Origin of the sequence: Streptomyces sp. NPDC048185 (assembly GCF_043202495.1) — a bacterium.
GTDB lineage: Bacteria > Actinomycetota > Actinomycetes > Streptomycetales > Streptomycetaceae > Streptomyces.
On record NZ_JBIDAN010000003.1, the window covers coordinates 137,960 to 194,734 of the forward strand.

Genomic DNA, 56,775 nt, shown 5'->3' on the forward strand with positions numbered 1-56,775 from the left:
CGGGGCCCGGCGTGCCCCCGCCGACGACGACCGCGACCCGGACACCCGCCGCACGCCCGCCGACGACTACGCCACCCAGCCGCGTCGCGCACCCGCCGACGACTACGACACCCAGCCCCGCCGGACACCCGTGGACGACTACGACACCGGGGCCCGGCGTGCCCCCGCCGACGACGACCGCGACCCGGACACCCGCCGCACGCCCGCCGACGACTACGCCACCCAGCCGCGTCGCGCACCCGCGGACGAGTACGGCACCGGACGCCGGTCCGCCGGGGGCCCCGCTGAAGGGGACGGCTGGGGCGGGGGGCGGCGTGGGGGCGACGAACGCCTCGCCGCCGACGAGGAGGCCGAGCGCCCCCGGGCGCCGTGGGACGCGCCCGCCGACGCCGACGACCGTGACCCCCGCAACCCCTGGGACGGTGACGCGCAGTGAGCACGCCCGAGGAGTTCGACACCGTCGTCCACCTGGACCTGCGCACCGGCGCCGCGGAGCTCGACACCCCGCCGGCCCTGCGCGCCAGGGTCGCCCGGCAGTTGGGGCAGGCCGGTCTGCCGGAGCCCGACGACCCGCTGTTCCTGGTCGTCGACACACCGGCCGGGCTCACCGACCACCAGCCGCAGTACGAGCTGCTCACCGGGTACCGGGCGGTGGGCGAGGTCAGGATCCTGGTCCTCCTGGTGGGCAGCGCGCCGGGCTCGTACGCGGGTGAGGACGAGGCCTTCCAGCCCGACCGCCGGCTGGTGCGGCCCGCGGTGCTGCGGGCCTCGGGCTGCGCCCTCCTGTGGGCCGGCGACCTGCGCTCGGCCCGGACGGCACTGGAACAGCCCGCGCCCGACGACCCGGACGCGCTGGCGGTCCTGGTGGACGTGCTGTCGGTCCCGGACGTCTACCTGACCGTCCTCGACCGCCTGGAGGCGCTGCCGGACGCCGTCGCCGCGCCCGGCGTCCGGCTGCTGGAGCAGGACCTGCCGCCGGAGGTGCGCGACCGGGCCTGGCGGGACGCGCTCGCGCGGTTCGCGGGCGAGGACACCGAACTGGCGCCGGACGTACTGGCGACCGTCTCCTCGGGAGCCGATCTGCCGGAGCCCCTGCGAGGCCTGGTGACCGGCCGGGGCGCCCGCGATCAACCTCACCGCGACCCCGGCGGGGTGGCGGACGACGCGTATGTCGCGTGCGCGGACTCCATCGACCGGGCCGAGGAGGCGCTGGCCGGCCTGGGGTCGCTGCCCGGGCTGCTGCGGCCCTCCCGCCGGGAGGTGTTCGAGGCGGACCTGGACCAGGCGCGCCACGACCTCGAGTCCTACCGGGAGCTGGTGGGTGCCGCGCTGCGCGGCGGTGGCGCGACGGCGTCCACCGCCGAGGCGGCCTCCCGGCTCGCGGCCCTCGGGTTGCGGGTACCGTCGGCGGAGGGCACGGGCGAGCGGATCGGCGAGGGACTGAGGGAGTTCGCCGGGAAGCTGCTGGGCCAGGGCCTCACCCTCCGATCGGTGGCCCAGCGCTTCACGGGTCTCGCAGGCCGGGTGGAGCCCGTACCGGGTACGGCACTGCTGCCGAAACTCGCCGCCTGCCCGACCGGTGACGCGGATCCGGCCGGTGACCGGGACGGGACGCGGGGGCACGGGGGCGGAGCCGGGGTCGCCGGTCCGTCGGCGGCGGCCGCGGCGGGCCTGCTCGGTGCGCTGTGGCAGGGACCGCTGCTCGCCCTGGCGGTCGTCGTCCCGCTGCTGTTCGTCGGCATGGCGGTGCTCGGCACGGCCCGGCTGCGGGAGACCGGGCGTACCGGCCGCTGGGCCGTGGCCCCCCGGGTCGCGGCCTTCGCCGGCGCCGCCACCGGGGCGGCACTGGCGTACGCGGCCGGGCCCCCGCTCTGGGTGGGCACCGCGGGCCTGCTGGTGGCCCTCGGTGCGGCGGCCGAGACAGTGCGCCGGCTCTGGCGCGCGGCGGCCGGTTCGTGGGCGCCGGGCCACGCCACCGCCGCGCTCCGTCGCGCCCTGGACGCACTCGACGCGCTGCTCGCCGAGGCGGTCCGTGAGCACTGGGCCGTGGAGGAGCGCCTGTACTGCGCGGACGCGGCCCGTTCCGTCGCCGGCATGCTGCGGGCCACGGCCGCCGCCGCGGAGGCCGAGGCGGTGCCCGAGGCGGAACGGCCGGCGTCCGTCGGCACGTCGGACGCGGGGGAGTTCGCCGAGGACGACTGGCTGTCCAGCACCTCGGTCCTGGAGACGGACGCCTTCGCCGGGGACGACGACACCGACTGGGCGAGCGCGTACGCCCGGCCCGAGGGGCAGCCCTCGTGGGACGAGCCCGCCGGGGAGCCGCCGGGGGGTGCGGTGTGGCAGGACCGCACCGCGAGCGCGCCGCGCTGGCTGGAGCGGGAGAACGGCGAGGGCGGCCCGGAGCTGGTCGCCACGCTGGCCGCCGACCTGACGGACGCCGCCCTGGTGGCGATGGGCCCGTACTGGGGTGCCGTGGAGCGCGGCCAGGCCGGCGCGCTCGCCCTGCGCCGCACGGAGGAACGGGTGCGCGAGCTGCTGTCGGCCGCCCGGCGGCACCTGCGGCACAACGGGGTGCTGGCGCCGCCTCCGTTCGCCGCCGCCCACCGGGTCCGCGCCACCTCGGCGAGCCTGCTCGGCACGGACCCGCGGGGCCTGGCCGAACTCGTCGGCACCGAGGCGGACCGGCAGGCGGTGGTGCAGCTCTCCTCACCCGAGCAGGGCACGCTGCTCAGCCGCGACCCGGCCGCCGCGGTGTGGATCAGGTTCGCCCCGCAGGCGGTACGGGACGAGGTCGAGAAGGCCTGGGAGTCCAGTGGGGCGACACCGCCGGGAGCCGTGCGGTGGACGTCCTCGGGCCGCTACGCCGGCCTGCTGCGGCTCACGCCGCTGCGCATGGGCGTGGTGGACACCGTCCGTCCCCGGCAGAGCCCGGACCCGGGCAGGGACACGGACCTGTACGGGCGGCCCGACCCGTACGGCGGCGCACGCAACCCGTACGACCGGGGCGCCTCGTACGACCGGGCCGCTTCCCACGACGACACGGACCCGTACGAGCGCGCGGAGGGCCGCCACCAGGCCTACGACCGGACGGACACGTACGACGGGACGGACACGTACGACCGCGCCGCACCGTACGACTCGTACGACCCGGCAGACCCGGCAGATCCGGCAGACCCGGCCGGTCCGTACGAGCGAGGGGACGGCGATCTCCGGTGACCAGCACCACCCACCGGCACACGGCGGGGCCGGGCGGGCCGCGGGCGGCCACGCTCGCGTTCACCACGCCCTCGGGGCGGCGCCGTGTCGCCCCCGTCCGCCTGGGGCCCGAGTCCCGCCGCGACCCCCTGCTGCCCCAACTGGTCCGCAACGGCCTGCTCGACGACGACGGACGGCAGTGCGTCCAGGTGCGCCTGGCCGGGCCCGACGCCGCCAACCCGGGCGCGCGCGAGCTGCTGGACACGGAGGCGGGCACGGCCCTGTCCCTGCACCGGACGCTCGACGACACCGAGTACGCGGGCCTCTTCCCCCGGATCATCGGCTACGACCTGGACGCGGCGGAGCCGTTCCTGCTGTACGCGGCACCGCGCGGCATCGCCACCGCCCGCACCCATGTGATGTCCGCGACCGACCAGCGGGGTCTGACCAGGGACCTGCTGCTGGCCCTGTTCGTCCTGGACCGCCAGGGCCTGGTGCCGTGCGGTGTCTCGCCCGCCACCGTGCTGTGGGACGGCGCCTGCGCCCAGGTCTGGGGACTGGAGGGGGTGGCCCGCGCCGGACGGCCGAGGCGGCCCTGGGGCCGGTCGCCCTACTGCTCGCCGGAACAGCGCAGGGGCGAGGGGCTGACCGACTCGCGGGACGCGGTGTGGAGCGCGGCCCAGGTGATCTACCAGCTCGTGACCGGCAGGCCCGGCCACGCCGACCGGGCGCCCGCCGACCTCGACGAGCACCGGATGCTGGCGCAGACGCTGCGCGACGCGTTCGCCCCGCGTGCGGCCGACCGGCCGACGCCGGCCGAACTGCTCGACCTGCTCGCACCCGGCGCCGCCCGCCGCGCCGCGCTCGCCGTTCCCGGTGCCGACCCGCGCCCCCTTCAGGAGGACGCCTTCGAGCAGACCCTGCGGCTCAAGCGCCAGGCACCGGCCGCCCCTACGGAGCCCGAATCGGCGGCGGCCGGCAACGGTGACGGCGGGGTGCTCTGCCCGTACTGCCTGGAGACCATCCGGCTCGACCTGTCGGCGCTGTACGTCACCGACAGCAGGATGCAGTACCAGCCACTGGACCCGAAGACTCTCGGCAACTCCCTGCGCCGGCAGGACGTCATGCGCGGTGCCGTCCAGAAGTGCACGGCCGACCCGGGCTTCCCCGAGCACTTCATCCCGGTGCCCTACCTCACCTACGGGCGTCCGCTGACCGTCGCGATGGTCGGCCAGTCCTCCACCGGCAAGAGCCATCTGCTGACCCAGATGATCGCGGCGATCGCCGACGGCGGGCTGGAGCCGTTCGGCCTCAAGTGGCAGTCCGTCAACCCGGAGCAGCACGCCCGCTTCGTACGGGAGTGGGTGCAGCCCCTGCGCAACGGCCGGGTGCTGGACCACACCGCGGGCGTCGGTCTGGACGGCTTCGCCCGGTTCGTGGAGTCCCTGCTGATCACCGACACCCACGGGCGGGTACGGCCGGTCGCCTTCTTCGACCTCGGCGGTGAGGACCTCGTACGGACCGACTCGGCGCTGCGGTTCCTGCTCGGCATCGACGCGCTGGTCTTCGTGGTCGACCCGGCGCTGGCCCTGCCGCTGCCGCACCTCGACCACGCCAGGGAGCGCCTGGGCGTGGAGGTGAACCGGGACGGAGACCTCGCCTTCGGCACCGTGCTGGACCGCCTGCCGAAGAACGGCCCCTACCTGGACGTGGCGGCCGCGATGGTGCTCGGCAAGGCGGACCTGCTCAGGTTCCAGCCGCCCGTCGACCGGTGGCTCGACCGGCCGCCGGCCACCTCCCTGGACCCGGCGCTGATGCGGGAGGAGAGCAGGGACGTGCACCGGCTGCTGCACCGGCACGCCGGCCAGGCGTGGCTGCGCCCCTTCGACGCGATCCGCCGCTGCACCCTGCACGTCGCCTCCGCCACCGGCGGCCAGGAGGACCGGGGCCGCTATCCGGCGGGCGCCGGACCCAGGCGGGTGCTGGAGCCCCTGCTGTCGCTGCTGGCGATGCACGGGCTGATCGACGTGCCGGGCGGCGCCGACACGTTCGCCCTGGGTCAGACACCCGCGTACGAGGCGATGCCGGTGGAGGACGTCCGAGGAGGAGAGCGCAAGTGAGCGACGTGCACAGCGGAAACCAGGGCCGGGGGGAGACGCCCGTTCCGCGCGGGGCGGCCGCGCCTGGAGGCGGCGCCGACTCGGTGCGGCAGGTCGTCTTCCGGTGGGACGGCAACCACGGGCGCCAGGGCACCGGCATGAACGCGGTCGCCCGTTCGTGCCCGGCCGAGCGCGCCGAGGAAGTGGGGCGGGAGCTGGGCCCGTTGCTGTGGGTCTCCGGTGCCGCCGCCTCGCGGCCGAGCACCGTGCGCGCCCTGTCCCTCGACGGGGACGTGATGCTGGTCCGCCGCTGGCCCACCACCGACCGGGGCGGCCGGCCCAGCACGGTCAGCCACGTGCTGGTCGGCCGGCCGGGCACCCTGAAGACCCGGCAGTGCCTCGCTCTCGCGTACGTCGGCTGGGGCACCCAGGACTCCGCGCAGACGGCGTCCGGCCGGTTGCAGGACGTCGAGTGCGCGGACCTCGACCGGGTGGCGCGCAAGCGGCTGCCGGAGATGCTGGAGCGTCTGCCGGCGGTCCGGGACACGCTGACCGTGGTCACCGCGGAGTGGCTCCGCGATCCCGCCCGGCGGGTGTCGCTGCTAACCGAGTCCGGGGAACGGCGGCCCGGTGGCGCCGGCCACCCGGAGCGGGACGAGGCCGCGCTGGTCTACCTGGGGCTGTTCCTGATCTTCGGGCCCTGGCTGGGGAGGGAATGGACGTTCGCGACCTACGACGCGGTGGACTCCCACCCCCTGCGGCTGATGTCCGTCCCGCGCTGGGAGCCGGACCCCGGTGGTCCCGGACCGCTGGCCCGGGTGACCGGCCGCCCGGTGCCCGAACCGGGTTTCGAGCACCGGGCAGCGGAGCGGCTGGTGGAGCACGTCCTGGCGCATCGGGACGCGCCGGCGGGAGTGCCGCAGTTGGTCGACGCGTTCGCCGACGGGGCGACGTGGGACTGGGCGCGGCGGAGCGAACGGCTCCGGGAGATCCTCGGGCCCGACCGGACCGGCCCGCGCCGCCAGGCCCCACCGCCCCCGAGCCACCCGGACCTTCCGGACCCGGCCCCGGCCGCACCGGCACCGGCTCCCGTTCCGGTTCAGACTCAGGCTCAGGCTCAGGCTTCGACGCCGCTCGTGACGCCGGCCCCGGCTCCTGCTCCTGCTCCTGAGGCCGGCCTCGAGCGCCATGCGGAACCGGTCGCCCCCGCCCCGTACGCCGGCCCCCCGTACACGGACCCGCGCCTCGCGCCGACTCCGGCGCGCAGCCCGTACCCGGGCCCGGACCCGCATCACGCTCCGCACGACGACGCCCTGCGCGGGGAGCTGCGCGACGCGCCATCCAAGGATCCCGTCCGCCGCGAGGTCCTTCATACACAACTGCGCGCGTCGTCCGACGAGTTCCTGCTGGACGAGCTGGGCGCCGACGACCTGCCGCCGGAGTCCGTGGACCTCCTGCTCGACGAGCTGGGCAGCCCGCACCGCATGCGGACCCGGCAGGACGCGACCCGGCACGCGCTGTGCGAACTGGTGCTCCGCAAGAACCTGTACTGGACGCCGTACGTGCAGTCCGGGGGCCCGGTGTCGAGAACGGCGATGGCGGACCGCGCGGCCGACCTCTTCACGTGGGCCGTCGCCCCGCTGGCCCACGACGAGCGTTATCTGTCCGACCTGCGGGAACTGTTGCACCGCATGCTCCGGGACCCCAGCCCTCAGGCGGGCAACTGGCTGCACAAGGCGATCGTCGCGCCCGCGGACGGCCGGGCCCCCGAACTGCCGCCCGTGCTGTGGCAGCAGATCGTGGGCGACGCGCTGAGACGGAACGGCGGGCCGGCCGCCGTGCCCGCTCAGGCGGCCGCGACGGCGTCGGCGCCGGCCTCCCGGGCGGCCTCCGCGCCCGCACCGGAGCGGACCGGGCTCACGGCCCGGCTCACGGAGCAGCTGAACAACCCCGGCTGCGTGGTGGGATTCGGTGTCGGGCTGATCGTCGTCCTCATCGCCATGGTTCTGCTCTTCGCCTGACCGTCACCGCTCGATCCGTATCCGCCGCACCTCGCTCACCTGGTCGATCTCCGACACGCGGACCGCCGTCCGCATCGTCCAGGTGCCCGGCAGGGGCAGGGTCAGGGAGTTGGCGCTCCAGTAGCCGCCCCGGTCGACGAGCGCCGCGTCGATCGGGCCGACGCCGCGGTCCGGGAGGGTGAAGGAGAGGCGCAGTTCGGGAACGGCGGCCAGGCTGCCGTCGGGGCCGAAGACGACGGCCTGCACCGCGTTGTCGCCGGTACGGCCGGGGTCCAGGGTGATCTGGACGGTGCCCCTGCCCGAGCTCCCGGCATCGAAGGGGATCGTGGTCACGGACGCGGGCAGCACCCCGCCCGCCGGTGCGGAGCGTGCGGCCTCGGTCGCCGCCCGGCCCGGCGAGGTGCTGGTGAGGAGGGTCGTCAGGACGAGAACGACGGCCGCGACCACGGCTTCCGCCAGGACGGAGCGGCGCAGGCCCCGGCGGTGGGTGGTGACCTCGTCGGCGTCGGCGGTGGCCTCGCCGACGCGGGCGGTCACCCTGTCGGAGGGAACGGCCCCCCTGTCGGAGCGAACGGTCACCGTGTCGGCGCGGGCGGTCGCCCCGTCGGCGTCCTCCTCCTCGGCCGGCGGCACGTCGGCCGGTGTCGGTGTCGGTGTCGGGGGCGGCAGGGGTGAGGCGGGCGGCGGTGAGGCTCCCACGGGTACGAGGGCCTCCGGCGCACGCCTCCGTTTCCCCTCCGTTGCGGGAGCCCGCCCCGCCGCCAGGGCGCCCGTCCACCGGCGCGACACCGCCGCCGCCGCGAGCAGCACGCACACCCCGGCCAGCTTGGCGAGCAGCAGCCGTCCGTACGTCGTCCCGGTGAGTGCCGGCCAGGAGCCGAGGCCGCGCCAGGACTGGTAGGTGCCGGTGACGGCCAGGACGATCACGCAGGCGAGGGCGACGCGGGAGAAGCGGGCGACCGCGGCGGAGTCCGGCGTTCCGCGCAGCGTGGTGAGCAGGGCGACGAGGCCGCCGAGCCAGACGGCCGTGGCCAGCAGGTGGAGCACCGACGACGCCACCGCCAGGGGCACCTGGGGACCCGTGACGGCGTGCTCGGCGGCGGCCCAGGTCAGGGCCAGTCCGACGGCCAGGGCCGTGCCCGTCGCCGTGGTGAGGGGGCCGCGCTCACGGCGACGGGACGCTCGGGCGAGGAAGAGCGCCGTCGGCACGAGCAGCGCCAGCCGGGCCAGCAGCAGCGCGCCGGGACGGCTGGCCAGGGTGTCGCCGAGGGCGGAGGCGTCCAGGGCCGCCGCGGGGCCGGTCCCCGCCTCGTAGGGGGCGCGCAGCAGCAGCAGCGCCACGGTGGCCGTCAGCAGCGTCCACCAGCCCGCCACCAGAGGTCGGCGCAGCGGGGCGGGGTCCGGTGGGCGGCACAGGGCGGTGAAGGCGGCCGTGCCGATCATCAGGGCGGCGGCCAGGTAGGCGAGGTAGCGGGCGGTCCTGTGGAGGACGGCGGTGAGCGGGTCCTCGGTGGGGCCGGCGGCGACCGCGCCGGTCGTCGTCGAGGGCTTGCCGACGGAGAAGGTGAACGCGCCGGAGACGGGGTGGCCGTCGGCCGACACGACCCGCCAGGCCACCGTGTAGGTGCCTCCGCCGAGCGTGTCCGGCAGGGCGACGCGGACCGTGTCGGAGCGGCCGTCCGCGTGCCCGGCGTCCTCGGTGCGCAGGCGGTGCCCACCGGGGTCGAGGACGCGGAAGGAGTCGTCGCGCAGGCCCACGGACTCGGTGAAGGTCAGGGTGACGGCGCGGGGGGCCCGCTGGAGGACGGTGCCGTCGCCGGGGTCGGTGGAGCGCAGGGCGGCGTGGGCGGAGGCCGGTCCCGCGCCGCCGAGGACGAGCAGGACCAGCACGGCCGCGAGCAGCACCAGCCCCCGCGCCCGCCGTCGTCCCCGCGGATTCCGGGGATCCGGAGGTGTACCGCTACCCGTACCGCCACGCCTCACGTCACATCTCCGTCGCCGGGGCCCGCCGCTTCGGGGGTGTGTACGGACGCGGACGCCGTCGCGCTCACCGTGGCGCCGGACAGGTCCTCACCACGTCGGGCGGGCCGTCACCCGCCGTCCACGACCAGGGCGTGGCCGTGAAGGACGCCGGCCGCGCGGCCGGGAACACGCACGCGGCGCATCCACGTCCCCCGGGCGCCCCGATCGTCCGGTGGGCGCCGCCCCACGAGCCGTCTCCAGGGCCACCGAACGGGCGGGCGAGGAGGGTCATGGCCTGGACAGTTCCCCGATCCGCGCGGCCTCGGCCGGGTAGCGCGCCGTGAGGGCGGCCGCGTCGCCGTGCTCGTAGTCCGCGTAGGTGAATCCGGGGGCCATCGTGCAGCCGAACAGCGTCCACGCGCCGCCCGCCGCGACCCGGCCGCCCATCCAGGTGCGGGCGGGGACGGTGAACTGCACGTGCTGGCCGCCGAGGACGTCCGGGCCCAGCACGGCCGTACGCGTGCCGCCGTCCGGGGCGAGGAGCAGCAGCTCCAGCGGATCGCCGAGGTAGAAGTGCCAGACCTCGTCGGTGGGCAGGCGGTGCAGGGCGGAGAAGTCGCCCGGGCGGGCGGTCAGCAGGACCACGACGGCGGTCCCGGCGGGGCGTCCGTCGGGGCGGGGCGGACCGGCCCAGGTGCGCCGGAACAGGCCGCCCTCACGCGGGATCGGCTCCAGCCCGTAGTGCGCGACGAGGTCCTCAGGGGTCACCGGGGTCACCCCGGGAAGGCTACCTCCCGGCGCAGGAAGGCGAGTTGCGCCTCCTTCTCGGGCAGGTACACGTCGGGCAGGTCGACCTCCGGCAGCACGACCCGTGGTCCGGTGGTGAAGCCCTGCTTGAGGAAGCGGGCGACGGCCTTGTCGTTGCGCACGTCCGGGTCGACCACGATCCGCCTGCGGTCCAGTCCCAGCAGGACGTAGGCGACGAGGGCGCCCGACAGCGCAGCGGTCCAGCCGGGCCGCGCGCCGTCCTCCGACGCGGCGGGGGCGAGCAGCAGGTGGACGCCGACGTCGCCGGGTTCGACGTCGTAGCACTCGCTCACCCGGTCGGCCTCGGGTTCGTAGGTCTGGAACAGCGCGACGGGCTCACCGTCCTTGACCACCAGGAAGGCGTGGTGGGTGTCGAGGCCGGCCATGTGGGCGTAGACGCCGGTGACCTGATCCCGCGTGAGGCCGTTCATGCCCCAGAAGACGGCACGCTCCTCGCTCACCCAGCGGTGGATCACCCCGGCGTCCGCGGTGGGGTCGAGGGGCAGGATCCGGACGGTGCCGAAACCGTCGAGCGTCTGCTCGTGGACGGGGGTGCGGGAGAGGTACGGGTCAGACATCGGTCTCCTTCACGAGCCGGTCGAAGTCGGTGATCACGGGGGCGAGTTCTCCGGCGAGCCACAGGGGCTGCTGGTCGTCGTGGTGGGGGGAGCCGGGGACGCCCGAGGCGCCGTGAGGGACCACCCAGCGACTGTCCTGGCGGTCGGCCAGGTCCCAGACGTACCGGGCGGCGGGGCCGCGTGCGGCGCGGTCGGTGAGGCCGGGGACGGCGGAGGTGCACAGCACGCAGTCGTGGTCGCCGGACAGGCCGGGTTCCTCCCGGGAGGCGTCCGGCAGCGCCCGCCAGGGGGCGAGGCGGTGGGTGTCGCCCCAGGTGCCCGTGGGCTCCCGCGCGGCCACCTCCTCCAGGGCGGCGCGGACGGCCCCGGCGCGGTCGATGCCGTACAGGTCCTCGGCCCGCAGCAGGTGTTCGAGGGCGTAGGCGACGCGCGGCACGAGCGCCAGCCACGGCAGGAGCACCTCCGGGTACGCGGGCGGCACGGCGGCCGCGGCGAGGACCGGGTGTGCCGCGAGGTGCCGTACGACCGCGCCGCGCACGGCCGCGTAGGCCGCGGCGTCGGTGCTGCCGGCGTCCATGCGGCGGTCCCAGGCGAGGAGGCGGTCGCGCAGGGCGCCGGCCTCGGGCGTGAGGGCGTCGAGGGCCGCCAGGTGGCCGAGGAGCGGTGCGGCGGAGGCGAGGTGGGTGTCGGTGTGGATCGCGGGCATGCCGGCCGCCGACCAGCGGTCGCTGGCCGCGAGGAGTCCGGCGATGCGTTCGGCGCGGTGCGGCGGGGCGAACTCGACGCCGAGCGGGCCGGCCGGGCCGCGCTGGTTGGCCATCACGGCGACGCCGTCGGTGAGTCCGGCGCGGGGCGTCTCGTGCCAGCCCCGCCACTCGTGGCCGGGCTCCCAGGCGGGCACCGGGGCCAGGCCGTTGGCGGCGGCCCGTACCGGCACGCGGCCCGCGACCCGGTGCAGCAGCCCGCCCTCGGTGTCGGCGGCCTGCACGACGTTGACCGGTTCCGCCCACGCGTCCAGGGCCCGGTCCACGTCCGCGACCCGGCGGGCCCGCAGCAGCGGCAGCAGGGCGGAGAACCCCAGATCGGCGGTGACGCGGGGCGGGTGGCGCAGGCTCAGGGCGACCGGGGTGCCGTCGTCCAGGCCCTCGGGTCCGCCGGCGATCACCGGGCCCCGGGCGGTCTCGACGACCTCGACCTCGACGGTCTCCTCCCCCGCGACCCGGATCAGCTCGGTGTGGCGGGCCGCCCGGTGCCAGGCGCCGTCCGGGCCGAGGGCCTCGATCCCGGCGCCGGTGCGGCGCAGCCGTTCGCGGTACAGGTCCTGGTAGTCGGCCATGGCGTTGGTGATGGCCCAGGCGACCGTGCCGGTGTGGCCGAAGTGGGCGATGCCGGGGACGCCGGGCACGGCGAGGCCGACCACGTCGAACTCCGGGCAGGACAGGTGGATCTGCTGGTAGACACCGGGGTCCTCGATGTACCGGTGCGGATCGCCGGCGATGACCGCGTGCCCGGTCACGGTCCGCTCGCCGCTCACCAGCCAGCCGTTGCTGCCCGCGGTGCCGGGCCCGTCGGTGGCGAACAGGGCGACGGCGTCCGGGCCGAGGTGCCCGGCGATGTGCTCGCGCCAGAGCTTGGCGGGGAAGCCCGCGAAGAGGATGTGCGTGGCGAGCCACACGGCGAGCGGGGTCCAGGGCTCCCAGCGGCCGGGCGCGAGGCCCACGCGCGCGAACTCGGGGGCGGGCTCGTCCCGCTCGAGCGACTCGTTCACGCCGTCGACGTACGCCCGCACCCACGCGGCCGTCTCCGGGTCCCGTTCCTCCAGGGCCGCGAAGCAGCGGCGGGCGGTGTCGGTGAGCAGCGCCCGGCGGGCGAACCGGTCCCAGGACAGGGCCTCCGGACCGAGGAAGGACGCCGAGGTCCCCTGGGCGCGGTGCCGTTCGACCTCCAGCTGCCAGGCCCGGTCGCGGGCGGTCACGCGGCCCTGGGCACGGGCGAGTCCGTGCACGCTGTCCGCGCGCAGGTGCGGAATCCCCCAGGCGTCGCGGTATATCTCGGCGCTCACCCCTGTGCCCCTACTTTCCTTTAGGTTAGGCTCACCTAAGTCTTACGTCGTGGCGGAATCGTACGTGAAAGGTGAACGACCGATGGGGCAGGGGCGGGGCTGGGAGGGCGCGGTCCTCAGGCTGATGCGTGCGAAGGACTTCGAGTTCACCGTGACGGACGCCGAGGACGTCACGCCGGACTACCGCCGGCTGCGCCTGTCCGACGGCGGCCTCCTGGCGGCGGCCGGCGTTCACCCCACGATGTGGGTGCGGCTCTGGTTCGACAACGCGGGCAAGCCGCACCAGCGCGCGTACACGCTGGTCGACCCGGACCCGGCGACCGGCACCTTCGGCATGGAGTTCGCCCTGCACGAGGGGTGCGCCAGCGACTGGGCGCGGGCCGCGAAGCCCGGTGACACCATCGAGGCGACGGTCCAGGGCACCGGCTTCCAGCACCCCGACCCGGCGCCCTCGCGCCTCTTCGCCGTCGCCGACCCGGCGTCCCTCCCCGCCCTGAACTCGCTCCTCGGCGCACTGGGCACGGTCCCGGCGACCATCTGGTTCGAGGGCGAGACCGAGGGCCTGCCCCTGCGCACCGACCCGGCCCGGCACGAGATCCGCACGGTCCCGCGCCGCGACGGGGGCGCCCGGCTGGTCGCCGAGGTGAGGGAAGCGCTGCCCGGACTGCTCCGCGACACCACCGAGCCGTACGTGTGGATCGCCTGCGACACGGCGACGACCCGGTCCCTGGCCGCCCACGTGCGCAAGGACCTGGGCGTGCCCAAGCAGCGGGTGAACGCGCTGGGGTACTGGCGCGCGACCTGAGCCCGCACGCGCGATCATCGGGACATGGACGTCACTCTTCACCTCGCCCAGGACCCCGAGGCCGACGAACTCCTCGGCCGCAGTCCGCTCGCCGCGCTGGTCGGCATGCTGCTGGACCAGCAGGTCCCCATGGAGTGGGCGTTCAAGGGCCCGTCGACCATCGCCCGGCGCATGAACGCCGAGGACCTGGACGCCCACGACATCGCCGCGTACGACCCCGAGGGCTTCGCGGCCCTGCTGTCCGAGAAGCCCGCCGTGCACCGCTACCCCGGCTCCATGGCGGGCCGCATCCAGCAGCTGTGCCGGTACCTCGTCGAGACCTACGACGGTGACGCCGAGGCCGTGTGGCGGGGCGTCGGCACCGGCCGGGAACTGCTGAAGCGGCTCCAGGAGCTGCCGGGCTTCGGCAGGCAGAAGGCGCAGATCTTCCTGGCCCTGCTGGGCAAGCAGCTCGGCGTCCGCCCCGAGGGGTGGCGGGAGGCGGCGGGCGACTACGGCGAGCCCAAGTCCTTCCGCTCGGTCGCCGACATCACCGGCCCCGAGTCGCTGACCAAGGTCCGCGCGCACAAGCAGGAGATGAAGGCGGCGGCAAAGGCGGCGAAGGCCTCCGGCACGTAGCGGGGTTGCACGACCCGGCCCGGGGCCGCCCGCCGGCCCGGGGCGCGCTGCTCGGTCCTGGGCTCGCCGGCCTGGGGCCCGGCCCTCGGCCCGCGGGGCCGGTGCGATCCGCTCGACTCGGTCCTGGGTTCACGAGGCTGGTGCCAAGGCGCTCGGCTCGGCCCCGGTCGGCGGGAGCCGGGGCGTCGCGGCCCAGCCCTGGGCTCGCGAGGCTGGCGCCGGGCACAAGGCTCGGCCCTGGGCTCGCGAGGCTGGCGCCGGGCACAAGGCTCGGCCCTGGGCTCGCGAGGCTGGCGCCGGGCACAAGGCTCGGCCCTGCGATCGCGAGGCTGGCGCCGGGCACAAGGCTCGGCCCTGGGCCGCCGGGGTGGGTGTCGAGGCGCGTGGCTCGGGTTCGGGGGGCCGGGGGCTGCGTCGGTCGGCGGGTCAGTCCGGTGGACCGCTCCGGGTGGCGGGAACGCCGCGGCCGTTTCCAGCATGGACCATGACCGAGCCACCGAACAGCGCCCCCGGGGGCCCGCCGTACGACGACCGCGGGATTCACGCACGGCACGGCGGGACGCACAGGCACGAGCCCGAACCGCCCTTCGAAGGGCCCCTGCACGTCCTGTCCCGCACCGCCTGGCAGGCGGTCCTGGTCACCGGCATCGCCTCGCTGGTCCTCGGCGTGCTGGTCCTGGTCTGGCCCAGCGCCTCCCTGCGCGTCGCCGGTGTGCTGTTCGGCCTCTACCTCGTCATCAGCGGCGTCCTGCAGCTCGCGTCCGCCTTCGGCACCCACAGCAGGACCTCGCTGCGGGTCCTCGCGTTCATCAGCGGCGCCGTGTCGATCCTGCTGGGCCTGTTCTGCTTCCGCGGCCTGCTCCAGTCGGTCCTGCTGCTCGCGCTGTGGATCGGCATCGGCTGGCTGTTCCGCGGCGTCACCCAGACCGTGGCCGCCGCCCACGAACCGGCGATGCCCGCGCGCGGCTGGCACATCTTCCTCGGGATCGTCACGGTGCTCGCCGGCATCGTCCTGATCGACTCGCCCGTCGAGTCGGTCGCCGTCCTCACGGTGCTCGGCGGCTGGTGGCTCGTCGTCGTGGGCGTGGTCGAGATCGTCACGTCCCTGAGCATCCGGAGCCGGGCCCGCCGGGTCCCGCGCACCGTGTGAGCGGCGCCCGCCGCCGCCCCCGGCACGTAGGCCGAGCGGGCGGTTCCCGCCCGGGGCGTGCTGGACGGCGTGCGCCGGGCGGGAATCCCACCCGCGTGAGGCCCGCACCGCACCCCACCGCCACGGACCGCGCCGGACGCGCCGGACGCCGCGGCACCTGGGTGCGGGCCCTGGTCCTGCTGCTCGCCCTGCTCGTGCCGTGCGCCCACGCGCAGGCCGCGGCGGCACCGCCCCCGGTGGTCGCGGCCGAGAGCGGCGGAACCGGTGGCCCGGGCGGCACGGCCACCGAGTACGACCACCTCGACACCGCCCCGAGGGCACCGGCCCGGATCGCCCGGCGCCCGGCACCGCCCGGGTGGACGCCCCTGCCCGCCACCGCCGGGCACGCCCGCCCCGACGGGCACCCCGCACCACCCGCTCCGCCGCACGCACCGAGCGGCACGCGCTCCGTGGTCCTGCGCTGCTGACCGGACCGGCCGTACCGGTCCCCCAGCCCACCCACGGAACGCGCCATCAGGAGCACAGCCATGCTCAACGACCCCTACGCCGTCCTGCGCGCCCTCCTGCGCGCCGAAGCCGCCCGCCGCACCCCCGCCGGACCGGACGCCGGTCCCGAGGCCGGGCCTCAGGCCCCGCCCGAACGGCGGCCGGCCGCACGGGAAAAGAGGCGTGACTGACCGGGAAACCGGCTCACACCGCGCCCCGGTGGGACGTCCGCACGGCCGTCCCACCGGGGCCCCCTTCCCGTTTGCCCTCGTTTACGGCGTCTTTTCCGGCGCCGCGCTGCGCCGCCATGGCTGCGCCCGCGACGCCCGGGCCGGTAGGCTTTCCGTGTGATCTTCAAGCGCATCGGCAACGGCCGGCCGTACCCCGACCACGGCCGGGAGAGCACCCGGCAGTGGGCGGACGTCGCGCCGCGCCCGGTCCGCCTCGATCAACTCGTGACGACCAAGGGCCAACTCGACCTGGAAACCCTCCTCGCCGAGGACTCCACGTTCTACGGCGACCTCTTCGCGCACGTCGTGAAGTGGCAGGGCGACCTGTATCTGGAGGACGGCCTCCACCGCGCGGTCCGCGCGGCGCTGCAACAGCGTCAGGTGCTGCACGCGCGCGTCCTCGAACTCGACTGACCCGCACCGCGGCGAGGTCCGGACCGGCCTCCACGGCGCCGCGCGTTGACCCTTTCGGGTTGCATTGCACCGAACCTCGGAACACCTGCTGATCATCTAATAGGCATCGCCGCCCCGGCGCACTACGCTGCGCCCATGAGCATGCTGACTCCCCCTGGCATGGGCGGCCAGTACAAGATCACGGGGGACAAGTACCCACGGATGCGCCCGGCCCGGCGACACGGCAGGCTCGCGTTCGCCGGCGTCGCCTGCGTCACCGTCCTCGGCGTCCTCGGCTGGGGCACGCTGCAGCTCATCGACGTCTTCACGGGCGACGAGGCGTCGGCGGCCCAGGCGGCGGTCTGCCGGACCGCTCCGGCCCGCGCGAGCGCCTCGCCCGCCGCGGTGGCCGTACCGAAGCCGGCGCAGGTCACCGTCAACGTCCTGAACGCCACCACCCGCAAGGGCCTCGCGCAGCAGACCGCCGACGAGCTGAAGAAGCGCGGATTCCGCATCGGCGACGTGACCAACGCGCCCGCGGAGTACGACAAGAAGGTCACCGGCTCCGGCGTGCTGCTCGGGCCCGCCGCGGCCCTGAAGGGCTCGCTGCCCGTGCTCGGCACCCAGCTCCCGGCCGCCGAGCGCCGCACCGACGCGGCCCGCAAGGGCGCCACGGTGGACCTGATCATCGGCAACGGCTTCAAGGGGCTGGCACAGCGCGCGGACGCCGACGCGGCGCTGGCCCGGATGACCGCGCCGCAGCCGACGTCCGCAGCGGAGAAGAAGGGCTGCTGAGCAGCCGTACGGATGCGCCGCGAGCGGCTACTCGGCCGCTCCGTACATCCGGTCGCCCGCGTCGCCGAGGCCCGGCACGATGTAGCCCTGGTCGTTGAGGCGCTCGTCGACCGAGGCCGTCACGACCGTCACCGGGGTGCCGGCCAGCTCGCGCTCCATCACCTCGACGCCCTCGGGGGCCGCCAGCAGCACCACGGCCGTGACGTCGTCGGCGCCGCGCTTGATCAGCTCCTGGATGGCGGCGACCAGCGTGCCGCCGGTGGCCAGCATCGGGTCGAGGACGTACACCTGGCGCCCCGAGAGGTCGTCCGGCATGCGGGTGGCGTAGGTGGATGCCTGCAGCGTCTCCTCGTTGCGCACCATGCCGAGGAAGCCCACCTCGGCGGTCGGCAGCAGCCGGACCATGCCGTCGAGCATGCCGAGACCGGCGCGCAGGATGGGCACCACCAGCGGGCGCGGGTGGGAGAGCTTGACGCCGGTGGTCTGCGTGACCGGCGTTTGGATGTCGACCTGTTCGGTGCGCACGTCGCGCGTGGCCTCGTAGGCGAGAAGGGTGACCAGCTCGTCGGCGAGACGGCGGAAGGTCGCGGAGTCCGTGCGCTGGTCGCGCAGCGTGGTGAGCTTGTGGGCGACCAGGGGGTGGTCGACGACGTGGAGACGCATGTCCACCACAGTAACCGGGCCCTGTCGCACCGGCGTCCCCGCGGGCGGGCAGGCGCACGACGGGCGCCTCACCCGCCCACCGGAGTCAAACCGTCCGTCCGGGGGAAGGCGGGAGGGACGGACGCTGGGTGGTGAGACTGTGCCTGACCGGGACATTCATGACACGTCGTCCCCGAGCGAGGAGCCGGGGACGCGTCGGAGGACGGGAACGCAGCACAGGACGGGAGCGGAGGCGGAGTCCGAGCGCCGCCGGCGCCGGGCCCAGTTCCTGCGCGACCTCGCGGAGGCCCGGGAGCTGCGGGACCGCGTCCAGCCGCGCCGCGCCAAGGCCGCTCGGCTGCGCCACGCGATGCGCATGCGCACGTTCCGCTGGTAGCGCGGGGCGTCCCGGAGCCCGTCGGGGGAAGATCGCGCGCCGCGCCGACGGCACGGGAACGGGTGTGCACGGCCCCGGGGAAAACCCGCGTACGATCCGCGAGTGGCGGCAAGGACTGCGCCACCGGGTCCGGCGGGGACGCACACGCACGGATCCGCGATCGAAACAGCGGGACACAGGGCGGCGAAGACGTCCCCCCAGGGCCTTGTTTCTGCCACGATTTCGAGTGGGTGGGGCCCGGAGGACCACTTGCCCCGCCCACAACCTCCGCCGGGGGGACCCCCAACCGGCACGCCTACGACCAGTGGGAGAGTCACGGTGTACTTCACCGCACTGCTCGCGCGCACCGAAGACGGGTGGGAAGCGAGCGACACGGAGCTCGACGATGTGGAGACCCTGTCGGATCTGACCGACCTGGCCCGGGAAGCCTCTCCCGACGAGGACACGGTGCTCGTGCTGATCGAGCAGGAGGACGCGTGGTTCGGAGTCGTCCGCGTGGACGGCGAGGAGGATCCCCGCATCTACGTCTCGGACGCCGCCGCGGCCGCCCGCAGCAGCTACGGCGAGATCCTGCTCACCGACGAGCTGCTCGGCCGGGACCCCGGTGACGACGTCGCCGACCTCGACGCCCTCGACCTCGACGGCACGGAGGACGGTGAGCCCGACGACGAGGCCGACGACGACGCGGACGCCGGCGAGTCGTCCGTGCCGCACGGCCCGGTCGGTGACGCCGGGGTCCTCGACGACTTCGGCGTGAGCGAGAAGGAGTTGCGGTCGATGTCCGGGGACGCCGTCGGTGAGATCGCCGAGGCACTGGGCGCCTCCGAGGTACTGGAGACGGTCCGCTGACCGCACCGATCGACGAGGGCCCGGGGCGGGTGCCGCCGGGCCCGGACCACGACCCGGCCGGGCCGGACCCGGTGCGCGACCGCTGGCGGCCCGCGATGCGGCTGGCCCTGACCGAGGCCGGGCGGGCCGCCCGGCGCGGGGACGTCCCCGTCGGCGCCGTCGTACTGGCCCCGGACGGCAGCACCGTGCTGGCGGCCGGGCACAACGAACGCGAGGCCACCGGCGACCCGACGGCCCACGCCGAGGTGCTGGCGATCCGGCGGGCCGCCGCACGGCTCGGCGACCGGTGGCGGCTGACCGGCTGCACGCTCGTCGTCACCCTGGAGCCGTGCACGATGTGCGCGGGCGCGGTGGTGCAGTCGCGGGTGGACCGCGTCGTCTACGGCGCCCGCGACGACAAGGCGGGCGCGGCCGGCTCCCTGTGGGACGTCGTCCGCGACCGGCGGCTCAACCACCGGCCCGAGGTGATCGAGGGCGTGCTCGCCGAGGACTGCGCCCTGCTGCTCACCGACTTCTTCCGGGACCGCTGACACTCGCCGGTGGGGCCGCCGGATACCGATTTCGAACCATGCCGCACTGTGCTGTAAGGTCTCTCTCGGTAGCGTGTCCGAGCGGCCGAAGGAGCTCGCCTCGAAAGCGAGTGTGGCGCAAGTCACCGAGGGTTCAAATCCCTCCGCTACCGCAGCAGAAGGGCCCGGTCCTCAGGACCGGGCCCTTCGTCTTTTTCCGGGACGGCGGCTCGCCCCTTCCGGGGCGGCGCCGAGGCCGGTCACCGGATCGAGGCATTGATCGCACACGGGAGCGGACAGTTACACTCACCGCCGGTAGCGCAGAGTCCGAGGAAGTCCCAGGGGGAGGCCGCGGTGGCGGTGAACGCGAAGAAGATCGCCGTCTACGTGCTCGTGGTCTTCGTGCTGTACGTGATCATCACGGACCCGGCCAAGGCCGCCGACTATGTCCAGATCGGGTTCCAGGGCATATCCGACGCCGCGGGCGCCGTCGGGGACTTCATGACCTGGGCCGCCAACGGAGGAAAGTGATGATCCGCCACCTGGTGCTGTTCAAGCTGAACGAGGGCGTCGAGCGGGACGACCCGCGCGTCGTGAAGGGCGTCGAGGCCTTCCGGGCCCTCGGCGACCGGATCGAGGAGCTGCGCTTCTGGGAGTGCGCCTGGAACATCAGCGACCGCCCCATCGCCTACGACTTCGCCATCAACTCCGCCGTGGACGACACCGACGCCCTGCGCCGGTACATCGACCACCCGGCACACCAGGCGGGCGTCGCGCTGTGGCGGGAGTTCGCCACCTGGGTGATCGCCGACTACGAGTTCTGAGGCACTGCTCACCGCCAGCCCCCCGCCGGAAACGTCGGGGGGCTGGCGCGTTGCGGGGACGGCCCCGCATCACATGCCCCGAATGCCCTCAACACGGCTTATGCGGTGCTTGCACACCGTGCGGATGTCTTGTGATGCTATGACCGCTTTTGACGGAGAGTTGACGGATGCGTTGACGGATCACGAGGTGGAGTTGACCGTGCCGGCCAGTACTGCGCCTCAGGCTCCGCCCGCACCCCCCGCACAGGCCCAGGAGACGCCCGCGCGGCCCTCAGCGCCGCAGCGCAGCCGGGGCGCCGACACCCGGGCCCTCACCCAGGTCCTCTTCGGAGAGCTCAAGGAACTCGAGCCGGGCACGCCGGAGCACGACCGCGTACGCGCGGCGCTCATCGAGGCCAACCTGCCGCTGGTCCGCTACGCCGCCGGGCGCTTCCGCTCGCGCAACGAGCCGATGGAGGACGTGGTCCAGGTCGGCACCATCGGCCTCATCAACGCCATCGACCGCTTCGACCCGGACCGCGGCGTGCAGTTCCCGACCTTCGCCATGCCCACGGTGGTCGGCGAGATCAAGCGCTACTTCCGCGACAACGTGCGCACCGTGCACGTGCCGCGCCGGCTGCACGAGCTGTGGGTGCAGGTCAACAGCGCGACCGAGGACCTGACGACCGCCTTCGGGCGCTCCCCGAGCACCGCCGAGATCGCCGAGCGGCTGCGGATCGGCGAGGACGAGGTGCTCTCCTGCATCGAGGCGGGGCGGTCGTACCACGCCACCTCGCTGGAGGCCGCGCAGGAGGGCGACGGCCTGCCCGGACTGCTCGACCGGCTCGGCTACGAGGACCCCGCACTGGACGGCGTCGAGCACCGCGACCTCGTCCGTCACCTGCTGGTCCAGCTCCCGGAGCGGGAGCAGCGCATCCTGCTGCTGCGCTACTACAGCAACCTCACCCAGTCGCAGATCAGCGCGGAACTCGGCGTCTCCCAGATGCACGTCTCGCGGCTGCTGGCGCGCAGTTTCCAGCGGCTGCGGTCCGCCAACCGGATCGACGCGTGACCTGACGCCGCAACCCCGCGGACATCCGAAAGCACGACCGATCGGTCACCGGCACGGGCGAATCGCTCACCAGGGCCGTTGCGGGCGGATTTCCCCCGACAGACCGTCAGACCGCCCTTTTCCAGGGGGTTTTCGCGTCTCGCATGTCGACATGTCACTACAGCGCGTTGCCGACATGTGACATTCTGCCGGAGACGCGTTTGCCGGGGCTTCGGCTCCGGTATTCAGGTGAAGGCTGCGTTCCCACCGTGGGAGCGTCCGCCGCGACCGTCCCGCGACCCAAAGGGGGTGGCATGTCCGTAGACCAGGGCAGCTCGAAGGTGCTCGCGCTCGCGGAGAGCGAGACCGCGCCCGACGCGCTCCAGGCGCTCGGCTCCATCGATGACGTCCCGACCCTCGACGCCGTGCCGGCTCAGGCCCTCCCGGCAGCCGAAGCCCCCGCCCTGGCGGCCTCGACGAACATCGACACCCGCACCCTGTCCCGCTCCCTGTTCCTGCGGCTCGCCGCACTCGACGAGGACAGCCCCGAGCGCGCGTACGTCCGGGACACCCTGATCGAGCTCAACCTCCCGCTGGTGCGCTACGCCGCCGCGCGCTTCCGCTCCCGCAACGAGCCGATGGAGGACATCGTCCAGGTCGGCACCATCGGCCTGATCAAGGCGATCGACCGCTTCGACTGCGAGCGGGGCGTGGAGTTCCCGACCTTCGCGATGCCGACGGTCGTCGGCGAGATCAAGCGGTTCTTCCGGGACACCTCCTGGTCGGTGCGCGTCCCGCGCCGGCTCCAGGAGCTGCGCCTGGCGCTGACCAAGGCCAGCGACGAGCTCTCCCAGAAGCTGGACCGCTCCCCGACGGTCGGCGAGCTGGCCGCCGTGCTGGGGGTGTCCGAGGAGGACGTCGTCGACGGCCTCGCGGTCGGCAACGCCTACACGGCATCCTCGCTGGACTCCCCCGCCCCGGAGGACGACGGCGGCGAGGGCTCACTGGCGGACCGGCTCGGTTACGAGGACACGGCGCTGGAGGGCGTGGAGTACCGCGAGTCCCTCAAGCCGCTGCTGGCCAAGCTGCCGCCGCGGGAGCGGCGGATCATCATGCTGCGCTTCTTCGCCAACATGACCCAGTCGCAGATCGGCGAGGAGGTCGGCATCTCGCAGATGCACGTCTCCCGGCTGCTCACCCGCACCCTGGCGCAGCTGCGCGAGGGCCTCATCTCGGACTGAGCCCGCCCGGCCGCCGCCCGGCGGCACCCCGCGACAGCACGGCGACCGCGGCGGCACCCCCTGGGTGCCGCCGCGGTCTCGTCGTGTGTGGGTCCGTGCTCCGTGCTACTTCAGCGCCAGCCAGGCCACGGCGGCGACGACCACCACGGCGGCCACGATGCCGACGATCAGGCCGATGCGCGGGCCCGAGGAGGCCACGGGGTCCGCCTGCCGGGCCTGGGGGGCGCCCTCGTCGACGAACGCGCGGAACATCTGGGTGCTGCCTGCGGGGTCGTAATTGCCCTGGGGGCCCTGGTTGTTAGCCATGGGCCGAGACACTAGCGAATCCGCGGGTGCGGCCCAAGTGCGGGGCTCCGGAGACCCGTTGTCCCAGGTCACCGCCGCTCACCTGGGTGTTTACTATCGCAATACTTGTCTTTGCCAACTTTTTATGAGCCTCACCCCGTTTTTATTTGCCTGTAGCAACCAACCGCTCCTATGGTTGCCCTAAGCAACGAATGCGGGAGGTGCGCATGGCCGAGAAGGCGCAGTACGAGGAGCTGATCCGCCAGTTCAGCGCCTTCGGCGCCGTGAAACGAGAGCTGGGCCGGATCCTGCCGGCCCACTGCCCGGGCGGATCGGCCGCCGTACTGACGCTGCTGGGCCGCCATGGCGACATGCGCATGAGCAAGCTCGCCGAGCTGCTCGCCGTGGACATGTCGGTGACCAGCCGCCATGTCGCCCACATCGCCGAGCGGGGCTGGATCGAACGCTCCCCGGACCCGGCGGACAAGCGCTCGCGCATCCTGCGCCTGACGCCCGAGGGCCAGGCCCAGCTGGACGACCTGTCCGAACGGACGACCCAGCTGCTGGCCCACCGCCTGAGCGACTGGACCGACGAGGAGGTCGGCCAGCTCACCCGGCTCATGACCAGGCTCAGGGCGAGCTTCGACGACTGCCGGTCCCCCGTGGGCCGGCCCGCCGTACCACCCGCGGTCGAACAGACCACCCGTACACCCGCAGTCACCACGTAAGTAAAGGAAGTCCATGGCAACGACCACACCAGCCGGTGTGCGGGCTCATGCCAAGCACGGGGGAGGCTCCACCGGAGACGCTCCGATGACGCACCGGCAGATCATGGAGGCATTGTCCGGGCTGCTGCTCGGCATGTTCTGCGCGATCCTGTCCTCGACCATCGTCACCAACGCCCTGCCCGAGATCATCGGGGACCTCGGTGGCGGCCAGAGCGCCTACACCTGGGTCGTCACCGCCTCGCTGCTGACGATGACCGCGTCCACCCCGCTGTGGGGCAAGCTCGCGGACCTCTTCAGCAAGAAGGCCCTGGTCCAGATAGCCCTGATCGTCTACGTCGTCGGTTCCGTCGTGGCCGGCCTGGCGCAGAACCCCGCGATGCTGATCACCGCGCGGGCCATCCAGGGCCTGGGCGCCGGCGGTCTGTCCGCCCTGGCCCAGATCATCATGGCCGCGATGATCTCCCCGCGTGAGCGCGGGCGCTACTCCGGCTACCTCGGCGCGACCTTCGCCGTCGCCACCGTCGGCGGCCCGCTGCTCGGCGGCGTGATCACCGACACCAGCTGGCTCGGCTGGCGCTGGTGCCTCTACGTCGGCGTGCCCTTCGCGATCCTCGCGCTGATCGTGCTGCAGAAGACCCTGCACCTGCCGGTGCTGAAGCGGAAGGTCAAGGTCGACTGGGCCGGCGCCTTCTTCGTCACCGCTGCCGTCTGCCTGCTGCTCGTCTGGGTCACCTTCGCGGACGACAAGTACGACTGGATGTCCTGGCAGACCGGTGTCATGGTCGGCGGCGCGATCGTGCTGACGCTGCTCTTCCTGCTCGTCGAGTCCAAGGCCAGCGAGCCGATCATCCCGCTGCGCCTGTTCAAGAACCGCACCATCACCCTGGCCTCGCTGGCCTCGCTGTTCGTCGGTATCGCGATGTTCGCGGGCACCGTCTACTTCAGCCAGTACTTCCAGCTGGCCCGGGACAAGTCCCCGACCATGTCGGGCGTCATGACCATCCCGATGATCGGCGGCCTGTTCGTCTCGTCCACGGTCTCCGGTCAGATCATCACCAAGACCGGCAAGTGGAAGGGCTGGCTGCTGGCCGGCGGTGTGCTGCTGACGGCGGGCCTCGGCCTGCTCGGCACCATGCGCTACGACACCCCCTACTGGCACATCGCGATCTTCATGGCGCTGATGGGCCTCGGCGTCGGCATGATGATGCAGAACCTGGTGCTCTGCACGCAGAACCAGGTGGCCCCGAGCGACCTGGGTGCGGCGTCCTCCACGGTCACCTTCTTCCGGTCCCTCGGTGGCGCGGTGGGCGTCTCGGTGCTCGGCTCGGTGATGTCGACCCGGATCAGCCACTACGCCTCGGACACCATCGGCCGGCTCAGCCCGCAGGAGCAGGCGGCGGCGGCCAAGGCCGCCGGTGGCAGCTCGATCCCCGACATGGACCTGCTGCCCCCCGGCATCCGTGAGTGGCTGGAGAGCGCCTACGGGCACGGCATCGCCGACATCTTCCTGATCGTCGCCCCGATCGCCCTGCTCGCCTTCCTGGTGACGCTGTTCATCAAGGAGGTTCCGCTGCGCACCAAGGGCGCCCTCGCCCAGGCGTCGGAGTCCTCGGCCGAGGCCGCCCCGCCGGTGGCGGGCACCCCCGCGGAGGCCGTCCTCGTCGCCGAGGAGCCGGTTCCGGCCGGTGCGGTCGCCACCACGTCGGCCGCCGACACCGCCGTTCAGCCGGCCGCCACGCAGCGGCTCGCCGCCGTCGCCACGACGGCCGGCTCCGGTGAACCGCAGGCCCCCGTCTCGGGCGGCATCCCGGTCCGCGGCTTCGTCCGCGGCGCCGAGTCCGCGCCGGTCCCGCAGGCGGCCGTCACGCTGATCTCGCTGGCCGGCCGCCAGCTGGGACGGTCGGTCGCCCAGGCCGACGGCTCCTACGGGGTCGACGCGCCGAGCGCGGGATCGTACGTCCTGATCGCCTCCGCCGACGGCTTCCAGCCGCAGGCGTCCACGATCGTCGTCAACGACGAACCGGTCGCCTACGACATCCTGCTCAGCGGTACCAGCGGGCTCACCGGCCTGGTCCGGGCCGTGGAGAGCGGGCAGCCGGTCAAGGACGCGATGGTGATCGTGACCGACGTGCGCGGTGACCTGCTGGCCACCGCGGCCACCGGTGAGGCGGGCGAGTTCGCCTTCGCCGAGCTGGTGCCGGGCACGGTGACCGTCGCGGTCAACGCCGCCGGGTACCGGCCGCGCGCCCTGCCCGTCGAGGTGGGCGGCACCGGCGTCACCCGCGTCGAGGTCGACCTGCAGGCCGGCGCCGAGGTCCAGGGTGTCGTGCGGGCGCCGCACGGTCCGCTGGCCGACGCCCGCGTGACCCTGGTCGACGCGGCCGGCAACGTGGTCGGCACGGCCACCACCGGCTCGGACGGGGCGTACGCCTTCACCGACCTGGACGCCGGTGAGTACACCGTCATCGCGACCGGCTACCCGCCGGTGGCGACGGCCCTCACGGTCGCCGGCCAGGGCGTCGACGACCACGACATCGAGCTCGCCCACCCCGGCGAGTAGCGGTACCCCGGCCCGTGGCGGCCCGCGCGCTCTGAGCGGAGGCGCGCGCAGCCACGGGCCGGTCTCTTTGCGACCGATATATAAGGCTTCTCGGGCCTATGCAGACCTATGGGCCCGCTTTCTGGGGAGAACAGGGGACAACGGGATGGGACTGACCGCGAGGATCCGCACGCGGGACGGATGGGCCGTGTCGCACGCGGTCGTCACGGTGACCGACATGACCGGCACGCAGGTGCTGCGCGCCGAGGCGGACGCCGAGGGCGCCGTCCGGGACACCACGCAACTGGCGCCGGGGGCGTACACCGTCATCGTCACGGCCGTCGGCTACGCGCCCGCCGCGTCCAGCGCCATCGTCACCGCGAGCGGCCGCGCCGAGGTGGGCACCGTGACGCTGGCCCGCCAGGGCGGCACCGAGCTGCCGCCGCCCGGGCCGTGGACCATCGACCCGGCGCACTCCAGCGTCGCCGCGGTCGCCCAGCACCTGGGCATCTCCAGCGTGCACGGCCGCTTCACCGACTTCGCCGGCACGGTCGAGATCGCGCCGGACGACGTCACCAAGTCCCGGGTGGAGGCGGTGATCAAGGCGGCCTCCATCGACACCGGCAACGGCATGCGCGACACCCACCTGCGCTCCGCGGACTTCCTGGACGTCGAGCGCCACCCGGAGATCACCTTCCGGTCCACCGGGGTGACCCAGGCCGGCTCCGACCGCTGGACCGTCCACGGCGAGCTGGGCCTGCACGGCGTCGTCCGCCCGGTCGACCTGGACCTGGCCTACCTGGGCACCGGCGCCGACCCGTGGGGCGGCACCCGGGCGGCGTTCCGCGCGACCACGGAACTGCGGCGCGAGGACTTCGCCATGAACTACAACCAGGTCCTCCAGGCGGGCATCGCCGCCATCGGCACGACGCTCAGGGTAGAGCTGGACATCCAGGCGGTCCAGGGGGAGTCACTGCCGGCCGTCTGAGGCACCGCCGGACACCCGGGCCACCAGCTCGTCGCACAGGTCCCGGAGCTTGGTGTTCGTGTGCTGCGAGGCCCGGCGCAGCCGTTCCATGGCCCGGTGGGCGTCGATGCGCTCCCGGGCCATGAGGATGCCGATCGCCTGGTCGATGACGCTGCGGGAGAGCAGGGCGGTGCGCACGTCGGCCACCGAGGACCGCTGCCGCTCGATGCTCAGGGCCTCGTCGACCGCGTCGGCGGCCCGCACCGCGAAGGTGCGGGCCGCTTCGCGTCCCTCACCCAGCGAGCCGGGTTCGCGGCCGTAGAAGTTGAGCGCGGCGCCCGTCTCGCCCGCGACGGCCAGCGGCAGCGCCAGCACACAGCGCACCCCGGTGGCCAGCGCGTACTCCGTGTACGCGGGCCAGCGGGTCTCCTCGGCCAGGTCGGGGGAGTACTGGGCATCGCCCGTCTCGGCGGCGTCCACGCAGGGACCCGAGCCGTTCTCGTACTGGCGCAGGTCCAGGCCGCCGGGGAGGCCGGAGCTGCCCGCCAGGGTCATCAGCCGGTCGGCCCGGCGCACCGTGACCGAGCAGGCGACGGCGCCGGGCACCTCGCGCACCGCGCGGTCGGTCAGATCGCGCAGCAGGGTGTCGAGTCCCCGGCTGCGCGCCAGCGCCCGGTCCAGCGTCTCGGGGCTCTCAGAACTCTGTGCGGTCATGGCCGTACGGATATCCCCTCACGGCCCGACGACGCCTCGTCACCCGGACGTGTTGTTCGCGTCGACGATGCGGCGGGCCAGGTCCCGCAGCTTCACGTTCTCCCGCTGCGAGGCCTTGACCAGGGATTCGAAGGCGCCGGCCGCGTCCATGGTCATGCGTTCCATGAGGATGCCCGTGGCCTGGCCGATCAGGTCCCGGGTGCGCATCGCCTCGGTGAGCTGCTCGCGCACCGTCGCCGAGTCCAGGGCGAGGCTGACGTGCGCGGTGAACAGGCGGCCGACGCGGGTGGCGTCCTCGTCGAAGGCGCGCGGCTTGCGCGCGTACGCCGTGAGCACGGTCAGGCGGCGCCGGTCGGCACGCAGCCGCAGGGACAGCGCCGAGCGCAGGCCGAGGTCGGACAGGGCGTTGCCGCCGCCGTCGGCCTCGGTGTCCTCTATCCGCACCACGGGCGTGGTCCACAGCCGCTCCCAGGCCGGGTGCGGTACCCGGCCGGTGGGCCGGAGTTCGGCGGAGCGCACGACCTCGTCGGTCCAGGCGAGCGTGCGGCGCACACTGCCCCGCTCGATCTCCGAGATGCCGGCGTGCTCGGCGCCGGGCATCAGGTGCACGGCCAGCTCGACCGCGGTGCGCAGGGTGTTGTCCGCGGTGCCCGTCCCGTGCAGCTGCCGGGCCGCCGTGGTCAGCGCCTCGGCCAGCTCGAAGCCCACCGGGAAACGCGGCAAATCGGTAAATTCGGACGCAGCCACCACGAACCTCTTCGGCATGCACGGCCGTCCGGCCGTGCGCAGGAGAGCTCCGCAGCACATTCCTGACTGCGAGCACAGGACGAACAGCACTCTAGCTGCTCGGTTGCGCGCCGGTGACGCCCGGCCGACGGAGCGGGCGGGCACCTGTCGTGGCCCGTCCCCGCATGATGGAATGGAGCCCGGGTCAGGAAGCGGCCTTGCCGGAAACTGGACGGACGTCTGTCAGGTGAGTGACGTGACCTTCCTTCCCCCACCGTGCGAGCCGTGCGATCCGCCCGGCTGCGCGGTACTGACCCTGCCCCGGGAGATCGACTACTGCAACGCCGCCGGGCTGCTGCCGATGGTCATGGCCGCGGTGGGCCTCCGCCACGGCGAACTGCGCCTGCTCGTCCTGGACCTGACCTCGACCCACTTCATGGACTCCCAGGGCGTCCGCCTCCTCGACGAGGTGCACCACCGGCTGCGCGGCCGGACCCGCCTGCGGGTGGTGGCGGCCCCGGGGAGCGCGCCGAGCCGGATCCTGGAACTGACCGGCCTGCGCCGCGACGTGCCGGTCCACGACAACCTCGCCGAGGCGCTGCGGTCCGGCGGCGCGCCTTCGGCCTAGGCTGACGGCATGGCACCGAACATCGCGACCAACACCCGCGTGTCCCTCGACGAGTTGCTGGAGTTCGTACGCCCCCGGCACCGCGCCGTCCTGCTGACCCGGCGGGCCGACGGCAGCCCTCAGGGGTCGCCGCTGACCTGCGGGGTGGACGACTCGGGCCGGATCGTGGTCTCCACCTACCCGGAACGGGCCAAGACCCGCAACGCCCGGCGGGACGAGCGGGTCAGCGTCATCGTGCTCAGCGACGAGTGGAACGGCCCCTGGGTCCAGGTGGACGGCACGGCCGAGGTCATCGACCCGCCCGACTCCGTGGAGCCGCTCGTGGAGTACTACCGCAACATCGCCGGCGAGCACCCCGACTGGGACGAGTACCGGCGGGCCATGGTCGAGCAGGGCAAGTCGATCATCCGGGTGACGCCCGAGAAGTGGGGCCCGGTGGCGACGGGCGGCTTCCCGGCGAGGCTGTCGAAGGACGCCTGAGCGGCCGCCCGCCCGGCCCTGGCACAGGCCTAGGGCCTGTCCACCATCGCCTCGATGCCCGCGATGAGCAGTTCCAGGGCGAAGTCGAAGTCCCGCTCCAGCATCTCCGCCACGGTGTCGCCGCCGCGGGCCGCCATGATGTCCCGGGACTCCTCGATGACGCCCGCGGTGTCCGGCGTCTCGGTCACCGCGCTCATGGAGTGCTGGAAGTACTCGTCCGGGCTCAGGCCGCTGTCCGCCGCGCGGCCGAGGAAGTGGCCCTCGATCGTGCCGTAGCCGTAGACGAACTGGAAGACGGCCGAGATGGCGCCGGTCACCCGGTGCGCGGGCAGGCCGGTGCGGCGCACGACGCGCTGCACCGCCCGGGAGAAGGCCAGCGAGTTGGGGCCGATGTTGTGGTAGGTGCCGATCAGCTGGGACAGCCAGGGGTGGCGCACCAGCAGCGCGCGGTTCTCCCCGGCCAGGGTGCGCAGCTGGTCGCGCCAGTCCTCGTCGGCCTCCGCGTCGGGCACGCGCAGCTCGCCGAAGACCGCGTCCAGGGCGAGCTCCAGCAGTTCGTCCTTGGTGTCGACGTACCAGTAGACGGACATCGCCGTCACGTTCAGCTCCGCGGCCAGGCGGCGCATGGAGAACTTGGCCAGGCCCTCGGCGTCCAGCAGGCGGACGGTGACCTCGGTGATCCGCTCCCGGTCGAGCCCGGACGGCTGCCCCCCGCCGCGCCCGCCGCGGCGAGCCCCGCCCCCGAGCCAGACACTGGCCTTCGGCCCTTGCCGCCCTGCCTTCGCCATGCGCGCCTCTCCTCGAAATCGTCCCGTGCCGGTCACGTCGGGCGCCCCCGCGGGCGCGGGACGCGGCACCGTGCGGCTCCGCCGCGCGGGCGCGGCCGGCCCTTCCCGTCCCGCGGCCGTCCGGGCCGCCGAACCGCCCGGGCTACCGGGCGGCGCCCATCCTCTCCGCTTCCCCTTTCTCCGCGCGCCGCAACAACGCCGCCGCGACCGCCCCGCCGAGCAGCACGGCCACCGCCCCCACCAACTGACTGCCCTCCACCCCGGAGGAGAACGCGTCGACGACCCGCTCCCGCTCCGCCGTCCCGTCCGCCGAGGCCAGCGCGGCCGGCAGCGACGCCGCCGCGACCGGCAGCGACGCGGCGAACCTCGAGTTCAGCACCGCACCCAGCACGGCCACACCCAGGCCGTTGCCGAACTCCGCCAGCGTCCCGTTGATCCCCGCGCCGACCCCGGCCTTCGCCGGCGGGATCGCGCTCATGATGGCGTGCGCCATGGCCGGGTTGCCGAGCGCACACCCCACGCCGATCAGCAACAGCCCCAGCAGGGTGCCCGGGTAGCCCGCACCGGTGAGGGTGGCGATGGCCACCAGACCCGCCGACATCAGCACCATGCTCGCCATGACCGCCATCGGCGTACCGAGCCTGACCAGGCACTTCGCCGCGACCCCCGAGAAGTTCAGCACCACGACCGTCACGGCCAGCGGCGCCGTCGCCAGCCCGGCCTCCAGCGGGCCGTACCCGAGCACGAACTGCAGGTGCTGGGTGAGCAGGAACAGCGCACCGCCCATGCCGAAGGTGATGAGCATGAGCCCGGCGACCGCGCCCGTGAACCGCCGGTCGCGGAAGAAGGCGAGGTCGAGCATGGGGTACGGGGCGCGGCTCTCCCAGTAGGCGAAGAGCCCGAGCACACCGACCGCGACGGCCGCCGTGGCCAGTACCCGGCCCGAGGCCCAGCCGTGCTCGGGGCCGGAGATGATCGCGTAGACCAGTGCCGCCATGCCGATCGTGGACAGGACGGCGCCCGGCAGGTCGGGGCGGTCGCCCTGCCGGTTCTTCGACTCGGGGACCAGGGCCACGACCGCGACCAGGCCCAGCGCGACGACCGGCAGGTTGATCAGGAAGATCGCACCCCACCAGAAGTGGTCCAGCACGAAGCCGCCGATCAGCGGCCCGCAGGCGAAGCCGAGCGCGCTGACCGCGCTCCAGATGCCGATCGCCCTGGGGTGCTCCTCGGGCGCGAAGATCTGCATGACCACGGCGAGCGTGGTGGTCAGCAGCAGTGCGCCGCCGACCCCCATGCCGGCTCGCGCGGCGATCAGCTGACCGGTGGTGTCCGCGAGGCCCGCCGCGAGCGAGCCGAGGCCGAACAAGGCCAGCCCCGCGGTGAGCATCTTCTTGCGGCCGTAGCGGTCGGCCGCGCTGCCCGCCGTGAGCAGCAGGCCGGACTGCACGAGCGAGTAGGCGTTGATCATCCACTGGATGTCGGACGTGGCCGCTCCGAGCTCGCCGGTGAGCGAGGGGATGGCCACGTTGAGCACGGTGTTGTCCAGCACCACGGTGAGCTGGGCGAGGCTGATGACACCGAGGATCAGCCAGCGCTGCGGGTGGGCGCGGACCGCGGACCCGGGCGCCGCCTGTTCCTGCGAGGACGTCGTCATGCCTTACAGCGTAGAGGGGCCCCTTACGGTGTACAACACCGCACGGGGCCCCTCCCGCTGTAACGCGTCTCCGGTCAGCCGCCGCTCACCGGCTGCGTGAGGTCGTAGAACGTGGCCGAACCCGCCGTGACCTCCTTGAAGCCGGCCTCGACCCAGGAGGTGATCTGCGACGAACTGCCGGAGTCACCGCCCATTCCGCCACCCATGCCGCCGCCGGCGACGAAGTAGTGGATCCTGCCGTCCTCGACGTACTTCTTGAACTGCGCCAGGGTGGGCGACGGGTCGGTGCCGTTGAAGCCGCCGATCGCCATCACCGGGTCGCCGGTGCTGAGCTGGTAGCTCGCGGCGTTCTGCGAACCGATCGCCGCCGCGACCCAGGTGTACCGGTCGGCGTCGGCCTCCAGCAGCTCCTTGGCCTCGTCGTCGACCTGGGCACCGTCGAGCAGGCCGCCCATGCCGCCACCGCCCGTGCGGCCGCCCTCGCCGCCGGCACCGTTCGGAGCCGTCCGGCCGTTCTGGCCGCTTTGGCCGCCGCCGGGGAAGCCGTTGCCCGGCTGGTTCTGGCCCGGCGCTCCCCCGGGGAAGCCGCCGGTGCCGTTGCCCGGACCGCCCTGGCCCTGCTGCCCCTGCCCCGGCGGGGTGCCGCCGCCCGGGAAGCCGCCGCCGCCCCGGCCGCCGCCGCCCGGTCCGCCCATCATGCTCGCCCCGGCCGGACCGGCCGTGACGATCGAGCCGCTGTGCCCCTCCCGCACGGTGCTCAGCGTGTACGCGGCCGGTCCGGCCAGCGCCGCCACGAGGCCCAGCCCCGCCACCGCGAGCGCGGTCCGCCGCCCCAGCCGTCCGGCGAAGACGAGCCCCAGCGCGGCGACCAGGCCCCCGACGAGGACCAGCCACCTCAGCCACGGCAGGTAGTCGGGCGTGCGGTTCAGCAGGACGTAGCCCCAGGCGGCGGTCGCCGTGACCGCGGCGGCGAGCGCCAGGGACACCCACACCCGCTCGCGCCGCTCCCACAGGGCCGCCGCGCCCATGCCGACCACGGCCGCCAGATAAGGGGCGAGGGCCACCGTGTAGTACTGGTGGAAGATGCCCGCCATGTAGCTGAAGACCGCCGTGGTCATCAGCAGCGAGCCGCCCCACACCAGGAAGGACGCCCGCCCGGCGTCGGTGCGGCCGCGCCCGCGCGTGACGACCAGGCCCGCCACGAGCAGGATCAGCGCGGCCGGCAGCAGCCAGGAGATCTGGCCGCCGATCTCCGAGTTGAACATCCGGTCCCAGCCGGTCTCGCCCCACTGCCCGCCGGCCCCGCCGCCGGGGCCGCCCCCGCCGCCGACACTGCCGGTCTCCTCGCCGCTCAGCCGGCCGAGGCCGTTGTAGCCGAAGGTCAGCTCCAGGAAGCTGTTGTTCTGCGAGCCGCCGATGTAGGGCCGGGACGAGGCGGGCCACAGCTCCACGACCGCGACCCACCAGCCGCCGGAGACGACGATCGCGGCGGTCGCCAGCGCCAGCTGGCCCAGCCGCTTCTTCACCGCGACCGGGGCGCAGACGCCGTAGACCAGGGCGAGCGCCGGAAGGATCAGGAAGGCCTGGAGGGTCTTCGCCAGGAACGCGAAGCCGATCGCGACGCCGGCCCACACCAGCCACTTGGTCCGGCCGTCCTCCAGCGCGCGCACGACCAGATAGCAGGCGACGGACATCAGCAGCGCCAGCAGCGCGTCCGGGTTGTTGAACCGGAACATCAGCGCGGCGACGGGCGTGAGCGCCAGCACCACACCGGCGATCAGCCCGGCGGCCGGGCTGAAGCGGCGGCGCACGGCCGCGTACACGACGGCGACCGTCGCGACGCCCATCAGCACCTCGGGGACGAGGATCGACCAGGAGCTCAGCCCGAAGACCCGCACCGCCAGCGCCATCGGCCACAGCGCGGCCGGGGGCTTGTCGACGGTGATGGCGTTGCCGGCGTCGAGCGAGCCGAAGAAGAACGCCTTCCAGGACTGGCTGCCCGCCTGCACGGCCGCCGAGTAGAAGGAGTTGGCGTAGCCGGAGGCGCTCAGGCCGTAGAGGTAGAGCAGCGCGGTGGCCAGCAGCAGGCCGAGGAAGGCCGGGCGCACCCAGCTCGGGTCCTCGGGGCGGCCCCGCCACAGTCTGCGTGGCAGGGCCCGGGCGGGTGGCCGGACCGGCTCCGCCGGGGGCGGGGCGCCGCTGTCGGCGGGACGCGCATCCCCCTCGTACGCCGTCCGGTCGTAGTCCGTCGTCATCGTCCGTCCCTCGGGTCGGTGTCGGCGGGGTGCGCCGGCGCCAGTCGCACGGTCGTGTCACCCCGGGTGTGTTCCGCGACGTCACCGGCGCGGAACGAGGTCGTCGGGCAGGAGGGTGTGGCGTACGGCGTCGATCCGTACGGCCGCGGGTCCGGCCGCGTCTCCCCGGCGGCCGGGGCGGGCGGCGCGTCCGGGAACACCCAGGCACGGAAGAGCAGGAAGCGCAGCACGGTGGCGGCGAGGTTGGCCGCGATCAGCACGGCCAGCTCCGTGGAGTGGGCCGGGTCGGCCGTCGCCGCGCTCAGGGCGGCGAGCGAGCCGCTGGTGAGGGCCAGGCCGATGCCGAAGACGACCAGTCCCTGCGCCTGGTGGCGCACCGCCCCGCCCCGGCCGCGCACCCCGAAGGTCAGCCGCCGGTTCGCGGCGGTGTTGGCGACCGCGGAGACCAGCAGGGCGAGCGCGTTGGCGAGCTGGGACCCGGCGACCACCCGGAAGCCGCTGTAGAGCACCAGGTAGAAGAGGGTCGACAGGACCCCGACGACGCAGAACCCGACGAGCTGCCGGGCCAGGCCCTGCGGTACGTCCAGGATGTCCCGGTCGCGCGGGTCGTCGCCGAACGGCCGGGCCAGCCGGTCCAGCGGCAGCGATCCCGTGGCCAGCGCCTTGCCGACCCGCCACACGCCCTTGAGGTCGTCGGTCGCGGTCCGCACGATGTGCACGGTGGAGTCCGGGTCGTCGATCCAGTCGACCGGCACCTCGTGGATCCGCAGCCCGGCCCGCTCGGCGAGCACCAGCAGCTCGGTGTCGAAGAACCAGCCGGTGTCCTCCACCAGCGGCAGCAGCACCTGCGCCACGTCCCGGCGGATCGCCTTGAAGCCGCACTGGGCGTCGGAGAAGCGGGCCTGGAGGGAGCCGCGCAGGATGAGGTTGTAGGTGCGGGAGATGAACTCCCGCTTGGCGCCGCGCACGACCCGGGAGCTGCGGGCGAGCCGGGAGCCGATCGCCAGGTCCGAGTGGCCGGAGATCAGCGGGGCCACCAGCGGCAGCAGCGCGTTGAGGTCGGTGGACAGGTCGACGTCCATGTAGGCGAGGACCGGGGCGTCGGAGGCCGACCACACGGTGCGCAGGGCACGGCCCCGGCCCTTCTGCTCCAGCCGGGAGGACCTGACCTCGGCGAGCTCCGCCGACAGCCGTGCCGCGACCTGCGGGGTGGCGTCCGTCGAGGCGTTGTCCGCGACCGTGATGCGGAAGGCGTACGGGAAGGTGCGGGTGAGGTGCTCGTGCAGTCTCAGGACGCACGGCCTCAGGTCCTTCTCCTCGTTGTAGACGGGGATCACCACGTCCAGGACAGGCGTACCGGCTCCTGCGGCCGGGAGGTGCTCCCGCGCCGGCAGGGAGCCGGGAGAAGAGTCGGTTCGCATGGCACCGACTCTTCTCAACTCCCCTGTCGCGCCCGTGTGGTGAGGCTGTGCCGTGCCTGTGAGTGCGGTCGTGCGGTGTCCTGCGCGAGCACCGGGCGGGCGGTGGGCAGCACGGGCAGGTGCACGGTGAAGACCGTCCGCCCGGGCACGCTGTCGACGGTCACCCCGCCGCCGTGCGCGGTCGTCACGGCCTGCACGATGGCGAGCCCGAGGCCCGTCGAGCCGGTCGCCCGGGACCGTGCCGAGTCCCCGCGCGCGAAGCGTTCGAAGACGTGCGGCAGCAGCGCGGGCGGGATGCCCTGACCGTCGTCCTCGACGTCCACGCACAGCCAGGACCCGCTGCGCCGCACCCGCGCGGTCACGGTCGTACCGGGCGGGGTGTGGTTGCGGGCGTTGGCCAGCAGATTGACCAGTACCTGCTGGAGCCGGGCGGCGTCCGCGGACACCAGCGCCGGTTCGTCGGGCAGGTCGAGCCGCCAGACGTGGTCCAGGCCGGCCGCGCGGGCGTCGCTGACGGTGTCCACGACGAGCGGGACGAGGTCGGTTCGCTCGAACTGCAGCGGCCGTCCGGCGTCCAGGCGGGCGAGCAGCAGCAGATCCTCGACCAGCAGGGTCATGCGCCCGGCCTCGGACTCGATGCGGCCCAGCGCGTGCCGGGTGTCGGGGCCGACCCGCTCGCCTCCCCGGCGGGTGAGTTCGGCGTACCCGCGGATGGAGGCGAGCGGCGTGCGCAGTTCGTGGCTGGCGTCCGCGACGAACTGCCGTACCCGCGTCTCGCTCTCCTGCCGCGCGTGGAGGGCTCCGTGCACGTGGTCGAGCATCCGGTTGAGCGCGGCACCGACCCGGCCGACCTCGGTGTGCGGGTCGCACTCGGACTCCGCAACGCGCTCGTCGAGGTTCACCTCACCCGTGTGCAGGGGGAGTTCGGAGACGCGGGTGGCGGTGGCGGCGACCCGGCGCAGGGGGCGGGTGGCGACGCCGACGATGACGGTCCCGGCGAGGGAGGCGGCGATGAGGCCGGCGGCCGTGACACTGGCCTCCACGAGGATCAGGGTGTTGATGGTGCCGGTGACGTCCGAGGTGGGGAGGGCGGCGTAGTAGCCGTCGTGGTACTCCACGCGGTAGTCGCCGAGGCCGGGGATCTCGACGGTGTGCGCGTCGCCGTCCCGGGGGACGGCGGCCAGCGCGGCGCGGCCCGTGTCGCCGAGGGAGACCGGCGTGGTGCCGCTGAAGTCGGCGCTCTCGTCGTCCTTCTCGCCGTACTTGGCCTCCACGACGGCACCGTCGCGCACCTCGGCGACGATCGTGCCGCGCGGCTGGGGCCCGTGGGTGACGAACTCGTCGAGGTTCATCAGCCGCGGGGCCTTGGTGCCGCCGCCCGCCTCGGGGTCGCCCGGCGGTCCGAATCCGGACACCCGCATCGCGACCTCGTGCACCTGCCCGTCCAGCTGCTCGTACAGGTGCGACCGCAGCGCCAGCGTCGTCACCGTGCCGATCACCGCGCACACCACGGCGATCAGCGCCACCGACGCGACAACGAGCCGCGTCCGCAGGGTCCGCGGCCGCGGGCGTCGCCGTCGGCTCACGACACCGCGGGCTTGATCAGGTAACCGGCGCCGCGCCGGGTGTGGATCATCGGCTCACGGCCGGCGTCGATCTTCCGGCGCAGGTAGGAGATGTACAGCTCGACGACGTTGGCCTGGCCGCCGAAGTCGTAGGACCACACGCGGTCCAGGATCTGCGCCTTGCTGAGCACGCGGCGCGGATTGCGCATCAGGAAGCGCAGCAGCTCGAACTCGGTGGCGGTGAGGTGGATGCCGGCGCCGCCGCGGGTGACCTCGTGGCTGTCCTCGTCGAGGGTGAGGTCGCCGACGACGAGGACGGAGTCGGAGCGCCGGTCGGCGGCACCGGAACGGCGGATCAGGCCGCGCAGCCGGGCGACGACCTCCTCCAGGCTGAAGGGCTTGGTGACGTAGTCGTCCCCGCCCGCGGTCAGCCCGGCGATGCGGTCCTCGACCGCGTCCTTCGCGGTCAGGAACAGCACCGGCACGTCCGGCAGGTCGCGGCGCAGCCGCCCCAGCACGCTCAGCCCGTCCATGTCGGGCAGCATCATGTCCAGTACGACGGCGTCGGGCCGGAACTCGCGCGCGGCCTGGACGGCACCGTGTCCGTCCCCCGCGCTGCGGATCTGCCAGCCCTCGTAGCGCAGGGCCATGGACAGCAGTTCGGTGATGGACAGCTCGTCGTCCACCACAAGCACCCGGACGGGGCTCCCGTCCGGCCTCAGCAGTTCGGTGCGCCCCTGGGGCGAGGTCGTGGTCATACCGGACACGATGTCGGGGCGCTCTGAGAACGCCCTTTCTCCAAGCTGTGATTTCTCTGAGAAACGCACAGGGGCCTCTCAGGAAACTCCCGGGCACGCCGCTGGTCAGCCGCCGATCAGCCGCCGATCAGCCGCCGGTCAGCCGCCGGTGAGTCCGAACAGCCGGGCCGCGTTGTCGTGACAGACGCCCCGCAGCCAGGCCTCCCCCAGCTCCAGCCGCTCCAGCGCGTGGAGCTGGTGCAGGTAGGGATACGGGATGTTGGGGAAGTCCGTCCCGAGCAGCACGCGGTCGCCGAGGGCGGCCAGCCGGGGCAGGGCCCGGCGGGGGAAGGGGGCGAGGCGCTCGCTGAAGTCGGTGAGCGCCATGGTCGTGTCCAGCCGCACCTCGGCGTACCGCTCGGCGAGGCCGAGGAAGTCCTCGTACTCCGGCATCCCGAGGTGTGCGACGACCAGCCGCAGCCGGGGGTGCCTGGCCAGCACCCGCGCGATCGGCCCGGGCCCGGTGTGCTTGCCCGGCGCCGGCCCCGAACCGCAGTGGATCACCACGGGCACCCCCGCGTCGGCGAGCAGCCCCCAGGCCGCGTCGAGCAGCTCGTCGGCCGGGTCGTACCCGCCCACCTGCACGTGTGCCTTGAAGACCCGCGCCCCCGCCTCGACGGCCCGGCCGACGTACGCCTCGGCACCGGGCTCCGGGAAGAGGGTGGAGGTGTGCAGGCAGTCGGGTGTCCGGCGGGCGAAGTCCACCGCCCAGTCGTTGAGCCACCGGGCCATGCCCGGCTTGTGCGGGTACAGCATGGCGGTGAAGGCCCGCACCCCGAACGCGCGCAGCAGCTCCGCGCGTTCGTCCTCCTCCTGCCGGTAGGTGATCGGCCACTCGATCCCGCCGGTCAGCGGGCCGAGCGCGTCGAAGTAGGCCCAGACCTTGCGCAGCACCCGCTCGGGCATGAAGTGCGTGTGCACGTCGACGAGGCCGGGCAGTCCGAGCCCCTCCCAGAAGCCGCGGACGTGCCGGGCCTCGTCGGGGCCGGCCGCCGGTGCGATGTGTCGATCACTCATGCGGCCCACGATCTCCCCGGCGGCCGCCCCGGGTCCACCTCCCGGCGGCAGCGGACGCCGGCTCAGAACAGCCCGGTCTGCACACCGGCGGCCCCCTTGAACTCCCGCACGGGGACGGTGCACGGGTCCCCCTCCGCGGCCACCAGCTCCCAGCCCGTCATCAGCCGCGTGTCGAGCACGACGACGCCCCCTTCGGTGGCCAGGTGGAGGTCCGGCCCGGCGGCCGCCACCAGCTCACCCCCGATCGCTCCCCCCGCCACCAGTTCGACCACCTCGCCCACGGCCCCCGGGCCCCGCTCGGCCGCCGCGAGCCCGAACGCCCGCACGTGATCGACCGCCCGGAACGGCTCCGGCGTCAGCGACTCCGGCCAGCCCTCGAGCGCCACCGCCCGCCCGTGCAGGTCGGCGAGCTCGGCCGTCCGCTCCTCCTCCGTCGCGGGCAGCACGGCCCGCACCGCCCGCTTCCGGTCGTACGGGATCCGGTCGGGCACCCGCAGCGCGGCCCGCAGCAGCTCCTCGGTCCGCCGCGCGGCCATCAGCGGCCCGGTCCCCAGCCAGCTGAAACACACCGCCCCCTGCTCCAGCAGCCGGGCCGGCCCCCTCTCGGCCCCGGTGATCCCCACCTTGACGAGCCCGGGCCCGAACCACGCCAGGTACACCCGGTACGGCCGCGGGTCGTCGGCGATCGTGTCCGCGGCCACCGAGTGCGCCCGGTCCAGCCGCGCACACTCCTCGCACCGCGCCCCCGTACTCCGCCCCGGCACGACCACCCCGGCCGGACACGCGTGCCCCCACGCCCCCACACACGTCCGCACACCCCCTGCCGCGACTCCGAAGGCCACCCGCTTCCCCCTGGTCAGCGCACTGCTCCGGCCACCGACCCACGTCAGCACCGGGCCGCCCGCCACCCACCGCAGCCCCGCGCACTTCCATACCTGTGCCATCACCCCGAGCGTACGAGCAGCCACTGACAACGGCGTCGGAGTGACATGCGTCACAAAAAAATATGGCCGCCCGGAACAACCGTCCCGGTCCGTCCATTTCATCCCGCCGAAACCCGCCGACAGGAAAGGCGACGGGAAGGGAAATCCAGGGAAAAGGCGCCCAGATTTTACGTGGCCTATAAACTCATCGAATTCTGGTCACCCTGCGCGATTCGCGGTGACCCTTCCCTTTCTCCCGCCAGGACAGCAGGAAAGGTCCTCAGTGAAGCTTCGCCGTTCCCTCTCCGTGGCCGCCGCCGTCGCGGTGGTCACGCCCGTCGCGCTCTTCGCCGCCACCCCGGCGCTCGCCGCCGGCACGCCCACGGCCCAGACGCAGAACCAGCCGACGTACGCGGAGTTGACCAAGGCCGCCGCCGACGCGGAGACGGCGTACGAAAAGGCCGTCACCGCCGAGGCGGAGGGCCGGAAGACGGTCGAGGCCACGCTGGCCTCCCTGGATTCCGACACTCACCCCCTCAAGGCGGCCACGATCGCCGCGGACAAGGCGGCAAAGGAAGCTGCGGACGCCAAGGCCGCCGCCGAGCAGGCTGTCAAGGACGCCGAGGCCGGCCTCGAAGCGGCCGAGAGCGAAACCGACAAGGCCGAGGCGCAGAAAGTCCTCGACAATGCCGAATCCGACCTGACGAAAGCCGTGGCGGCCCAGCAGAAGGCCGACGCGACGGCCGAGGCGGCCCGGACCGCGCTGGACGACGCCAGGGTGGCGGCCGTCCGCGACTACGGCGTCCTCAAGGACGCTCTCGGCAAGGCCCTGAAGGCCAAGGACGCCGCCGAAGCGGCGCTCGCCGCCGCCAAGGAGTGCGTCCGCGAGAACGGGCTGACCTCGCTCGCGGTGGGGCTGCCGTCCGAGGTCGTGGCCGGGACCACCGTCGACTTCACCCTCCGCGTGACCAACGGCACCGCGCGCACGCTGACGGTGGACCCCCTGGTCTTCTTCCACGCGGAGGGCGAACGGGCGAACGCCGAGAGCCGGTTGGAGGTGGAGTGGTCCAACGGCTCGGGCTGGCAGCCCCTTCCCGGTGACGGGTCCGTGCACATCGCGCACATCGACGTCATGAAGCCGGGCGAGCACAGCGACGTGAAGCTCCGGATGAAGGTCGACTCCGAGGCCGGGGCCGCCGACGCCTTCGCCCTGTTCGCGGGCGACGCCTCCGACGCCTACAACCCGTGCGTCCTGGGCCCGATGAAGCGTTACGACTTCGAGCTCCTGCCCGCGGGCAGTGAGCCCGGCACGGTCGACGAGGCCGAGCCCGGCCGGCCCGACGAGAACGACGACGAGCGCCCGGCCACCACGAAGCCCGGCACGGGCACGGGCACGGGCACCGGCACCGGAGTCTCGGCGCAGGGCGGCGCGCCCGGGCAGCAGGTGACCACCGGCACGGGCACGAGCACGAGCACGAGCACGACCGGCAGCCTCGCCACGACCGGAACGTCCTCCACGAAGACGCTCGCCCTCACGAGTGCCCTCACCGTCGCCCTCGGCGCCGGCGCGGTCTTCGCCGCGCGCCGCCGCAGGGCCACGGACACCATGTGATCACCGAGCCGTGAAGGGTCCGGGTCCCGGGGAATCCTCCGAGGGCCCGGACCCACCGGCACCGCCGCCCGACGGGAAACGCCGAAGGCCCCGGATCACTCCGGGGCCTTCGTTCGCTGTGCACTCGGCAGGATTCGAACCTGCAACCTTCTGATCCGTAGTCAGATGCTCTATCCGTTAAGCTACGAGTGCTTGTCTTTTTTTCTGTTTTCCCGCCGCTCCCGGTCCTTTCGGCCCGCTCGCGGCGACAGGAAGAACATTACATGACTGCCGCCGTCATGTGAAATCCGATTGCCACACCCCTTGTGACCTGCGGAAACGCCACCACAGGCGCAGCGGGGCGCCGGCCGGACCCCGGACACGACGAAGCCCCGGCCGTCAGGGCCGGGGCTTCGTCGGTCATGTGCGGAGGCGGAGGGATTTGAACCCTCGATGGGCTTTAAGACCCAAACCGCATTAGCAGTGCGGCGCCATAGACCGGACTAGGCGACGCCTCCAGACACCATCACCTCTCGCGTGCGAGCGCGATCGGCGCGTGCCGATGATGACACAGTCGAGCGTGCTGTCACCAATCGACCCCCACGGTACTAGGCGGACGTGTCGCAGGGCAAAGCCCTTACGGCGTGGTCGCGCAACGTCCGGCCGGACGGGGCGTTAGTCAGGTCATGCAGTCGCTCACCCGCCTCCGCGCCGCCCGCCTTCTCGGCGCGGCCGCCGTCTCCGTCGCCACCCTCGTCCCCCTGGCCGCCGTGCCCGCGGCCGCGCACGCCGGCACCGGCCCCCGCGCCGGTACGGGCACCGGCGTGCTGATGCCGCCCCCGGTCCGCGACGAGGACCGGGCCGCTGATCACCTGACCGTCGCCGTCCGGGGCGCCGGCCCGGGCGCGGACGGGACGTACGAGCTGTACTGCCACCCGGACGGCGGCAGCCACCCCGACCCGGCCGGTGCCTGTGCCGTGCTCGACCAGGGCACGCGCTGGGGGCAGGACACCTTCGCGCCGGTCCCGGAGGGCAGCGTCTGCACCCTGCAGTACGGCGGACCGGCCACCGCGCACATCACCGGCACCTGGGCCGGGCGCCCCGTCGACGCGCGCTACGACCGGAGCGACGGCTGCCAGGTCTCCCGCTGGAACCGCATGGTGCCGTTGCTGCCCGACCTGCGGGCACCACGAGGGGCGTAGGCACCCGGTCACACGTTCTACGTCACTTCCTCGTGCGACCTCCCTGCCATCCCGCGCCGCCGACCGGGCCCCAGCGCTTAGACTCCCTCGCGTGACACGCTGCGGGCCGGTTGGCAAGATGGCCCAGGCGGTCGGCAAGTGCGGTAATCAGGAGGGAAGCGTCTCGTGAGCAGCAGGCCATCCCGAGGCGCTGCTCGCCTCGCAGCCATACTGGACGCCCTGCCCGACGCGTTGGTCCTGGTCAACGCGAACGGCACCGTCGTCAACGCGAACTCCATCGCGCTGGAGGCCTTCGAGGCGCCGGGCACCGCGCTGGTCGGGCGCGGGCTGCTGGATCTGCTGCCGCAGTTCGACTCGCGGCTCATCCCCGGATCCATGCGGCGGCCGGACCACATCGACCCGCGGGCGCGCACCAAGCCGACGCGGATGATCGCGCGGCGCACGGACGGCACCGAGTTCCCCGTCGAGGTCGCCAGCGCCAACCTGGAGAACGGGCAGCAGGCCTACGACGGCTACGGCTACACCGGCGACGAACTGCTGATGCTGGTCGTCCGCGACCTGTCCGGCACCGTCGACACCGAGGCCGAACTGGCGCGTTCGCAGCGGCAGACCGAGATGATCCTGCGGGCCGCCTCCGAGGGCGTCGTGGGCACGGACACCGACGGGCGCATCGTCCTCGTCAACCCGGCCGCCGCCCAGATCCTCGGCTACCGCGCCAGCGACCTCGGCGGCCGTGAGCTGCACACCCTCGTCCTGCACTCGCGCGCCGACGGCTCCCCCTTCCCGTACGACGAGTCCCCGCTCGCCGACACCCTGCGCTCCGGCCGCAAGCACCGGGTGCGCGGCCAGGTGCTGTACGCCAAGAACGGCGACAAGCTGCCGGTCGACCTGACGACCGCGCCCGTGCGCGACGGCGACCAGCTCGTCGGCGCCGTGATGACCTTCACCGACCGGCGGCCGTACGACACCCTCGTCACGGAGCACGAGGAGGCGGAGCAGCGGCACGCCGAGGAGCTGGAGCGGCTGGCCGAGAAGCACGGCTCCGAGCTGACCGCACTGCGTCGGCAGCACGTGACCGAGCTGGAGGAGCTGCGGGAGAAGCACGCGGAGGAGCTCGCCGCGAACGAGGACCGCTACGCCGCGCTCGGTGAGCGGGAGAAGGACCGGTACGAGGCGCTCGCCGCCCGGCACGAGCAGCTGCTCACCCTCCTCGGGACCTCCCTGCGGGGGCCGCTGGAGGAGCTGCGCCAGGAGCTGGCCGCGCTGGCCGCCGACGACGCCGGTCAGCTGTGGCCCGAGGCCAACCAGGTGCTCCACCACCTCTCGGCCGGCTACACGCGGATCACCACCCTCATCGACAACGTCCTCGGCTACCAGCGCCTGGACGTCGGCAGCGAGAACGTCTCCCGTACGAAGGTGATGCTGGACGCCGTCGTCGCCTCCGGTGTCGACGGAGCCGTCGAACTGATCGGGCCGGGGCGGGTGCAGTTCGCCGTGCACGCGCCGCCCATCGAGGCCGAGGTCGACGCCCGGCTGCTGGCCACCGCGCTGGCACACCTCGTCGCGGACGTCGCGGGCGTCGACGCGACCGGCAACACGCCGGTGTCGACGGGCGGTTACCTGGACAACACCGTCGTCGTGGCGGCGGCGCAGCGCGGCGAGGTCGTGCGGATCGAGGTGCGCGGGCCGTACGCCGGGGGCGACCCGGTGCACGAGCCGATCGTGCGCGGGATCGTCCGGGCGCACGGCGGTGTGCTGCAGACGCACGAGGTGCCGGGCATGAGCGGCAGCGCGTACGTCCTGGAGGTGCCGATCGGCGGTGGGGCGGGGGCCGTCGCGGCCGCGGCCCCGGCCCCCGACGCGGAGGGCGCTCAGGAGGTTCCGGCTCAGGATCCCACCGGCGGCGGGCGGCGCCGGGCCCGGCGGGCGTCCGTCGACGCCTTCCTGGAGAGCGACGTCGAGGACGCGTCCGCGGAGGGTGCCGACGACTCCGCCGGACCCGAGGCGGAGCGCGGCACGCCGACCGGGCGGCGCAGGCGGCGGGCGGCCCAGGAGCCGGCGCCGGCCGCCCTTCCGGTGCCGGCACAGGCGTCGTCGGCCGAGGGGCCCGGCGGTACCGGGCGCCGGCGGGGACGGCCCGCCGAAGGCGCGGACGGGGCCCAGCCCGCATCGGCGTCGGTCTCCGAGGGCGCCGTCGTGACGGCCGCCGAGCACGCCGCGGGCGCCGCGGCCTCCAACACCGGCCTGGGCGGGACCGTACCCCCGCAGGGCGTGCCCGCCTCCCCGCAGGGCGCCCCCGCCTCGCCGCAGGCCCTGCCCGCGCCCAGCGGGCGGCGTGCCCGGCGGGCCGGGGACGAGCAGCACGCGCTGCCCGCGGCGCTGCCCGCGCAGGCCGGCGAGTCGGATCCCGACGACGCGTCACGGCCGACCGGGCGCCGGCGGCGTGCCCTGGCCTCGGCGAACGAGCGTGCCGCCGCGCAGGAGGCGGCGCCGCGCCAGGTGTTCGCCCTGCCGCCCGCCGACGCCGACCGGCCGTCCGGCAGTGCCGCGGAGGCGAGCGGGACCACGGACGCCGTGACCGCGACGGCAGGCCCGGCGGGAGCCGCGGGACCGGTCCAGGTGCCCGGCCCGGCCGCCTCCGGCGACGCGCTGATCGACGACGGACGGCACGACGCCGCGCCGCACGACCAGGCCGACGACCACACCCCGCCGCAGCCGCACCCGACCGAGGCGCCGACGGGACGCCGCCGCCGGGCCGTCGCCGCCGCGCAGGCACAGGCGGCACAGGCAGCACAGTCGGCGCAGGCCCGCGGGATCCCCGCGCAGGGCGGCCCGGTGCAGGGGGCGCCCGTGCCCCAGCGGGGTGCCGCGGTGCCCCCGCGGGGCGTCGCCGCCGCCCAGGGCACACCCCGACGGGAGGCCGCGCAGCAGCCTCCGGCCCCCGCCCGGCTCGACGGATCGACGCAGCCGGCGGGTCCCGCTCGGCCGGCCGGACCGGCGCAGGGGGTCGGGCCCGCCCAGCCGGTCGGCCCCGCCCAGCCCGCCGGACCGGTGCAGCCCACCGCCCCGGCCGGACCGACCCCGGCCGCCGGGCCCGCGCAGGGGACCGGCCCCGCCCAGCCGGTCGGCCCCGCCCAGCCCACCGGACCGGTGCAGCCCACCGCCCCGGCCGGACCGACCCCGGCCGCCGGGCCCGCGGAGGGCGCCGGAGCCCCCGCGCCTGCCGCAGCCGAGGCCGCCGGGCCCGCTGCCGGCGCGCCGAACCCGGCCGCCCCGGCCCCGGCCCCGCAGCCATGGCCCGCCACCGCCGACACCTCGGGCGCCGGCACCCCCGTGCCGCCCGGCGCCGCCGCCCCGGCGTCCCCGGCCGCCCCGCACACCGCCGACCCGTCCGCCGCGGCCGCCCCGCAGCACGTTCCCGCCTCCACGCCGAGCCGGGGCACCCCGCTGCCGCCGGAGAGCACGCCGCGCGTGGCCCAGCCCCTGCCCGCGGAGGCCTCCGCCCCGGTCGACCCGAACTCCACGCAGGGCCGGGCGATCAGCGTGCGCACGCTCGGTCAGGGCGTGCCGTTCAACCGGCAGGCGCTCCAGGTGCAGCAGCCGTCGGCCACGCCGCCGCCGCATCAGCCGGGAGGCTCCGGCCGGCGCCGCAAGCTGGGCACCCCGCCCGACCCGGCGGCCACCGCGCGCCCCGAGCAGTCCGCCCGCCCGCACCCGGCGGCGGACCAGCCGGCCGCGCCCGCACAGCCGAAGGCCCAGCCCCCGCAGGGGCAGGAGCAGCCGTCCCTGACGGGCGGCCAGACCCGGCTCGCGCCGACGACCGAGGGCGCGGGACGGTCGTACGCCATAGGGGCGCCGGACCGGAACGCCGCCGAGGGACCCGAGCCGCTGGACGGACCCGGCGGGGCCGTGGAGGTGGCGGACCCGCCGCGTCCGCAGCCGATGGACGACGAGCTGCCCCCGGAGCCGCTGGACAACCCGCGCCGGCTGCTGGTCTGGCCCGCGCCGGACGTCTCCACGCAGCAGGCCCTCAGCGACCGCGGCTACCGGCCGGTGATCGTGCACTCGCGCGAGGAGGTCGACGCGCAGATCGCGGCGTTCCCCGCCGCGCTGTTCGTGGACCCGCTGACCGGGCCGATCACGCGTACGGCGCTGCAGTCGCTGCGGCAGGCGGCCGTCGCGGCCGAGGTGCCGGTGCTGGTGACGGCCGGGCTCGGGCAGGCCTCGCGCGACGCCGCCTACGGCGCCGACCCGGCCGTGCTGCTGAAGGCGCTCGCGCCCCGGGACAGCGAGCAGCACCCGCCGCGGGTCCTGCTGATCGAGGAGCACGCGGAGATCGCGCTGGCGCTGACCTCGACGCTGGAGCGGCGGGGGATGCAGGTGGCGCGGGCGGCGAGCGACGCCGACGCGGTGACGCTGGCGGGGCAGTTCCGGCCGAACCTGGTCGTGATGGACCTGATGCAGATCGAGCGGCGCCAAGAGGGACACGCCGGGATCGTCGACTGGCTGCGGGCGAACGGGCAGCTCACCCGCACCCCGCTCGTCGTCTACACCGCCGCCGTCGACCCGGCCGACCTGCCGCGGCTGGCGTCCGGCGAGACCGTGCTGTTCCTGGCGGAGCGGTCCACCAGCGGTGAGGTGCAGTCCCGGATCGTCGAGCTGCTCGCGCGGATCGGGACGAACTGACGGCGCGCCGGCCGGAGACGATACTGCGTGCCGCCTGTTCGACGATCCCGCGTGCCGCCTGTTCGACCGACCCGGCGGGCGCACGGGCCGGACAGCGGCTGCCGCCCGGCCCGTGCGCCTGGGTTCCCGGGTGTCCGGGCGTCAGAGCCGGGTGACGTCCAGGCCGCCTTCGGCGTACTGCCTGCGCAGCACCTTCTTGTCGAACTTGCCGACGCTCGTCTTCGGCACCGCCGCGATGACCGTCCAGCGCTCCGGGAGCTGCCACTTGGCGATGTTGCCGTCCTCGGCGAGGAAGGCGCGCAGGGCCTCGAAGCCGACGCTCGCGCCCTCCTTGAGGACGACGGTGGCCAGCGGGCGCTCGCCCCACTTGTCGTCGGGGACGGCGACGACCGCGGCCTCGGCGACGTCCGGGTGGGACATCAGGGCGTTCTCCAGCTCGACGGAGGAGATCCACTCGCCGCCGGACTTGATGACGTCCTTGGCGCGGTCGGTGAGGGTGAGGAAGCCGTCGGGGGAGATGGTGCCGACGTCACCCGTCTTCAGCCAGCCGTCCTCGCTGAACTTGTCGTCCGGGCGCAGCGGCTCGGCGCCCGGACCGTTGTAGTAGGCGCCGGCGATCCAGTTGCCGCGGACCTCCAGCTCACCGGCGGACTCGCCGTCCCAGGGCAGGCGCTCGCCGCCGGGGCCGGTGAGGCGGGCCTCGACGCCGGCCGGGAAGCGGCCCTGGGTGAGGCGGTACGCCAACTCCTCCGGCGTGCCCACCGCGTGGGCCGGCGGCCGGGCGACCGTGCCGAGCGGCGAGGTCTCCGTCATGCCCCAGGCGTGGCAGACCCGCATGCCGAGCGCGTCGAACGCCTCCATCAGGGAGGGGGGACAGGCGGAGCCGCCGATGGTGACCTGGGTGAGGGAGGAGACGTCCCGGGGCTTGGCGGTCAGCTCGGCGAGCAGGCCCTGCCAGATGGTGGGGACGGCGGCGGCGTGCGTCGGCCGTTCGCCCTCGATCATCGCGGCGAGCGGCGCCGGCTGCAGGAAGCGGTCCGGCATCAGCATGTTGACGCCGGTCATGAAGGTGGCGTGCGGCAGCCCCCAGGCGTTGACGTGGAACTGCGGGACCACGACCAGCGAGGTGTCCTGGTCGGTCAGGCCCATCGACTGGGTCATGTTGACCTGCATGGAGTGCAGGTAGATGGAACGGTGGCTGTAGACCACGCCCTTGGGGTCGCCGGTGGTGCCGGAGGTGTAGCACATGGCGGCCGCGGCCCGCTCGTCCAGCTCGGGCCAGTCGTACACGGCCGGCTTCCCGGCGATCAGGTCCTCGTACTCGTGCACCTCGGCGGAGACCCCGTCCAGCGGGGAGCGGTCGCCCGGGCCGGTGACGACGACGTGCTCGACCGTCTTCAGGTGCGGCAGCAGCGGGGCGAGCAGCGGCAGCAGCGAACCGTTGACGATCACCACCCGGTCGGCCGCGTGGTTCACGATCCAGGCCAGCTGTTCGGCCGGGAGGCGCAGGTTGAGGGTGTGCAGGACCGCGCCCATGGAGGGGATCGCGAAGTAGGCCTCGACGTGCTCGGCGTTGTTCCACATGAGGGTCGCCACGCGTTCGTCGTCGCCGACGGCGAGGTCCTCGCGCAGGGCGTGCGCCAGCTGGGCGGCGCGGGCGCCGATCTCGGCGAAGGAGCGGCGGTGCGGCTCGTCCTCACCGGTCCAGGTGGTCACCTGCGAGCTGCCGTGGACGGTCGACCCGTGGGTCAGCACCCTCGATATCAGCAGCGGTACGTCCTGCATCGTGCTCAGCACGGTGTCCTCCCGGGGCGACATTGCCTACGCGGCGGTAAGGGTTGCGCTGATTCTGCGCACATACCGCGCGGTATGTCACTACTCCCCGGTGATCGATCAGTGCGCGGCGCCCGACAGATCCGCCCGCCGCATCGCCACAAATGCCCTCATCACCGAACAAACCCCAGCTCAGGGTCCTCGCGGAGCTTGCCGAGCGCGCGGGACACCGCCGACTTCACCGTGCCCACGGACACGCCGAGGACTTCGGCCGTCCGGGCTTCGCTCAGGTCCTCGTAGTACCGCAGGACGACCATCGCCCGCTGCCGGGCCGGCAGCTTCAGGACGGCCCGCCACATCGCGTCGCGCAGCGCCTGCCGGTCCGCCGGGTCGTCCCCGCCGGGTGCGGGCTCCGGCTCGGGCATCTCGTCGCACGCGAACTCGTCCACCTTGCGCTTGCGCCACTGCGACGTCCGCGTGTTCACCAGCGCCCGGCGCACATAGCCGTCCAGGGCGCGATGATCCTCGATGCGCTCCCAGGCCACGTACGTCTTGGTGAGCGCGGTCTGCAGCAGGTCCTCCGCGTCGCTCGGGTTCGCGGTCAGCGACCGGGCGGTACGCAGCAGCACCGGCTGGCGGGCCTTCACGTACGACGAGAACGACGGGTACGGGAAGGTCTGCGTCATTGCTGTGACGGCGTTCGAAGCGCTGGTGCAGACAGGTGCGGTCATGACTCAACGCTATGAGCGAAGGGGTGCGCGGCGGATCGGCCGCAGGTCCCGAAGCGGAGTCCGCCTCAGGTTGTAGGGGTGGGGTTGGCTGCACCTCCTCTGGGTGGAGGAGAGGGCCGGGGGTACTGGGGGTTCGCCCCTGAGGGTCCCGCGGAAGCCGGCACGGACGAACGCCTGGGCGGCGGTACCGGAGTACCGCCGCCCAGGCGTCCTGCGACCCATGAAGCACACCCGCACGGAGACTGGGCGGGCGCTCGAGCGCCCGCTACCGGCCCCTCAGCTCGTCACCACAGCGGGGAGAAGCCGACGGCCACGTTCTCGTTGCCCTGGTTGACGGCCGTGAACGCGGAGTCGTCGAGCTGCGCGGTGTTGCTCTGGTTCGAGGCACCCGGCCCGACCGCCTGCTGATGCGTGGTGGACGAGTTGCCGGTGTTGTCGTCACCGACACCGCTGCCGACGACGCCCGCGAAGGCCTCCGCGGAGGTCGCGTTCGATCCGTCGTCCGCGACGGCGCCGTTGTCCGCGGCCGCGACGCCGCCGAAGAGGGCGACGGCCAGCGGGAACGCGGCGACGGCGGCGATGACGCGAGCGGTACGGATGCTTGCCATGTAGTTCCTCCAGAACACGGTGCGCACCGGCTTCCTGCCGACAACGCGAGAAGTACCTGCACTTGTGAACCAGCCCGGACGCCGGGGCAGTCGGCCGACCGCCTCGACGCTGTGCACGACGTCGCGTGATCAGAGTTGCCCAGCGGATACCGCCGAACCACCCCGGAAGCCCCGGTTCGCCCTCAAGCGTGAGGACAAGTCGATAAACCCCTTTGCCTCCCTTGTGCCGCACCTCGGGCAGTCCGGACAGTCGCACCTCAAGCACCACAAGAGGTGAAGCGTTCCGCCACTTTCCCCGTCCGCCGCTCCGCCCCCGGCGCGTCGCGTGCGACCACCCTTCCTTTTCTCGAACATGCGTACGAACATGGAGTCATGGCCACCTCCGACCGGCAGGCCACGACGCTGGCCCTCGCTCACGCCCTGTCCGCCGCCGAACGCGGTCTGGCGGTCATCCCCCTGTCCCGGACGAAGCTCCCGGCCCTGCGCTCCCCCCACCGCGACGACCCGGCCCCCTCCCGCTGCCACGGCGAGTGCGGCCGCCTCGGCCACGGTGTCCACGACGCCTCCACCGACCCGGCCCGCATCCGTGAACTCTTCGCCGCAGCGCCCTGGGCCGCCGGCTACGGCATCGCCTGCGGGCTGCCGCCGCACCACCTCATCGGCGTGGACCTGGACACCAAAGGGGACACGGACTCCTCGGCCGCGCTGCGCGGACTGGCCCTGCGCCACCTGTTCACGATCCCGCCCACGGTGGTCGTCCTCACCCCCAGCGGAGGCCGCCACCTCTGGCTGACCGGCCCGCCCGACGCCGTCGTCCCCAACTCGGCCGGCCGCCTGGCTCCCGGCATCGACATCCGCGGCGCCGGCGGGTACCTCGTCGGCCCCGGCTCCCGCACCCGGCACGGCACCTACACCGCCGCGCCCGGCACCGCCCACCTGGCGCCCGCCGCCTGCCCGCCCGCGCTGCTGCGCCTCCTGCTTCCGCCGCCCCGCGCACACCGGCACACCCCCGGGACGACCGACGCGCACGGCGGGGGCCTCGTCCGGTTCGTCCTCGCCGCGCACGAGGGCCAGCGCAACACCCGCCTGTTCTGGGCGGCCTGCCGTGCCTACGAGAACGGCATCGGCGCCGCGCTCGTGGCTCCCCTGGTCGAGGCGGCCCGGGAGACCGGTCTGACGGAGGGCGAGGCCCGCGCGACCATCGCGTCGGCGGCCCGCATGACGGGCCACCACCCCTGACGCGACCGCGGTGGATGCCCACGCGCCTCGGACGGCCCGCACCGGGGCCCCTGGAAGACACGGTCCCGGTCACCGCGCGCACCCGGCCCTCCGGGGGCACGCCCCCGCGGTCACCGCCGGGGGCACCGCACCGCACACCCGGCCCCCGGAGGGCACGGCCCCGCGCACCGCCGGGGCACCGCACCGCGCACCCGGCCCCCCGGAGGACACGGTCACGGTCACCGCCGGGGCACCGCACCGCCCCTCCGTCTCACCGCGGCCATCACGGCGACCAGCGCGGCGGTCACGCCGAGGGTCCCCACCATGACCATCCCCACGCCGACCACGAAGAGCCCGCTGGCGTCGTCCGACCAGTCGTAGGCGGCGGACACGGTCAGCCCGGCGGTGACCCCCGCCACCGCGCCCGCGCCGTACCCCCGCGACGCCGCCCAGCACACCGGCAGGAGCAGGGTCAGCACCAGCCCGATCACCTGCCAGGCCTCGTACGGCCCGGTCGTCGTGCCGTCGGGGTGCACGTCACGCTGCTGGTCCCACCCCAGCCAGGCGGCCCACAGACCCGCCGCCACCGCGGCGAGCACGAGCCCCGACACCCACTGCGCGGCGGTCTTCGGTCGTCGATGTTCCATGACCCGAGCGTCCCCGGACGCTCCCCGGCCGGCCAGAGCGCACATACTCAGTCCCACCCGAGTACCCGCACCCGCCGGCCCGCCCGCAGAGACGGCGCGCACGACGACGGCCCCCGACCGTCACATCAGGTCGGGGGCCGTCGAACACCGCGGTGGGTGTGGGATTTGAACCCACGGTGACATCGCTGCCACGACGGTTTTCAAGACCGTTCCCTTAGGCCGCTCGGGCAACCCACCCCGCGCCGGCCGTGATCGACCGCGCGGGACCAGGGTAGCGGGTCCGTGCGGGGGCGGGTGGGTCAGTCGTCGCCGGTCTTGCTGCCGAGGGTGAGCTGGGCCGTGTGCTGCTTGCCGCCGCGCTCGTAGGTGACCGTGACCTTGTCGCCGGGCTTGTGGGTCCAGATCTCGCCGATCAGGGTCGGGCCGCTGTCGATCACCGTGTCGTCGAGCTCGGTGATGACGTCGCCCGGCTTGAGGCCCGCGGCGGCGGCGGGGCCGCCCGGCTCGACGGGCTCGGAGCCGCTGACGCCCTGCTCGGTGATCTTCGCGCCGTTCGTCGTCTCCTCCAGCGAGACGGAGGCGCCGATCTTCGCGTACACCGGCTTGCCGGTCTTGATCAGCTGCTTGGCGACGAACTCCGCCTGGTTGATGGGGATGGCGAAGCCCAGGCCGATCGAGCCCGCCTGGCCCGCGCCGCCGAAGCCGCCGCTGCTCGAGGACTGGATCGCGGAGTTGATCCCGATGACATTGCCCTGCGCGTCCAGCAGCGGGCCGCCGGAGTTGCCCGGGTTGATCGAGGCGTCGGTCTGCAGGGCGCTCATGTAGGACGCCTTGCTGCTCGCGCTGCCGTCGCTGGAGGCCACGGGGCGGTTCTTGGCGCTGATGATGCCCGTGGTCACCGTGTTGGACAGCCCGAAGGGGGCGCCGATGGCGAGCGTCGAGTCACCCACGGCCACCTTGTCCGAGTCGCCGAGGGGCAGCGGGTTCAGGTCCGACGGGGCGTTCTCGAGCTTGATGACCGCCACGTCGTAGCCCTGGGCGTGGCCGACCACCTGGGCGTCGTACTTCTTGCCGTCGGGGAATGTCGCGCTGAGCTTGCCGCCGTCGACCGCCTCCGCCACCACGTGGTTGTTGGTGACGATGTGGCCCTGCTTGTCGAAGACGAACCCGGTGCCGGTGCCGCCCTCGCCGTTGCTGCCCTCGGCCTGGATGGTGACCGTGCTGGGCAGCGCCTTGGCGGCCACGCCCGCGACGGTGCCCGCGTCGCGCTTGACCGAGCCGCCGGTGTCCGAGGCGGATACCGTCGTGGAACCCGACTCGTCGTTGTTCTTGGCCAGCGTGTAGCCGAGGCCGCCACCGAGACCGCCCGCGACCAGGGCGGCGATCAGGAGCGCGGCGACCGTGCCGCCACGGCCGCGGCCGGACTTCGGCGCCGGCGGCTGGTACGAGGCGCCCCAGCCGCCGGAGCCGTCCCCGCCTCCGCCGCCGTAGGACGGGCCGGCCGGCGGCGGGGGCGGCGGCCAGGACGCGTCGGGGGCCGAGGAGCCCGGGGCGGCGGCCTGGTGGGAGGCGGGTGCGGGAGCCGGGGGCGTCCGGGGATCACCGTGCGGTTCCGCGCCCGTGGGCGGCTGGGACGGGGGCCGGCCCGGGTGGTGCGGCGGGGCAGGCTCGGAGGCTGCGGGAGAGGACGCCGGCACGGGGGGTGCCGACGGGGCCGGGGGTACCGCGGTGCCCTCGTTCTCGGTGCTCACAGCTTCTCTCCTCGATCCACGACTGCCGCTCGGGCGCACTGGTCGCGCTCGGCCGCGCTCACGCGCGCGGCTCCACGGCCCGGCGCGACGCGGCTGCGCATGTGGTGATGCATGTGTTTGCGTAGGCCATCAGCTTTTCCCACGAGCCGTCAGAGCACCATAAGCGGATGCTGTGGGTCGCGGTTGTTCCTCACACAGGTCATCCAAGACTAATCGGACGCGGGACCGACGACTCCGACGGCACGTCTACCCGCGCACGGTGGCACCATGACGCGGTGACCCACGTACGACAGCACCCGATTCAGGTCGTCGCCCACCGCGGGGCCTCCGAGGAGGCCCCCGAACACACCCTGGCCGCGTACCGGAAGGCGATCGAGGACGGGGCGGACGCCCTGGAGTGCGATGTGCGCCTGACCGCCGACGGCCACCTCGTCTGCGTCCACGACTGGCGCGTCAACCGCACGTCCAACGGCCGCGGCGCGGTCTCGGCCCTGGAGCTCGCCGACCTGGCGGCCCTGGACTTCGGTGCCCGCAGGACCCGGGAGTTCTGGCGCACCCGCGACGAGCAGCCCGAATGGGAGCACCGGCCGGAGGACCGCGAGGAGACCTCCGTGCTCACCCTGGAGCGGCTGCTGGAGCTGGTGTCGGACGCGGGCCGCCGGGTGGAGCTGGCCATCGAGACGAAGCACCCCACGCGTTGGGCGGGGCAGGTGGAGGAGCGGCTGCTGCTGCTCCTGAAGCGGTTCGGTCTGGACGCGCCCGCCTCGGCCGCCGAGTCGCCGGTGCGGGTGATGAGCTTCTCGGCCCGCTCGCTGCACCGGGTACGGGCCGCGTCACCGACGCTGCCGACGGTCTACCTGATGCAGTTCGTCTCGCCCCGGCTGCGCGACGGACGGCTGCCGGCCGGTGTCCGGATCGCGGGCCCCTCGATCCGGATCGTGCGCAACCACCCCGCCTACATCGAGCGGCTGAAGGCGGCCGGGCACCAGGTGCACGTGTGGACCGTGAACGAGACCGCCGACGTGGATCTCTGCGCCGGCCTGGGCGTCGACGCCGTCATCACCAACCGGCCACGCGCGGTCCTGGAGCATCTCGGCCGCTGATTCGTCCGGAGGCCTTGACCCGGCGGGCCGTCTGCCCCATTCTCCGGTTCGGCCACACCGACGAAATCCAGCCACATGATTACGGGGAGTGCTCCGGCGCGTTCGGTGCGTGTGCACGCGTGTCGAATGCGTCACTGGGCGGGGACCGGCCGGTTTCCGGTTCAGGCCAGAAGGGCATCCACACCGTGGCGTGGGGCGAAGGAGGTCTCGGGGGTGGCGTTGGTGGTGGCACAGGAGGTGCCCACGTCGTCGAGCATGGCCGTTCCCCATGGCCCTGCGGGCGTGGGGAGAGCACGGCACCGGATGCGCGAGCAGTTGCGCAGCGGCGGTGTGTCGGAATCGGTCATCGACGACGCAGTCCTGGTCCTGTCCGAACTGCTCAGCAATGCGTGCAAGCACGGCCGTCCGCTGGGCGACGCCATGGCCGGGGACGGTGACGTCCGCGCCGCCTGGCAGGTGGACGCGGGGGGCCGGCTCCTCGTGGAGGTCACGGACGGCGGCGGCCCGACCCGTCCGGCCCCGGCGACCCCGTCGGTCACCGCCCGCGGCGGCCGCGGGCTGAACATCATCACCGCGCTCGCCGACGACTGGGGGGTACGGGACGAGGCGTGCGGAGAGGTCACGGTCTGGGTCGTCGTCCACGACGACGCGGCCGCGGGGCACCGGCGCGACGACTTCGCCACGCGGGTCGCCGCCCCGGCGGTGTCGGAGATCCCCGGGCTGGACTTCGCGGACGCGTTCGACGATCTGGGCTGACCCGCGCCGGGTGGGCCGGCCGCCACGGCCCGTCGTCCACAGGGTCCCGTCGGCCGGGGCGCGAACGGCTAGGCTCGCGCCCGTACGAGTAGAGCCGTAACCGGGAGACACCCAGATGGCCAAGAAGCGACCCCAGACGAAGGCCAAGCGGCCCCAGCTCACCGACGGAGAGGTCCCGGTCGTCGGTGCCCGCGAGCCCTGCCCCTGCGGCAGCGGCCGCCGCTACAAGGCCTGCCACGGCCGGGCCGCCGCACAGGCCACGACCGCGCTGGTGCAGCGCCCGTTCGAAGGGCTGCCCGGCGAGTGCGACTGGGTGGCGCTGCGCGAGCTGGTACCGGCGGCCACGGTCGGACTGACGCTGAAGGACGGCCTGCCCGAGGGCGTCCCCTCGGTCACGCTGGCCACGGTGCTGCCGATGGCCTGGCCGGCCCTGCGCCGCGAGGACGGCTCCGTGCTGCTCGGCCTGCAGAACGACACGGCGTCGGGTGACATCAGCCGTGACCTCGCGGACACGCTCCAGCGGGCC

The 56,775-nt window shown here is 74.1% G+C and carries 50 protein-coding genes, 4 tRNA genes and 1 pseudogene (1 of these 55 running past the window's edge); 31 read left to right on the plus strand and 24 right to left on the minus strand.

The features are described 5' to 3' along the window. The 4 genes and pseudogenes from ACGF3H_RS11150 to ACGF3H_RS11165 all read left to right on the plus strand — a co-directional run. A pseudogene (locus ACGF3H_RS11150) lies at window positions 1-436 on the plus strand (hypothetical protein); the annotation flags it as partial. After that, window positions 433-3,216 carry a hypothetical protein gene (locus ACGF3H_RS11155; RefSeq protein WP_362485974.1) on the plus strand — a complete coding sequence of 928 codons (2,784 nt, stop codon included), beginning with the start codon at window positions 433-435 and terminating at the stop codon, window positions 3,214-3,216. The pseudogene ACGF3H_RS11150 and the gene ACGF3H_RS11155, both read left to right, overlap by 4 nt. Further along, window positions 3,213-5,315, plus strand: a complete 2,103-nt coding sequence (locus tag ACGF3H_RS11160; protein WP_362485976.1) for a hypothetical protein — start codon at window positions 3,213-3,215, stop codon at window positions 5,313-5,315. Before ACGF3H_RS11155 ends, ACGF3H_RS11160 begins: the two co-directional genes overlap by 4 nt. Continuing rightward, window positions 5,312-7,315, plus strand: a complete 2,004-nt coding sequence (locus ACGF3H_RS11165; RefSeq protein WP_362485978.1) for a hypothetical protein — start codon at window positions 5,312-5,314, stop codon at window positions 7,313-7,315. Before ACGF3H_RS11160 ends, ACGF3H_RS11165 begins: the two co-directional genes overlap by 4 nt. A 3-nt stretch (window positions 7,316-7,318) precedes the next feature. Here the strand turns inward: ACGF3H_RS11165 and ACGF3H_RS11170 are convergent, their stop codons facing one another. The 4 genes from ACGF3H_RS11170 to ACGF3H_RS11185 form a co-directional block, all read right to left on the minus strand. Further along, window positions 7,319-9,220, minus strand: a complete 1,902-nt coding sequence (locus ACGF3H_RS11170; protein ID WP_362485979.1) for a copper resistance protein CopC — start codon at window positions 9,218-9,220, stop codon at window positions 7,319-7,321. 345 nt (window positions 9,221-9,565) lie between these two features. Further along, on the minus strand, window positions 9,566-10,045 hold the full coding sequence (locus ACGF3H_RS11175; protein WP_362485980.1) for a cupin domain-containing protein: 480 nt from the start codon (window positions 10,043-10,045) through the stop codon (window positions 9,566-9,568). 5 nt (window positions 10,046-10,050) lie between these two features. Beyond that, window positions 10,051-10,662: a GNAT family N-acetyltransferase gene (locus tag ACGF3H_RS11180; RefSeq protein ID WP_362485983.1), complete on the minus strand. Its 612-nt coding sequence runs from the start codon at window positions 10,660-10,662 to the stop codon at window positions 10,051-10,053. Further along, entirely contained in the window at window positions 10,655-12,724 is a 2,070-nt protein-coding gene (locus tag ACGF3H_RS11185) for a penicillin acylase family protein (RefSeq protein ID WP_362485985.1), read from the minus strand. The genes ACGF3H_RS11180 and ACGF3H_RS11185 overlap by 8 nt, the downstream gene beginning before the upstream one ends. 82 nt (window positions 12,725-12,806) lie before the next feature. On the opposite strand from ACGF3H_RS11185, the gene ACGF3H_RS11190 reads away from it, so the two are divergent. From ACGF3H_RS11190 to ACGF3H_RS11220, 7 genes are all read left to right on the plus strand, one after another. Then, entirely contained in the window at window positions 12,807-13,529 is a 723-nt protein-coding gene (locus tag ACGF3H_RS11190; protein ID WP_362485987.1) for a siderophore-interacting protein, read from the plus strand. Between the two features lie 24 nt (window positions 13,530-13,553). Then, complete coding sequence (locus ACGF3H_RS11195) at window positions 13,554-14,147, plus strand: HhH-GPD-type base excision DNA repair protein (protein WP_362485989.1); 594 nt, start codon at window positions 13,554-13,556, stop codon at window positions 14,145-14,147. A gap of 484 nt (window positions 14,148-14,631) precedes the next feature. Then, window positions 14,632-15,297 carry an HdeD family acid-resistance protein gene (locus tag ACGF3H_RS11200; protein WP_362485991.1) on the plus strand — a complete coding sequence of 222 codons (666 nt, stop codon included), beginning with the start codon at window positions 14,632-14,634 and terminating at the stop codon, window positions 15,295-15,297. A 95-nt stretch (window positions 15,298-15,392) separates the two neighbouring features. Then, entirely contained in the window at window positions 15,393-15,764 is a 372-nt protein-coding gene (locus ACGF3H_RS11205; protein ID WP_362485993.1) for a hypothetical protein, read from the plus strand. Between the two features lie 60 nt (window positions 15,765-15,824). Beyond that, a complete protein-coding gene (locus tag ACGF3H_RS11210; protein ID WP_362485995.1) occupies window positions 15,825-15,974 on the plus strand; it encodes a hypothetical protein in 150 nt (49 codons plus the stop codon). A gap of 156 nt (window positions 15,975-16,130) precedes the next feature. After that, a complete protein-coding gene (locus ACGF3H_RS11215) occupies window positions 16,131-16,427 on the plus strand; it encodes a type II toxin-antitoxin system VapB family antitoxin (protein WP_003999914.1) in 297 nt (98 codons plus the stop codon). Between the two features lie 159 nt (window positions 16,428-16,586). After that, a complete protein-coding gene (locus ACGF3H_RS11220) occupies window positions 16,587-17,201 on the plus strand; it encodes a LytR C-terminal domain-containing protein (protein WP_362486635.1) in 615 nt (204 codons plus the stop codon). A 27-nt stretch (window positions 17,202-17,228) separates the two neighbouring features. Here ACGF3H_RS11220 and upp read toward each other — a convergent pair whose 3' ends face one another. Next, entirely contained in the window at window positions 17,229-17,864 is a 636-nt protein-coding gene (upp, locus tag ACGF3H_RS11225; RefSeq protein WP_362485996.1) for a uracil phosphoribosyltransferase, read from the minus strand. 139 nt (window positions 17,865-18,003) lie between these two features. On the opposite strand from upp, the gene ACGF3H_RS11230 reads away from it, so the two are divergent. From ACGF3H_RS11230 to ACGF3H_RS11265, 8 genes are all read left to right on the plus strand, one after another. Further along, window positions 18,004-18,240, plus strand: a complete 237-nt coding sequence (locus tag ACGF3H_RS11230; protein ID WP_362485998.1) for a hypothetical protein — start codon at window positions 18,004-18,006, stop codon at window positions 18,238-18,240. 318 nt (window positions 18,241-18,558) lie between these two features. After that, window positions 18,559-19,089, plus strand: a complete 531-nt coding sequence (locus tag ACGF3H_RS11235; protein ID WP_362486000.1) for a hypothetical protein — start codon at window positions 18,559-18,561, stop codon at window positions 19,087-19,089. Between the two features lie 95 nt (window positions 19,090-19,184). Then, window positions 19,185-19,619 (plus strand): tRNA adenosine(34) deaminase TadA, encoded by a 435-nt coding sequence (tadA, locus tag ACGF3H_RS11240; protein WP_362486637.1) that lies wholly within the window; start codon window positions 19,185-19,187, stop codon window positions 19,617-19,619. 67 nt (window positions 19,620-19,686) lie between these two features. Further along, a tRNA-Ser gene (locus ACGF3H_RS11245) sits at window positions 19,687-19,771 on the plus strand. A 181-nt stretch (window positions 19,772-19,952) separates the two neighbouring features. Further along, complete coding sequence (locus tag ACGF3H_RS11250) at window positions 19,953-20,129, plus strand: hypothetical protein (protein WP_077801305.1); 177 nt, start codon at window positions 19,953-19,955, stop codon at window positions 20,127-20,129. Further along, window positions 20,129-20,422: a Dabb family protein gene (locus tag ACGF3H_RS11255; protein WP_362486002.1), complete on the plus strand. Its 294-nt coding sequence runs from the start codon at window positions 20,129-20,131 to the stop codon at window positions 20,420-20,422. Before ACGF3H_RS11250 ends, ACGF3H_RS11255 begins: the two co-directional genes overlap by 1 nt. A 139-nt stretch (window positions 20,423-20,561) precedes the next feature. After that, window positions 20,562-21,473, plus strand: a complete 912-nt coding sequence (locus ACGF3H_RS11260; RefSeq protein WP_362486004.1) for an RNA polymerase sigma factor SigF — start codon at window positions 20,562-20,564, stop codon at window positions 21,471-21,473. A gap of 293 nt (window positions 21,474-21,766) precedes the next feature. Beyond that, window positions 21,767-22,693, plus strand: coding sequence for an RNA polymerase sigma factor SigF (locus ACGF3H_RS11265; RefSeq protein WP_362486005.1), 927 nt, complete (start codon window positions 21,767-21,769; stop codon window positions 22,691-22,693). A 105-nt stretch (window positions 22,694-22,798) separates the two neighbouring features. On the opposite strand, the gene ACGF3H_RS11270 is transcribed toward ACGF3H_RS11265, so the two are convergent. Then, complete coding sequence (locus tag ACGF3H_RS11270; protein ID WP_171991117.1) at window positions 22,799-22,999, minus strand: hypothetical protein; 201 nt, start codon at window positions 22,997-22,999, stop codon at window positions 22,799-22,801. Between the two features lie 206 nt (window positions 23,000-23,205). On the opposite strand from ACGF3H_RS11270, the gene ACGF3H_RS11275 reads away from it, so the two are divergent. The 3 genes from ACGF3H_RS11275 (at window position 23,206) to ACGF3H_RS11285 (ending at window position 27,233) form a co-directional block, all read left to right on the plus strand. Next, window positions 23,206-23,706, plus strand: a complete 501-nt coding sequence (locus ACGF3H_RS11275; RefSeq protein ID WP_362486006.1) for a MarR family transcriptional regulator — start codon at window positions 23,206-23,208, stop codon at window positions 23,704-23,706. Between the two features lie 13 nt (window positions 23,707-23,719). Continuing rightward, window positions 23,720-26,266 carry a DHA2 family efflux MFS transporter permease subunit gene (locus tag ACGF3H_RS11280; protein WP_362486008.1) on the plus strand — a complete coding sequence of 849 codons (2,547 nt, stop codon included), beginning with the start codon at window positions 23,720-23,722 and terminating at the stop codon, window positions 26,264-26,266. Between the two features lie 145 nt (window positions 26,267-26,411). Further along, window positions 26,412-27,233, plus strand: a complete 822-nt coding sequence (locus tag ACGF3H_RS11285; RefSeq protein ID WP_362486010.1) for a YceI family protein — start codon at window positions 26,412-26,414, stop codon at window positions 27,231-27,233. On the opposite strand, the gene ACGF3H_RS11290 is transcribed toward ACGF3H_RS11285, so the two are convergent. Both ACGF3H_RS11290 and ACGF3H_RS11295 read right to left on the minus strand, forming a co-directional pair. After that, the gene (locus tag ACGF3H_RS11290) at window positions 27,216-27,926 is read right to left on the minus strand and encodes a GAF and ANTAR domain-containing protein (protein ID WP_362486012.1); all 711 of its coding nucleotides are present in this window, start codon (window positions 27,924-27,926) and stop codon (window positions 27,216-27,218) included. The two genes, ACGF3H_RS11285 and ACGF3H_RS11290, sit on opposite strands and share 18 nt — an antisense overlap. Window positions 27,927-27,965: 39 nt before the next feature. Then, the gene (locus tag ACGF3H_RS11295; RefSeq protein WP_362486014.1) at window positions 27,966-28,691 is read right to left on the minus strand and encodes an ANTAR domain-containing protein; all 726 of its coding nucleotides are present in this window, start codon (window positions 28,689-28,691) and stop codon (window positions 27,966-27,968) included. A 217-nt stretch (window positions 28,692-28,908) separates the two neighbouring features. Between ACGF3H_RS11295 and ACGF3H_RS11300 the strand changes: the two genes are divergently transcribed. Next, on the plus strand, window positions 28,909-29,280 hold the full coding sequence (locus ACGF3H_RS11300; protein ID WP_362486016.1) for an STAS domain-containing protein: 372 nt from the start codon (window positions 28,909-28,911) through the stop codon (window positions 29,278-29,280). Window positions 29,281-29,289: 9 nt separating this feature from the next. Next, window positions 29,290-29,760 carry a PPOX class F420-dependent oxidoreductase gene (locus ACGF3H_RS11305; protein WP_362486018.1) on the plus strand — a complete coding sequence of 157 codons (471 nt, stop codon included), beginning with the start codon at window positions 29,290-29,292 and terminating at the stop codon, window positions 29,758-29,760. Between the two features lie 29 nt (window positions 29,761-29,789). Here ACGF3H_RS11305 and ACGF3H_RS11310 read toward each other — a convergent pair whose 3' ends face one another. The 8 genes from ACGF3H_RS11310 to ACGF3H_RS11345 all read right to left on the minus strand — a co-directional run bounded on the left by ACGF3H_RS11310 (window position 29,790) and on the right by ACGF3H_RS11345 (window position 40,204). Then, a complete protein-coding gene (locus ACGF3H_RS11310) occupies window positions 29,790-30,548 on the minus strand; it encodes a TetR/AcrR family transcriptional regulator (protein ID WP_362486020.1) in 759 nt (252 codons plus the stop codon). 142 nt (window positions 30,549-30,690) lie between these two features. Next, complete coding sequence (locus ACGF3H_RS11315) at window positions 30,691-32,205, minus strand: MFS transporter (protein WP_362486022.1); 1,515 nt, start codon at window positions 32,203-32,205, stop codon at window positions 30,691-30,693. Between the two features lie 74 nt (window positions 32,206-32,279). Beyond that, window positions 32,280-34,460 (minus strand): glycosyltransferase family 39 protein, encoded by a 2,181-nt coding sequence (locus ACGF3H_RS11320; RefSeq protein ID WP_362486024.1) that lies wholly within the window; start codon window positions 34,458-34,460, stop codon window positions 32,280-32,282. Continuing rightward, complete coding sequence (locus ACGF3H_RS11325) at window positions 34,457-35,881, minus strand: bifunctional glycosyltransferase family 2/GtrA family protein (protein ID WP_362486026.1); 1,425 nt, start codon at window positions 35,879-35,881, stop codon at window positions 34,457-34,459. Before ACGF3H_RS11325 ends, ACGF3H_RS11320 begins: the two co-directional genes overlap by 4 nt. A gap of 14 nt (window positions 35,882-35,895) precedes the next feature. Next, window positions 35,896-37,467, minus strand: a complete 1,572-nt coding sequence (locus ACGF3H_RS11330; protein WP_362486028.1) for a HAMP domain-containing sensor histidine kinase — start codon at window positions 37,465-37,467, stop codon at window positions 35,896-35,898. Next, complete coding sequence (locus tag ACGF3H_RS11335) at window positions 37,464-38,204, minus strand: response regulator transcription factor (RefSeq protein WP_362486030.1); 741 nt, start codon at window positions 38,202-38,204, stop codon at window positions 37,464-37,466. Before ACGF3H_RS11335 ends, ACGF3H_RS11330 begins: the two co-directional genes overlap by 4 nt. 138 nt (window positions 38,205-38,342) lie before the next feature. Continuing rightward, the gene (locus ACGF3H_RS11340) at window positions 38,343-39,260 is read right to left on the minus strand and encodes an amidohydrolase family protein (protein ID WP_362486032.1); all 918 of its coding nucleotides are present in this window, start codon (window positions 39,258-39,260) and stop codon (window positions 38,343-38,345) included. Window positions 39,261-39,322: 62 nt separating this feature from the next. Further along, the gene (locus ACGF3H_RS11345; RefSeq protein WP_362486034.1) at window positions 39,323-40,204 is read right to left on the minus strand and encodes a DUF2797 domain-containing protein; all 882 of its coding nucleotides are present in this window, start codon (window positions 40,202-40,204) and stop codon (window positions 39,323-39,325) included. A 262-nt stretch (window positions 40,205-40,466) separates the two neighbouring features. Here ACGF3H_RS11345 and ACGF3H_RS11350 point away from each other — a divergent pair, with 262 nt between their 5' ends. Continuing rightward, entirely contained in the window at window positions 40,467-41,795 is a 1,329-nt protein-coding gene (locus tag ACGF3H_RS11350; protein WP_362486036.1) for a hypothetical protein, read from the plus strand. Between the two features lie 119 nt (window positions 41,796-41,914). Here ACGF3H_RS11350 and ACGF3H_RS11355 read toward each other — a convergent pair. After that, window positions 41,915-41,987: transfer RNA gene (locus ACGF3H_RS11355), tRNA-Arg, on the minus strand. A gap of 214 nt (window positions 41,988-42,201) precedes the next feature. Further along, window positions 42,202-42,292: transfer RNA gene (locus ACGF3H_RS11360), tRNA-Ser, on the minus strand. A gap of 168 nt (window positions 42,293-42,460) precedes the next feature. Between ACGF3H_RS11360 and ACGF3H_RS11365 the strand changes: the two genes are divergently transcribed. Continuing rightward, complete coding sequence (locus ACGF3H_RS11365) at window positions 42,461-42,976, plus strand: SSI family serine proteinase inhibitor (protein WP_362486038.1); 516 nt, start codon at window positions 42,461-42,463, stop codon at window positions 42,974-42,976. Between the two features lie 165 nt (window positions 42,977-43,141). Then, window positions 43,142-47,662 (plus strand): PAS domain-containing protein, encoded by a 4,521-nt coding sequence (locus ACGF3H_RS11370; RefSeq protein WP_362486040.1) that lies wholly within the window; start codon window positions 43,142-43,144, stop codon window positions 47,660-47,662. 141 nt (window positions 47,663-47,803) lie between these two features. On the opposite strand, the gene ACGF3H_RS11375 is transcribed toward ACGF3H_RS11370, so the two are convergent. The 3 genes from ACGF3H_RS11375 to ACGF3H_RS11385 form a co-directional block, all read right to left on the minus strand. Continuing rightward, complete coding sequence (locus ACGF3H_RS11375) at window positions 47,804-49,480, minus strand: long-chain fatty acid--CoA ligase (RefSeq protein ID WP_362486042.1); 1,677 nt, start codon at window positions 49,478-49,480, stop codon at window positions 47,804-47,806. Between the two features lie 128 nt (window positions 49,481-49,608). Continuing rightward, window positions 49,609-50,166: a SigE family RNA polymerase sigma factor gene (locus tag ACGF3H_RS11380; protein ID WP_362486044.1), complete on the minus strand. Its 558-nt coding sequence runs from the start codon at window positions 50,164-50,166 to the stop codon at window positions 49,609-49,611. Window positions 50,167-50,450: 284 nt separating this feature from the next. Then, the gene (locus ACGF3H_RS11385) at window positions 50,451-50,774 is read right to left on the minus strand and encodes a hypothetical protein (protein WP_362486046.1); all 324 of its coding nucleotides are present in this window, start codon (window positions 50,772-50,774) and stop codon (window positions 50,451-50,453) included. A 372-nt stretch (window positions 50,775-51,146) separates the two neighbouring features. Here ACGF3H_RS11385 and ACGF3H_RS11390 point away from each other — a divergent pair, with 372 nt between their 5' ends. Next, window positions 51,147-52,013 carry a bifunctional DNA primase/polymerase gene (locus ACGF3H_RS11390; protein WP_362486048.1) on the plus strand — a complete coding sequence of 289 codons (867 nt, stop codon included), beginning with the start codon at window positions 51,147-51,149 and terminating at the stop codon, window positions 52,011-52,013. Between the two features lie 218 nt (window positions 52,014-52,231). Here the strand turns inward: ACGF3H_RS11390 and ACGF3H_RS11395 are convergent, their stop codons facing one another. From ACGF3H_RS11395 to ACGF3H_RS11405, 3 genes are all read right to left on the minus strand, one after another. Further along, window positions 52,232-52,639 (minus strand): hypothetical protein, encoded by a 408-nt coding sequence (locus ACGF3H_RS11395; protein WP_362486050.1) that lies wholly within the window; start codon window positions 52,637-52,639, stop codon window positions 52,232-52,234. A gap of 150 nt (window positions 52,640-52,789) precedes the next feature. After that, a tRNA-Ser gene (locus ACGF3H_RS11400) sits at window positions 52,790-52,876 on the minus strand. A gap of 62 nt (window positions 52,877-52,938) precedes the next feature. Continuing rightward, the gene (locus ACGF3H_RS11405) at window positions 52,939-54,390 is read right to left on the minus strand and encodes a trypsin-like peptidase domain-containing protein (protein WP_362486052.1); all 1,452 of its coding nucleotides are present in this window, start codon (window positions 54,388-54,390) and stop codon (window positions 52,939-52,941) included. A 275-nt stretch (window positions 54,391-54,665) separates the two neighbouring features. Between ACGF3H_RS11405 and ACGF3H_RS11410 the strand changes: the two genes are divergently transcribed. The 3 genes from ACGF3H_RS11410 to ACGF3H_RS11420 form a co-directional block, all read left to right on the plus strand. Continuing rightward, window positions 54,666-55,493: a glycerophosphodiester phosphodiesterase gene (locus ACGF3H_RS11410; protein WP_359393818.1), complete on the plus strand. Its 828-nt coding sequence runs from the start codon at window positions 54,666-54,668 to the stop codon at window positions 55,491-55,493. Window positions 55,494-55,706: 213 nt separating this feature from the next. Beyond that, complete coding sequence (locus tag ACGF3H_RS11415) at window positions 55,707-56,249, plus strand: ATP-binding protein (protein WP_362486054.1); 543 nt, start codon at window positions 55,707-55,709, stop codon at window positions 56,247-56,249. 115 nt (window positions 56,250-56,364) lie between these two features. Next, window positions 56,365-56,775 carry the beginning of a DUF5926 family protein gene (locus ACGF3H_RS11420; RefSeq protein ID WP_362486056.1) on the plus strand. 555 nt of this gene lie beyond the right edge of the window, so only the first 411 of its 966 coding nucleotides appear in the window; it begins with the start codon at window positions 56,365-56,367; its stop codon lies beyond the right edge, outside the window.

Coding starts and splice junctions, on each gene's coding strand:
- ACGF3H_RS11180 (WP_362485983.1), bottom strand. CDS start 10,662: ATGTCTGACCCGTACCTCTCCCGCACCCCCGTCCACGAGCAGACGCTC.
- ACGF3H_RS11190 (WP_362485987.1), top strand. CDS start 12,807: ATGGGGCAGGGGCGGGGCTGGGAGGGCGCGGTCCTCAGGCTGATGCGT.
- ACGF3H_RS11195 (WP_362485989.1), top strand. CDS start 13,554: ATGGACGTCACTCTTCACCTCGCCCAGGACCCCGAGGCCGACGAACTC.
- ACGF3H_RS11200 (WP_362485991.1), top strand. CDS start 14,632: ATGACCGAGCCACCGAACAGCGCCCCCGGGGGCCCGCCGTACGACGAC.
- ACGF3H_RS11210 (WP_362485995.1), top strand. CDS start 15,825: ATGCTCAACGACCCCTACGCCGTCCTGCGCGCCCTCCTGCGCGCCGAA.
- ACGF3H_RS11220 (WP_362486635.1), top strand. CDS start 16,587: ATGGGCGGCCAGTACAAGATCACGGGGGACAAGTACCCACGGATGCGC.
- upp (WP_362485996.1), bottom strand. CDS start 17,864: ATGCGTCTCCACGTCGTCGACCACCCCCTGGTCGCCCACAAGCTCACC.
- tadA (WP_362486637.1), top strand. CDS start 19,185: ATGCGGCTGGCCCTGACCGAGGCCGGGCGGGCCGCCCGGCGCGGGGAC.
- ACGF3H_RS11255 (WP_362486002.1), top strand. CDS start 20,129: ATGATCCGCCACCTGGTGCTGTTCAAGCTGAACGAGGGCGTCGAGCGG.
- ACGF3H_RS11260 (WP_362486004.1), top strand. CDS start 20,562: ATGACCGCTTTTGACGGAGAGTTGACGGATGCGTTGACGGATCACGAG.
- ACGF3H_RS11265 (WP_362486005.1), top strand. CDS start 21,767: ATGTCCGTAGACCAGGGCAGCTCGAAGGTGCTCGCGCTCGCGGAGAGC.
- ACGF3H_RS11270 (WP_171991117.1), bottom strand. CDS start 22,999: ATGGCTAACAACCAGGGCCCCCAGGGCAATTACGACCCCGCAGGCAGC.
- ACGF3H_RS11275 (WP_362486006.1), top strand. CDS start 23,206: ATGGCCGAGAAGGCGCAGTACGAGGAGCTGATCCGCCAGTTCAGCGCC.
- ACGF3H_RS11280 (WP_362486008.1), top strand. CDS start 23,720: ATGGCAACGACCACACCAGCCGGTGTGCGGGCTCATGCCAAGCACGGG.
- ACGF3H_RS11285 (WP_362486010.1), top strand. CDS start 26,412: ATGGGACTGACCGCGAGGATCCGCACGCGGGACGGATGGGCCGTGTCG.
- ACGF3H_RS11290 (WP_362486012.1), bottom strand. CDS start 27,926: ATGACCGCACAGAGTTCTGAGAGCCCCGAGACGCTGGACCGGGCGCTG.
- ACGF3H_RS11295 (WP_362486014.1), bottom strand. CDS start 28,691: ATGCCGAAGAGGTTCGTGGTGGCTGCGTCCGAATTTACCGATTTGCCG.
- ACGF3H_RS11305 (WP_362486018.1), top strand. CDS start 29,290: ATGGCACCGAACATCGCGACCAACACCCGCGTGTCCCTCGACGAGTTG.
- ACGF3H_RS11310 (WP_362486020.1), bottom strand. CDS start 30,548: ATGGCGAAGGCAGGGCGGCAAGGGCCGAAGGCCAGTGTCTGGCTCGGG.
- ACGF3H_RS11315 (WP_362486022.1), bottom strand. CDS start 32,205: ATGACGACGTCCTCGCAGGAACAGGCGGCGCCCGGGTCCGCGGTCCGC.
- ACGF3H_RS11320 (WP_362486024.1), bottom strand. CDS start 34,460: ATGACGACGGACTACGACCGGACGGCGTACGAGGGGGATGCGCGTCCC.
- ACGF3H_RS11325 (WP_362486026.1), bottom strand. CDS start 35,881: ATGCGAACCGACTCTTCTCCCGGCTCCCTGCCGGCGCGGGAGCACCTC.
- ACGF3H_RS11335 (WP_362486030.1), bottom strand. CDS start 38,204: ATGACCACGACCTCGCCCCAGGGGCGCACCGAACTGCTGAGGCCGGAC.
- ACGF3H_RS11340 (WP_362486032.1), bottom strand. CDS start 39,260: ATGAGTGATCGACACATCGCACCGGCGGCCGGCCCCGACGAGGCCCGG.
- ACGF3H_RS11345 (WP_362486034.1), bottom strand. CDS start 40,204: ATGGCACAGGTATGGAAGTGCGCGGGGCTGCGGTGGGTGGCGGGCGGC.
- ACGF3H_RS11365 (WP_362486038.1), top strand. CDS start 42,461: ATGCAGTCGCTCACCCGCCTCCGCGCCGCCCGCCTTCTCGGCGCGGCC.
- ACGF3H_RS11375 (WP_362486042.1), bottom strand. CDS start 49,480: ATGTCGCCCCGGGAGGACACCGTGCTGAGCACGATGCAGGACGTACCG.
- ACGF3H_RS11380 (WP_362486044.1), bottom strand. CDS start 50,166: ATGACCGCACCTGTCTGCACCAGCGCTTCGAACGCCGTCACAGCAATG.
- ACGF3H_RS11385 (WP_362486046.1), bottom strand. CDS start 50,774: ATGGCAAGCATCCGTACCGCTCGCGTCATCGCCGCCGTCGCCGCGTTC.
- ACGF3H_RS11390 (WP_362486048.1), top strand. CDS start 51,147: ATGGCCACCTCCGACCGGCAGGCCACGACGCTGGCCCTCGCTCACGCC.
- ACGF3H_RS11395 (WP_362486050.1), bottom strand. CDS start 52,639: ATGGAACATCGACGACCGAAGACCGCCGCGCAGTGGGTGTCGGGGCTC.